Consider the following 57,671-nt stretch of genomic DNA (forward strand, 5'->3'; position numbering starts at 1 on the left):
TAAAGTCTTGAGAATTTTTAAGAATTTTTGGCTGTAAAGAAACATTACCTGGCTTATAAACACCATGAACGTTTCCGAAAGCAGCTGCTACAGTGAAGTTAGGAGAGATAGCTTTAAGTGTTTCGTAAACATAAGCTACTTCAGATGGCTGCGTGTAAAGCTTAGAGCTATCTACGTCAGTATTGTCAACACCATCTTCTTCTCCACCAGTAATACCTAATTCTATTTCTAAGGTCATGTCTATTTTGGCCATTCTCTTTAGATATTCAGAGCAAATCTCCATGTTTTCTTCAAGAGACTCTTCTGATAAATCTATCATATGAGAGCTAAATAAAGGTTTGCCAGTTTTTTTAAAATGCTCTTCGCCAGCATCTAAAAGACCGTCAATCCAAGGTAAAAGTTTTTTAGCACAGTGGTCAGTATGTAATACTACTGGTACACCATAATGCTCAGCCATGTGATGTACATGCAAAGCACCAGAAATAGAACCAGCGATAGCCGCCTTTTGGCCGTCGTTTGATAAACTTTTTCCGGCGTAGAAAGAACCTCCACCATTAGAAAATTGAATAATTACTGGAGAGTTTAATGCTGCAGCTGTTTCCAAAACTGCATTGATAGAGTTAGTACCTACCACATTTACAGCTGGAAGAGCGTAATTGTTTTCGTTAGCGTGACGAAGCAATTGGTTTAATGCTTCACCAGTTACTACACCCGGCTTTACCAAAGATTGACTCATTAATGTTATATTTTAGTATTATAATTAGATTTTCTTTAAACTAAGAAAGAAGCCCATTTCATCTATGGGAACGATGTCAAAAGTAAGCTTTTTGAGGCTATATGTAAAAAAACAAGACACTTTTTGGCTTTAAGGACTTGAAGCTTGTCGCTAAGGGTTTTGAACCTAAGTTTCCTAAATTTGTTTTGAATTTATAAAGTAAAGCATATTGGATGTCTGAAAAAATCGGAATTATAGTTGGAACTAACCGTACGGGTGCTCTCTCTTTAGAGATGGCAAATTATTATAAAAGAAAGATAGAAGCAGAAGGTAACGAAACGGTGATGATTAATCTTCAAAAACTACCGGAAAGTTTCGCATTTTCTGCTCTTTACCATAATAGGGGTAAAGATGTTAGTTATAATGATTTTCAGACAAACTTAGACGCTGTTTCAAAGGTTTTCATTTTTGTGCCTGAGTACAATGGTTCTTTTCCTGGTGTGCTCAAAACCTTTATTGATGGTTTAAGATACCCTGATTCTTTACTTGATAAGAAAGTTGCTTTGGTAGGTTTGTCTAGCGGTGTGCAAGGAAACGCCGTTGGCCTAAGCCATCTTGATGATATTTTAAGCTACATGGGGGCCAATGTGCTAGGGCTCCGTGTAAAGCTTGGTGAAATAGCCAAGCATTTTGACGGACAGCAAATTACTAATTTGACCTATGAAGGTTTTATAAACGAGCAAGTAAGGAAGCTGTTGGCGTTTTAAACTTCCATTAACCTCTTAATATTATCAGCATAACTGCTCCCAGATTCTAATTTAGTGCCTTTTTGGTCTTTTAACTGAATAGTGAATTTTCCGTTAAAACCTTTTTCCATAAATTGAATTCGGGATGAATGAATAATGGCAGCTCTACTAATTCGTACAAACTCAGCAGGAAGTTTATCTACTAAAGAAGTTATGGTATGATTGGTTAAATACTGTTTTCCGTCAAGAGTGTTCAAAAAAACGTATTTATCTTCTGCTTGGAAATGGCTGATTTCTGTAAGTGATACAAAAAGTATTTTATCACCAGACTTTACAGTTATGCTGTGAAGGTCTTTTTTTGGGTTTAGTTGCTCCATTAATTTTTGAAGGGCAATTTGCTCAAATCCAGAAGCTTTTTGACTTGCTTGACTTTTAAGTTTGTCCACGGTTCTCTGTAAACGTTCTTTTTCTACAGGCTTAAGCAAATAGTCTAAGCTGTTTTCTTCAAAGGCCTGAATGGCGTACTGGTCAAAGGCCGTACAGAAAATAACGGTAGGTATATATTCTAAATTAGAAAGCATTTCAAAACCATTCATTATTGGCATTTCAATGTCTAAGAAAATGAGGTCAGGCTTTAAAGATTCAATTTTTTCTACGCCTTCTTGACCATTATTTGCATGATCAATTACCTCAAATACATTATCAAATTTTGCTAGTAACCTTTTTAATCGGCTAATAGCTAGTGGCTCATCGTCAATTAATAGTGTTTTGTAAATCATGTTTTTTGTCTATGCTAATTTGAATATTTTTAATGGGGTCATTGCTTATTTCAAGAGATGCTTGGTCTCCATATATCAATGCAAGTTTGTCTTTGACACTTTTTAGTCCATATCCGCCAGAAACAGATTCGCCAAAATTAGGGCCGTTGTCATGAATGTCAATTTGAATATGGTCTTCTATTTCCTGAATAGTAACTTTAATTTCACCGTGAGAAGCTATTTTAGAAATTCCATGTTTAATAGCGTTTTCTACCAAGGGTTGTAAAAGAAATCTCGGTATCAATCTATCGTTTAAAGAATCTTGTACGTCAATCTTAAATTTTAATCTATCGCCAAAACGCATCTGCTCTATTGCTAAATATGATTTTATGAGGCTTATTTCTTCACCTATGGTATGGTTACTTTTATTATTTCTTCCAGTGGAAGCCCTGAAAAGTTTCGATAGCTCTACCGTCATATCTTCTGCCTTATCTTGGTCTTCATGAATTAGCCCGGCAATACTGTTAAGCGAATTATACAGAAAATGAGGGTTTATTCTAGCTTCTAAGGCAGTAAGTTGAGCTTGTGTTTTTAGCTTCTCCATGGTAAGAAGCTGGTATTCTTGCTCAGATATTTTTCTGTTAAGATTAGTAGAGCGGCTCCAGAAAGTATAAAATATACAACCAACAAAAGAGGGTATTATGCCATAAAAAATATAAGCCAGGTTTGAAGAAAGGTAGTAATCTTTAGGCTGAGTGATATCATTAAAATATTGCCAGAATTCTTGAGGATTTGTTAGGCTGCCAGCATACCCATTTATCATCATATGAATAATTAGGAATGAAAAAGTGGTAAGGCCAATTAGCGTTATGTATTTTCCCCATTTAGACTGAATATACTGCTCCAGAAAAGTCAAGAATAAAATGACACCTAAAAAAGAGGAGAGCCCTGTAGTAAGGTTTAATAGAGCTACGGCCTTATTTTGCTCCGCTTCTAAAGATGTAGGATTAAAAAGCTCTGAAGTAAAGTAGGTGATGCTATTTAAACCGTACACAAAAAGAATAGTAAACAGAAAGGCGTATAAAGCTTGGGTAAAAGAGGGAATATAAGGCTTAAATTTCCAATCTTTTTTTTCTTTCTTCTTGGCCTTGATGGTGCTTCTCCTAGAAGGCCTTGGCACAGAAGTGGACTTAGAAGAAGGCTTAGGTGATGGCGTAGAGGAAGTGGCCTTCGGTTGAGACAAAGGTTTAGCTATTGCATTGCTAGAATAATCGGCTTTTGCTCTTGTAGGAGTTGGCCGTATATCTGAAGTCAGATGCTCATAAATTTTAACATTCCCCCCACGACTTCTAAGTGTTACGTTAACGCCCCCATTATTAGCAATACCATTCAGCTGGTTTCTAGCAGTTAAACCGTTAAAATGGAAGCTTCCATAATTTTTGACTCTACTGCCTCTTGCATCTAAAGTCATATTGGCATTTTGTGGGATATAGCTGCTTACGTTTCCTCCACTGCTTTCTAGAAACAAAAACTCTTTCAGCTCATCCATGTCGGCCTTTACGTTACCTCCTTTAGTGGTGGCGGCTATGTTGGCTCGCATACCTCGCAAATTGATGTTTCCTCCCCAGCTAAGTGCTTTTAGTTCGCCCGAGAGTCTATTTACCTTAATATTTCCACCCTTAGTTTTTACGCTGAGATTGCCAGTAAAATCTGCAATGTCAATATTGCCACCATTTGTGCTATACGCATGGGTACCTTCTGAACTTAGGACGTTAACATTGCCACCGCTAGTATGAAGTTCTATGTCTCCATTACAATGCTGAATAAATAGACCTCCCCCAAAATTCTTTCCAGCAGTTTTGACTTCGCCACTTACTCCTTTAAGTGTAGTTTTTCCTACCGAACTTTTGATAAAGTGTTTTCCTTCAATATTTATAAGTGTAACATCACCTATTCTTGAGCTTACTTTGACTGATAAATTTTTTGGAGCAAAAATTCTGAATGATACCTGAGCACCCGAAAATAATGCGTCAAACCAGCTTTTTGGAGAAGATAGCCTTTTGATAATTAGCGAATCCCCTTCTTTAACAATTCTAAATTGAAGTCTTTCAAAAGCAGATTTGCTCATTCGCTCTTGAAAGAAAAGATTGAATAAGCCTCTTTTAAAAGGGTAGACCTCGATTCTGTATTCTTCGTGGTCGCCACCAATAATCTCAATATCACCCCATGCGGTTTGTAGCTCAAGGGTTTTGAGTTCATCGCTTAAAAAAGGCTTGCTGTATAAGGGAGAGCCTATCATTATTTAGTTTCATTCAGTTTGTCTATGAAAAGCCAGTTGGTCACCACTGCAAGGAAGCACAGTGCTATGGGTACTATGACGCTGTTTTTCCAGAAAGCGTAAAGAGGAGCAGAACCAGCATTGGGATAAAGTACATTCCACTTCTCGAGGAAAGACTGTACAAATCCCATATTAGAAAGTATGCTAAGGCCAATTTGGAAACCTATCATCATGGCCATAAAAATCATTAGATTAACAAAAAACGGTATCCAGCTATTAGCTACGCTCACCGGAATGTATTGTAAAACTTTATTTTTTTGCCAGGCTTCTCCATTGAAAATGGAAACAAACCTGTCAAAGCCTTTTAGGATATTCGCTTTACCTAAAAAATGCAAGAAAAGAGCAGTTTGAAACATTGGAATAAGAAACTCTAAATTTATAAACCAGCTTTGTAAAAGAGGTCCTATACCGCCATGAATGATATAGGCTATAAAGGCTGCTGGGAAAACAAATAGAAACTTAATGAATCCGTTCTTGCGTCGTACTCGTTCTGATTCGGTAATTAGTTCGGCGTATCCTAAAGGCTTAGTTGACATAGTTATTATTGACATTGTGAAAGAAAATACTCTGATTCCATCTTACCCCAACTTGGGTGAATGGTAGATTTTTGTTCGAATTTACTGTATTTATCTAAGGCTTGCTCAAAAAGCGGCTTAGCTATTGCCTTTCCTCCTCCAAAATTTTCTGGTGTATAAAAGGCATTCATAGCTTTTAAGTAATCTACTCTTGGGTTGCTAGGTTCTAGTTTTTCTGCTTTGGCCAGGGCTTTCATAAATTTATCACCGTAGGTTTGAAATCTATTCATAGGGTCTACACTTACTCTTGCCGAGGCTATTTGAGCTTTTAGAACCTCTATTTCGTCATTATCAGGTGAAAGTCTTTCAGCTGCTGCTATCGACTTTTCTGCTAATTCTAGAAGTTGGTCTTTTTCGCCAGAATCTTGTTTTCTGAAAGACTCCATTGCATAACCATAAGCCACCCAATATTTCGGAAGCCATTCAGATTCTTCTGCTGCGGCTATTCTCTCCATTTTATTGGTTTGAGGCTGAAGGCTTTCTGTGATTCCGGGTTGTTGAATTTCTGTAACAATGCTTGTCATTGCTTTCTCATAAGCTGGCTTTTGAGCGGATGCTGAGAATATACCGAAGGCTAGTGTAATTAAAAGGGCTACTTTTTTCATTTTGATTATATTTATTTTAAAAAATTAGTAATTGAATTAAAAATTAAGGTCTGCTTCTTTACTTCTACCGTTTAGCTGGCCAATGGTCCAGTTAATTCCAAAGAAGAAAGAGCGATTTGATGTTGGTTTTACGGCGTACCTTTCTTTGCCATCGGTAGAATAGCGATAGCCGAAAATGTTATTTCTACCGAGTACATTATCAAGCGTAGCATAAAAAACCACAAACTGATTTCCAAACTGTTTTACATGACTGGCACTTAGGCTTAGGTTTTGAAAGGCTTTGGTGTATTCTACATTCTTAAAGTCTTCGTTTATAGTGTAGATTGGTCTGCCAGAAGTATGTGTAAATGTTACCCCAATATTAGTGGCTATAGCGTCAAAGAATTGTTTGTAAATAGCAGAGAAGTTATGCTTTGAAGCAAAGCTAGGAAGTACTTGACTGCTATAATTTTTAAATTGACGCTCAGTGTCAAGGTAAGAGTAAGTTAACCAGAAATCTCCACTTTTTAGTGATTTTTGGTCTCTAAAGAATACGTCAAAACCTTGTGCGTAACCTTTACCAGAGTTGTCTGTCAATCCTGTCGGGAACCTGTATGGGTTAGGGTCAAAGCTTTCCGTCTCTTCGCTTACCAAGTTGTTATATTTTTTGTAGAACACTTCCGTTCTAAAAGTTCTGTCGTTTTTCTTTACTTGGTAGTTTAAAATGACATGGTCCGCATTTTCATAACCTAAGTTTTGATTAATATATAAGTATTCTTTGTCAGGGTTTTGGTAAAACCTACCTGCTGCTAGAGAGAATTGTGCATATTTTCCAGCTTTATAAGCCAGCGAAACTCTTGGAGCTAAGTTCATTTCACCAATGATAGATGAATGCTCTGTTCTTAATCCTAATCTACCAGCTAGTTTAGAGGTAATATAAAACTCTGATTCGGCAAATATGCTTGTGAATTTATCGTCTAAGTTTAATTCATTTTCGCCATAAAGGTTGGAGAGTTTGATGTTATGATACTCGGCTCCAAAATTAAATGAGCTGCTCTGCTCTTCGCCAAATAACCTACTCCAAACCATTCTAGCTTGTGTTCTTTTATCGTTTCTGTCAGAGTTAATGTCATCAATCAGCAGGTTGTCTTTGTTATTACTGTAAGATAAGCCAGCTTGCATAACCCAGTTACCTTCGTCAAAAGAGCGTCTATAAGAGGCATTTGAAAATGTGTTGACATTGTTGTTTTCAAAAAGGTAAGTACCGTTTTGCTCATCGTAGGTTGGCAATACCAGTGCAGATGAATTGTCGGTATAAGTACCGTATACTTTTAAAGAGCTATTGTTGTCAAAGTTCTCATTTATAGTTAACGATGTTCCAAAGCCCTGAGGTACTTTTTCAAAGTCAATGTTAGTTTTGACAAGATTAAGTAGGGGAGAGAGGTTGGTGTAATTGACGGTTCCTGTTATCCAGCCTTTATGAGTATATGAAGCCGTGGCTCCTGCCATGTTAAGTCCTAGATTTATGTTACTGTTATCGCCTTGCTTGTCTTGTGTGTTTAATAAAAGCACGGAAGAAAGGGCTTGACCATACATGGCAGAGTATCCCCCAGTGCTAAAGGCAGTACCTTTAAACATAAATGGATTAAATCTGCCTCGCTGTGGTACATCTGGGGTGCTGCTAAAAAATGGGTTTTGAACTATCATTCCATCAATAACAGTCTTAGTTTCATTGGCAGAGCCACCTCTAACAAAAAGCCCTTCGGTTTCTCCTACGCGGTTTGCACCTGGTAGAAATTGCATCACAGAGACTATGTCTGCCCCTGCACCAGCTGTGGTGACAATATCCATAGGTTTAAGCATTACCATTTTCTTTTCGTCTGATGCTTCAAACATTCCTGCTGTTACCACTACCGCATTTAGTGAGTTAATGCTTTCGGTAAGTTTGAGGTCAAATGTTAGTTCTGTATCTGAGATAGTGATATTCTCTTTTAACGTTTTGTAGCCAATCATAGAGATTTGAAGAATGTGTTCGCCTTTTTCTTCAGTGCTAAAGTTGAAATTCCCGTCAATATCAGAAGAGCCGCCATCATAGGTACCTTCTAAAGAGATGTTGGCAAAAGGAAGAGCTTCTCCTTTTTTGTCGCTCACTTTTCCACTAATGATGGTTTGGCTTAAAACGGGTAGTGTGATTAGAAGAAGTAATAGAGTGTATAGTTTTTTCATGTTTTGTATTTGTTTCGCTTTCGATGATACAAAACTGGGCTAAAAGTGCGTGCAACAACAGGCCTTTCCGACGAATAGCCAATTTCTTGGAGTGAATTATGAAAAAATGGGAGTGAGTTTTTTTTGAAGAATTAGCGAATGCTAGTTTCCGTAAAGACTTTTGAGGTTTTCCCAAAGCATCCTCTTCTCGTTGTTTTTGTTAAGACTAATGTCTCTGAGGTTAGCTGTATGCAGAAAGTTAATATTCTTTATCTCCTTAATGGTATAAGGGGATAGCCTAAGTTTTGGTAAGAAATCACCACCAGCCTCTTCTCCTAAAAACAAGATTGACCGAATACTATTATTGTAAATAATCTCTTTAAAATCTGGATTGTTATATTTTACAGTATCCAGTAGGTCTACTTTGGCTAATGACATATTAAGAGCCATGAGTACTTTAACTAAAAACTCTCTTTCCTCTGCGGTAATTCCTTTCAGTACTACCAAGTATGGCGTACTCATTTTAAAAGGTATTGCTTCCTCCGAATTTACTTCTGGAGTCTTGACTTCTTTATGAGGTTGAGGTTGAGGTTGAGGCGTTGCCACCTCAACCTTTTCCTTTATTGTACTATTAACCTGAGTTTTCTGTCCAACTTTTACTGGCTCTATATCTGTGTTCTCCTTTTCAGAAATACTCGTATTGAAGTAGAGTGTTTCGTTATGGAAAAGATAATTAGCCAGATTTTTGTCCATTGAAAGCTTATCTTTTTATAGTTGCAGTTCTGTCAGGACTGGTAGATACGTAAGTGATACTTACACCTACTTTATCTTCAATGTATTTTACGTAGTCCTTAAGCTCTTGAGGTAATTTGTCAAAATCCGTGATACCTTCTAAAGAACAATCCCAACCTTTTACCGTTTCATAAACCGGAGTTACCGTTTCGTCACAAAGGTCAAACGGCATTTGCTCGGTTACTGTTCCATCTGCTAATTTATAACCCACGCATACTTCCAGTTCCTTGAATATATTTAATACGTCAGCTTTCATCATAACCAGTTGCGTAACACCGTTAAGCATTACGGTATATTTAAGAGCAGGAATATCCAACCAGCCACATCTTCTAGGACGACCTGTGGTAGCACCAAACTCATTACCTTCTTTACGCATTAATTCACCTGTAGCATCTTCTAGTTCGGTAGGGAAAGGCCCACTTCCTACTCTTGTACAGTATGCTTTGAAAATACCATATACTTCGCCAATTTTCCCAGGAGCTACACCCAATCCAGCACAAACGCCCGAAGCAGTGGTAGAAGAACTGGTTACAAATGGATACGAACCAAAGTCAACATCTAGAAGAGAGCCTTGAGCTCCTTCTGCCAGTACTTTTTCACCTTCTTCTAGGTGTTTATTTACTGTGTATTCTGTTTCTGTGATTTTGAAAGTTTGTAAAAACTCGCAAGCTTCAAAGAATGTTTTTTCAGCTTCTTCTAAGCCTTCCACCTCAAACTCCAAGAAGCTTAATTGTTGTTTATGCTTATCAACAAGCTTATTATATTTAGCCTTAAAAGAAGGAGATAAAATATCGCCTACTCTAAGACCATGACGACCTACTTTGTCGGTATATGTAGGGCCAATTCCTTTTAAAGTTGAGCCTATTTTATTTTGACCCTTTGCTTTTTCCTGAGCTGCATCTAATAACCTGTGCGTGGGAATAATGATAGAAGCTTTGGTAGAGATGATCAGATTTTGAGTCAAATCCATCGCAAATTTCTCTGTAAGACTACTGATTTCTTTTTTGAAAATAACAGGGTCTAATACTACACCATTTCCAATGATGTTGTTACAGTCTTTTCTAAAAACTCCAGAAGGGATTTGATGTAAAACGTGCTTTATTCCATCAAACTCTAATGTGTGACCTGCATTAGGCCCACCTTGAAATCTGGCAACTACTTTATAGTTAGGAGCCAATACGTCTACTATTTTTCCTTTTCCTTCGTCACCCCACTGTAACCCCAATAATATATCTACCATACTAAAAATCTAAGACACTAAAATTTATTTTGATTTCTTTTTAAACTGTTTTGTTTTCGCAATTTTCCTTTTTGCAGTTGCCATAGAATATTAAGGAATGATGCATCACGTCAAACTTTAAAGCACTACCTACCATTGTTTGAATATTCTGGATTCTCGGGTCACAGAACTCTTCTACTTTATGGCAGTCTAAGCAAATAAGGTGGTCGTGTTGTCTTGAACCAAAAGCTTTTTCGTACTGAGCCAAGTTTTTACCAAACTGGTGTTTGGTAACTAAGTCACATTCTACTAAAAGGTCAAGGGTGTTGTAAACGGTGGCTCTGCTAACCTGATACTTCTTGTTTTTCATGGAGATGTATAAGTCATCTACATCAAAATGGTCGGTACGGCTATAGATTTCTTCCAATATAGCAAAGCGTTCCGGAGTTCGGCGAAGCTGCTTGTTCTCCAAAAAGGCAAGAAAGATTTGTTTTGCAGAATCAAAATTTGAATTATTTGGATTCATTTTTTTACGTTATGTTCACTCAAGAAAATTACCCACAAATTTACCTATTTAAATGGGCAAACCATGTCCTTTTTGTCAAAAATTAGCGGTAAGTCCTACTCCGCCAGATTTACTAATGCCCAAATTGAGTTTAAAAGAGGTTTCTTTCTTTTTATGATTTTTTATAAGATTTTGATTATACCAATTAGCAGCATTGGCTTTAGTTTCATTTGCAGACTCCACTAAACAGAGACCAGTAACGAAAAGTGCAAGGCCACCAAGAAGTTTTGGGAGACTCCTTACCACATAGGGGTATTCAACTCCGTCTTCTACATAAACCATCGGGACACCCTTTATCGCATCATAGCCCAAGTAAATTCCAGTAGCCGAGACTATTGGACCGGCAGGTAGTATGATATTGGCTATTTTGTTTTTTTTATACCATTTGCTGCTCCCTAAAAGCAGTAAACTGAATTTGTCTTTTTTTAGCTTGATGCCGTTTCTGTAAACATCCGTTTGCATGAAATTTCTTACTGCACTCAGTGTGTCTAGATATATTGCTTTTTCTTCTTGACCGAAACCAGTGATTGAAATCAAGATGAAAGAAGCAAGCAAAAGTACTTTGGGCATGAGCCTATCAGTTTTTTTTGTCAAAAGTACATTAAAATTTAATTTTCAGAATTTCGGACTCGACTTACTTTGTCCATGTCTCTAATTTTAGAGAGTTTTCTAACTAATTTTTCCATGTGCTTTGTGTCAAAAACAAAAACTTTAATTTCTCCTTGAAAAACGCCATCTTCGGTATTTACGTTTAGTCCTCTCATATTAATATGAAGTTCTTCAGATATTACTTTCGAAATATCCTGAATCATACCTACTCGGTCAATTCCTTTTAATTGGATAGTAGCTAAATATGCTTTTTCAACCTGTGAAGACCATTGAGCTTTTATAACCCTATTGCCATATGAAGAAAGTAATTGTTGTGAATTCGGGCAGTTTGTTCTGTGAACTTTTATACCTTCATTCACAGTCAAAAAACCAAATACGTCATCCCCGGGTATTGGATTACAGCACTGCGATAAAGTGTAGTCTAGTTTTTGTAAATCATCACCAATCAATAGGGAATCATTCCCTTTTGACTTTTTGATAGCCCTTTCAAAACTCTTTGCACTAGTAAAAGCATCATCTTCAATGTTGTTTTTGAGTCTGATGTTTGCCTGAGCTTCTCTTTCGGCTTTAAACCTTCTTAGTTTATCCGGTAGGATATATCCTTTACCAAAAGAGTAATACAGATCGTTGTAGTCTTTTTTGTTGAAATAAGCTCTTAACTGATTCATGGTTTCTAGGGTGTTTTCTAGCCCCATGATTTTAAGTTTTTTAACTATTATTTCTTTACCATCAGTAATGTAAGTTTTGTTCTCTTCTTTTAGAGCTTCTTTTATTCGGCCTTTGGCTTTTGATGTAACCACAAATCGTAACCAATCTTCAGAAGGTTTTTGATTTTTAGTGGTCAATATTTCTACTTGATCTCCATTTCTTAATACATGGGAAATAGGAAATAGGTGCCCATTTACTTTACCCGCGGTACATTTACTTCCAATTTCAGTATGGATTTCATAGGCAAAATCAAGTACAGTAGCTCCTTTTCTTAAAACTTTAAGATCACCCTTAGGAGAGAATGCGAAAACTTCTTCATTATATAAGTTTCCTCGAAAATCTTCCACGAACTCCATAGCAGAGTTATCCTTAGATTCTAAGGTTTCTCTTACTTGGTTAATCCATAGGTCTAATGGTTTGTTAAGGTTAGTATTTGCTCCTTTGTACTTCCAGTGAGCGGCGTAGCCTCTTTCTGCCACATCGTCCATTCTCTCTGTACGTATTTGTACTTCTACCCAGGCTCCAGTATGACTCATTACAGTAGTGTGTAAAGATTCGTACCCATTTGAGCGTGGTGTCGAAATCCAATCTTTTAATCGGTCTGGGTTTGGTCTGTATTCGTCAGTTACAATACTGTAAGCTTGCCAGCAGGCTGCCTTTTCTTTATCTAGTTTTTCAACAGGCATGCCTTTAAGTATAATCCTAATGGCAAAAAGGTCATAAATATTTTCGAAAGATGTTCCTTGCTTTTTTATTTTATTGGCAATGGAAAAAATATGTTTTGGTCTTCCTTTAATAAAGAAGTCAATGTTGGAGTCTTTTAGCCTCGTGGATATAGGCTCCATGAAAGTTTCAATGAACTCCTCCCTTTTTTTCTTTGAAGATTTTAGTTTCTGAGCTATCGTCTTATAGATTTCAGGCTCATTATACTTTAGGTATAAGTCTTCTAATTCAGATTTTATTTGATAAAGGCCTAAACGGTGTGCCAATGGGGCATATATGTAAATAGTTTCGTGAGCTATTTTAAGCTGAGAGTTTCTGGCCATACTCTTTAGCGTTCGCATATTGTGTAGCCTGTCGGCTAGCTTTATCAATATAACTCGCACATCTTCAGAGAGTGTTAAAAGCATTTTTCTGAAGTTCTCCGCTTGGGCAGATTGACTTTGCTCAAAATTCTCGGCGATTTTAGTAAGCCCATCTATAATTCGTCTGACCTTCGGTCCAAAGTCTTTTTCGATGTCGTCCAGCGTGAGTTCCGTATCCTCTACTACATCATGCAAGAGAGCACAAATAATGGATGTAGGTCCTAAACCAATTTCTTGAATACATATGAGAGCAACCTCTAAAGGATGATAAATGTAAGGTTCTCCAGATTTACGACGCATTTCCTTATGAGCCTCCATAGAGATGTTAAAGGCCTTTCTGATTTGTACCTTGTCGTCTCCCTGTAAGTAAGGTTGTGCCTCCTTAAGAATAGCCCTGTAGCGTATCTTAATCTCCTTTTTCTCTGCTTCGGAATAGTATTCCTTTTCGTTAACCTTTGCCACGTTGAAAGCTTTTTCTTAAAACATAATAATATGATAATCAAAAATAGACATCTCTTGTTTATATAACCAGTAGATTACTCCAGAAATAAATTTTGTATTTTTTTTATTGAGAGAGTTTGCGAATTTGAAAATCTATTTTACCTTTGCAGCCCGATTGAAACACAAAGATTTCAAAAAGGATGCGGGCGTGGCGGAACTGGTAGACGTGCTAGACTTAGGATCTAGTGCCGCAAGGCGTGGGGGTTCGAAACCCTCCGCCCGTACATTCAACCCTCTAACCTTTCCGGCTAGAGGGTTTTTTTATTTATTATTATTCCAAAAAATTAGCTCCTTAAATGGAAACAACATTTGACAAATCTTCTTCTACGGATGCTCGCTTGAAAATTGTTATTGCTGAAGGCGATTACAAACCAGATGTAGACAAAAAACTAAAAGAGTACGCTAAAACGGCGAATGTAAAAGGTTTTAGACCTGGTCATGTTCCTATTGGTTATGTTAAGAAGCTTTATGGTAAAAGTGTCTTAGTGGATACGGTTATCAATAAAGTGAGCGAAGGTGTTAATACTTACATCAAAGACAACAAACTTAAGGTAGTGGGTGATCCTATTCCTGATAATGAGTCTTACACTATCGATTGGGATAATGATGTAGATTATACTTTTGAATATGAAGTTGGTTTAGCTTCTGACTTTGAAGTTGATCTAGCAAAGTTACCTGCCATTGAAAGTTATGAAATAGAGCCAGCTAAAGAGCAGGTTGACCAAGCAGTGGTAGATATCCAGAAAAGAAATGGGGTTGATTCAGAACCTGAGGAGTCTGAAATAGGTGATTTATTATTTGGAACGCTTCGTCAAGAATCTTCTGAATTTGAAGCTCAGTCAGGAATACCTACAGATAAATTGAAAAAAGATACTCAAAAATTATTCTTAGGTCTTGAGAAAGGTTCTAAGTTGACTTTTGATATTCAAAGTCTTTTTGAAACAGACAAGGATTTAGGTTTTGCCACAGGAAAATCGGATGAAGAAGCAGCTGCTTTAAAAGGTACTTTTGAATATGAGGTTACTAAAATCTCTAGAGTTTCTCCAGCAGAAATTAACCAAGAGCTTTTTGATAAAGCTTTAGGAGAGGGGAAAGCTACTACGGAAGAGGAATTTAGAGCAGGTTTAACCGAAATTATCAAAGAAAACTATAATAGAGAGTCAGCTTATTTATTAGATTTTGATATTGAGAAGACGCTTAACGAAAGTATCAAAATTGATTTACCAGACGCATTTTTAAAGAAATGGTTGTTCCAAGCAAACGACGGTAAGTTTACTGAAGAGCAAATTGAAAACGACTACGATGCATTTGCAAGAGGTTTGAGATTAGATTTAATCAAAGCTGATATAGCGGAGAAAAATGAAATCAAGATTGAATATGCAGATGTTTTGGAAGAAGTAAAGTCTGAAATCAGAAACTATTTCGGAAACCAAGGATATGGTGGAATGGATGAGTTTGTAGAGCAGATGGCGAAGAAGCAGTTAGACGAAAACAAAGATGGAGCTTTCAGAAACTATTATAACAAAGCTTTTGGTAAGGCTGTGGTAGCTTTTGCCAGAGAAAAAGTAACTATCAATAGCAAAACTGTTAAAGTAGAAGAGTTTAATGATATTGCTAAAGCGAAATATGACGCTGTAGCATAAGTCGTTTAAAATAGTATTGAGAGAAAAGTCGAAGCGAGAGCTTCGGCTTTTTTTGATTTACGAACCCACTACATAACTTTTTTGTTTATTTGTGACAGTAGAAGAAAGATTAAAAAAAAGATAATATGCATTTCGGAGAAGAATTTAGAAAATATGCAGTCCATCATAGAGGGCTAAGTGGTAATACTGTTGATGATTACCTAAAACATAGTGTGAACAATATGACCGCCAATATCATTGAGGAGCGTCCTATGCGTTTTGCTGCCATAGATGTTTTTTCAAGATTGATAATGGACAGGATAATTTTTTTAGGAACGGCTATTGATGACCAAATCGCGAATATTGTGGTGGCTCAATTGCTTTTCTTAGAATCAGTTGATTCTCAAAAAGATATTTTGATGTATATCAACAGTCCTGGAGGCTCGGTGTATGCAGGTCTTGGAATGTATGATACTATGCAGTATGTAAGACCAGAAGTAGCTACTATCTGCACTTCATTGGCAGCTTCGATGGGAGCAGTGCTTTTGGCAGGCGGAGCCGCCGGGAAACGCTCTGCATTACCTCATGCTAGGGTAATGATTCACCAACCTAGCGGTGGAGCTCAAGGGCAGTCTAGCGACATGGAAATATCTGTAAAGCAAATAATAGAATTGAGAAAAGAGCTTTATGATATTTTAGCACATCATACTGGTAAAACTTTCAAGCAAATTGAGAAAGATTCTGATAGAGATTATTGGATGAAAGCTGAAGTAGCTAAAGAATACGGCTTGATTGATGAAATCTTAACACGTTAATAATTTAACGTAATTTTAAAGGCTGGGAATAATTCTATTTAGAATGTTTCTAGCCTTATTAATTTGACTGCGGGGAAAACTGTATCTTTGCAAAAAAACGAATATTTTAAATGGCATATAAAGAGGCCTTTTGCTCTTTTTGCGGACGCAAAAAAAATGAAGTAGACTTGCTCTTGTCAGGAACGGAGGGGCATATCTGCAACCACTGCATAGTTCAGGGGAACGATTTAGTTCAGCAAGAACTTTTTGGAGTTAATACTTTTGAGGGAGAGAAGAAAAAGAAGAAGAAAAAGTCTGAGTTGCCAAAGTTTGATTTAAGACCTCCGAAGGAGCTTAAAAAATACTTGGACGATTATGTTATAGGACAAGACGAAGCTAAAAAAGTACTTAGTGTGGCGGTGTATAACCACTACAAAAGATTGATGCAGCCTAAGGCCAAAGATGATGTGACCATAGAAAAGTCAAACATTATTATGGTAGGAGAGACTGGTACAGGAAAAACTTTCTTGGCCAGAACTATTTCAAAAATGCTTCAAGTTCCTTTTGCAATTGCTGATGCCACTGTTCTTACCGAGGCGGGTTATGTAGGAGAGGATGTTGAAAGTATTTTAAGTAGGTTACTTCAGGCAGCGGATTATAACATTGAACTAGCCGAAAGAGGTATAGTTTATATTGACGAATTAGATAAAATTGCTAGAAAGTCTGACAATCCATCAATTACTAGAGATGTGAGCGGAGAAGGCGTTCAGCAAGGTTTATTAAAACTATTGGAAGGTTCTATAGTAAGTGTACCACCTCAGGGAGGAAGAAAGCACCCAGAACAAAAAATGGAGCAAATTAACACGGAGAATATTCTATTTATCTGTGGAGGTGCTTTTGACGGTATAGATAGACATATTTCTAAGAGAATTAATAAGCAACCTATCGGTTTTTCTACCGATAAAAAGTTGGATTCTGTTTGGGAGAAAGAAAATATGCTTCGTTTTGTAACGCAGCAAGATTTAAAGTCTTTTGGACTTATTCCTGAATTGATAGGGCGTTTGCCTCTATTGACTTATTTAAATCCATTAGATAAAGATACACTTAAAAAGATTCTTTTAGAGCCTAAAAATTCCTTAGTAAAGCAGTATAAGAAGCTTTTTGCTATGGAAGATATTAATATTGTTTTTGAAGATGAGGCTTTAGACTTTATAGTTGACCAAGCAGTTATTTTTAAATTAGGAGCTCGTGGTTTACGTTCTATATGTGAAGCAATCTTGACAGACGCCATGTTTGAATTGCCTTCAGAGAAGGATGTCAAAGAATTTGTTTTAACATTAGATTATGCAAAGAAAAAATTTGAAGGCTCTTCTTATTATGAAATGAAATTAGTGGCCTAGTATATCATTAATTTAAAATGAAGCGTTGGGTAGAGTAACATTTATCTGACGCTTTTTTTATGTGCTTTCCTAAAATTCTTTATTTGTTTGCCTTTCTGCTTTTTATGTGTGGCTGTCGCTCAAATTATGCTGTTCTATATGATTCTTTCCCAACGTATGAGAAAAAGGTAAAACCCAAAAGACTTAATATTTCTTTTAAAGACGAGGTTAAAGCAAGCTCGTTTAAAATGGAGGTAGAAAAACCAAGCTTTGAGAACAAAATAAAAGCTTTGCCTAAATATTTTCCTCCTGTTAAGGTCAAAGATTCGCACGTGCTAATTCCTGAAATTAAAGACCTTTCTTCTTCTGAAATGGAGGTAATAAAGCAAGACCCAATACAAAGAGCAAAAGAAAAGAGAAAAAGAAGAAGACGAAAGTTTTGGCGTCAAACAGGTAGTAATCTATTCATTGGAACCTTTTTTTTGGGTGTGGCTATTGTTTTGACATTGGTTCATTTACAGAGTTTAGCAGCTTTATTTGGTTTGGCATCAATTTTATTTCTATTTTTTGGGCTTAAAAAGCTTTTCAAAAAGAGAAGACAAAGAATTAGAAATCCTTTTCAGAAGAAAAAATGAAAGTAGTATTACTGCATGGTTTTGGTGAAAATCCAGACATATGGGAAAGTTTTGTAAAAAAACTTCCTGACACTTATGAGTTTATCTCTTTAGACTATTCAAAAATCGCTTTCTGTCAAACTATTGACCAGTATGCTCAATGGGTGCATACAGAAATAGAGGAGCGTAAGATTACCAGATTTGTGCTGATTGGTCATTCTATGGGTGGTTATATTGCTTTGGCCTATGCTGAAAAACATAAAGAGTATTTGGCTGGACTAGGCCTTTTTCACTCTACAGCTTATGCCGACTCTGAAGATAAAAAGAAGAATAGAGATAAAACCATGGCCTTTATTAACAGACGTGGTACGGCTGCTTTTATAGAAGGTTTTTTGCCTAATATGTATAATGAAGATTTCGTTAGGAAGAACGGTGTTTTTATCCGTCAACAATTAGACGACAATAAAAAACTACCTAAAGAGGCACTTGTTCAGGCTACAGAGGCTATGAAAAATAGACCAGACAGAACGGAGGTGTTGAAAAAACTAAAGGTTCCCGTCATGTTTATTGTAGGTAAAAAAGATTTGTTCATTCCTTTTGAAGATGCCATAACACAAGTAGGGATGTTACAAAATCCATATGTACTTATTTTGGCTCATGTAGCTCATGCAGGTATGAAAGAAAGCCCTGATAGCTGTGCTGGTATTACTTCAGATTTTTTGGAAGTGTGCTTTGATTAGGACCTAGGATGAAACTGCTCTATGGTTTGTCTCAAATAGGCTTTGTCTAGATGTGTGTAAATTTCTGTAGTGGTTATGGATGCATGACCAAGCATATCTTGAACCGCTCTTAAGTCTGCTCCACCCTCTATTAAGTGTGTAGCAAAACTATGACGGAAGGTATGCGGTGAAACTTTTTTCTTAATGCCTGCTTTTTCGGCTAAGTCCTTAAGAATGATAAAAACCATGACTCGTGAGAGTTTTTGTCCTCTCCTGTTAAGGAAAAAGAAATCTTCATGACCATCTTTTATGATTAGTTGATTTCTGGTGGTTTCTAGATATATGTTAGCATATTTAATGGCTTCTAAGCCAATAGGGACTAATCTGGTTTTATTTCCTTTTCCAGTTATTGTTACAAAGCCATCATCAAAATGACAGTTGCTAATTTGAAGTTCTATAAGTTCTGAAACACGCAAGCCGCAGCTATAAAGGACTTCAATCATTGCTCTATTTCGAGTGCCTTCATCTTTAGAGTGGTCAATACATCGGATTAATTTCTCAATTTCATGAAAGTGAAGAACCTCAGGGATTTTTCGAGTAGTCTTTGGGCTTTCAATTAATTCTGTAGGATCTGTTATAAGGTGGTCTTCAAGTAATAAAAATTTGTAAAACGCTTTCCATCCGCTTAGAATTCGGCTTTGGCTATTGGGAGAAAGACCAACTTCGTTAAGCTCTGTTATGATTCCTGAGATTTCAGTATCTGTGATAGCTAATGGCGAATTTGATTTAGCGTAATTTTGAAGTTTTAAAACATCACGTTCATAAGCCAGAACGCTGTTTTCAGACAGCGATCTTTCAAGTTTTAGATAGTCTTTGAACTCTCTAAGATAAAATTTCCAAGAATTTAAATCTTTTTCTATCACTGTGCGTTAATATGTCACGACCTAAACTTAGATATTTTTTTTTGTTTAGGTGTTTTTATCTTTAAAATCTATATTTACTATCCTATTAGAGACCTATGAGGAAAAGCTACTTTAAGATTTTACTTCTTGTTTGCCTAAGCAGCTTTACGGCGTTTGGTCAAAGGAAAACTGAAGCCACTGAGGAATCGGCTTTGGATGACTCCAAGTTTTTGGGATATGGTGTTACCACTAATACTCATTCGGGCTTATTAGGGGGTTTGGTTTTTAGAAGTTCTACACCAGTTTCTCAAAGAGGTAACTTACCTGTGCACAGATACATAGCTTTAGAGTTAGTAAATGTTAAGCACCCAAAGGAGTATCAAAACCCTACCGCCATAGGAAGCAAGTTTATTTATGGAAAGACTAATTACTTCTTTGTTATTAGGCCTGAGTATGGGCGTGAGTGGTATTTATTTAAAAAGAATGGTGACAATAGTATAGGTTTAAGTGGGGTTTTAGCTGCAGGACCTTCTTTAGGCATTGAAAAGCCATATTATATAAAGTATGGGAGAGCAAATAGAGAACAGGATATTGTCACAGTTTATGATCCTGATATTCATACAGATCTTAGTCAAATAACTGGAGCCGCTAGTATATGGCAGGGTTTTTTAAATAATGCTAAGTTAAACCCAGGGCTTCATGTTAAAGCGGCCTTAAATTTTGACATGAGTACTTTTGGTGATAACGTGACAGGTTTTGAATTGGGTACTACGTTAGAGTTTTTTGGAAGAAGACCTGAAATTATTTCTTCAAAACTTTCTACAAATCCCCGAGCCTTTGCATCTGCTTACCTAACTTTGTACTTGGGTAGTAAGAAATCGAAAAAGAAATAAATCTCGGAATGACAGAAGCTCCAGAGCAATCAAAAAGAGCCAAAAGGCCAGATTGGTTACGTGTTAAATTACCAATTGGTGAAAATTATAAAAAAGTAAGAGAGGTAGTAGACAAGAATAAACTACATACTATCTGTCAGTCGGGTAACTGTCCAAATATGGGCGAGTGCTGGGGTGAGGGAACTGCTACTTTTATGATTTTAGGTAATGTGTGTACTAGAAGCTGTACTTTTTGTGCAGTAGCTACAGGAAGACCTCCAGAGTATGATACTGCAGAGCCAGAAAGAGTAGCGGATGCTATTAAAACAATGGGTGTGAAGCATGCCGTTATTACCTCTGTAAATAGAGACGAACTAAAGGATAAAGGAGCACAAGTGTGGTATGATACAGTTATCAAAACCAAAGAACTATCTCCAAAGACTACTATTGAAACACTTATTCCGGATACAAAAAGTAATTGGGAGGCTCTATATAAAATGATTTCAGGTGGTCAAGAGGTGGTTTCTCATAACATGGAAACTGTGGAGCGTCTTTATAGACCTGTTAGGCCTCAGGCAAAGTATGCTAGAAGTTTAGAGCAAATAAGGAGAACCAAGGAGTACGGAAAGCGTACTAAAACTGGTATCATGCTGGGTTTGGGAGAAAAGAAAGAGGAAGTATTGACTGCAATGGAGCATTTGGTAGAACATGGCTGTGATATTTTAACTCTTGGTCAATATCTTCAACCTACAAAAATGCATCATGAGGTAGTTGAATTTATTCATCCCGATATGTTTGCTCTGTATAAGGAAGAAGGCCTGAAGTTAGGTTTGAAATACGTAGAATCTGGGCCATTGGTTCGTTCTAGTTACCATTCTGAAAGGCATGTTAATGTGTAAGAAGTGGAAAAGACTTGATATTTAGAATGCAGCCCTGAGGGCTGCATTTTTTTTATGTTGGCTGCTTTATAAAATTAACTGAATTGAGAATATAGTATATTATAAATTATCTAGTAAAAGGAGTGTGGGTAGATAAAATAACTACCTTGCTTCTTAGATTAAGAAAATATGACTTCTATTTCTCCTTTTCGTAAATAATATGCATTTTTGCGTTGTCAGTCGGTTTGGTGTTGAAAAATGAAGTCTGAAGCCTAGTTTTTTGGCATGAATACTGAATTGATATTGGTAGTTTTCCAAATTAAATTTAAATTAAATGCCTTATTTATTCACCTCTGAATCCGTTTCAGAAGGACACCCAGATAAAGTAGCAGACCAAATTTCGGATGCTTTAATAGATCATTTCTTAGCTTTTGATGCAAACTCAAAGGTTGCTTGTGAAACTCTTGTAACTACAGGTCAAGTTGTTTTGGCAGGGGAAGTTAATACTAACACTTACTTAGACGTTCAGTCTATTGCAAGGCAGGTTATTAATAAAATAGGCTATACTAAAGCAGAATATATGTTTGAAGGTAACTCTTGTGGAGTTATTTCAGCTATTCATGAGCAGTCTTCTGATATTAATCAAGGGGTTGATAGAAAAACGTCTGATAATTTTGAAGATAAAGCAAATGCTCAAGGTGCAGGTGACCAGGGTATGATGTTTGGTTATGCCACGAGCGAAACGGATAATTATATGCCATTGGCATTAGATTTGTCTCACAAAATTCTTCAGGAATTAGCTGATGTTAGAAGAGAGAATGATACTATTAAATACTTAAGACCTGATGCTAAATCGCAGGTTACTATTGAGTATTCTGATGATAATCAGCCCGTTAGAATTGATACGATTGTTGTTTCAACACAGCATGACGATTTTGATGAAGATGAGGCTATGCTTAGCAAAATCAAGAGTGATATTATTAATATGGTAATTCCTCGAGTTAAGGCTAAATTAAAGCCAAGCTTACAGGCGTTATTTAATGATGATATTCTTTATCATATTAACCCTACAGGGAAATTTGTAATTGGTGGCCCTCATGGAGACACTGGTTTAACTGGTAGAAAAATCATAGTAGATACTTACGGAGGAAAAGGTGCTCATGGTGGAGGAGCTTTCTCTGGAAAGGATCCTTCTAAGGTAGATAGATCGGCTGCTTATGCCACTCGTCATATTGCTAAAAATTTAGTAGCAGCGGGTGTTGCGAGCGAGGTTTTAGTTCAGGTTTCTTATGCTATTGGCGTAGCTAAGCCATGTGGTGTTTTCTTAGACACATATGGTACGGCTAATGTTAAAGATGCCAACGGTAAAGTATTAAACGATGGTCAAATAGCTAGAGAAGTTGAAAAAATATTTGACTTAAGACCTTATGCTATAGAACAACGTTTAAAACTTAGGAATCCAATTTACTCTGAAACTGCGGCCTATGGTCACATGGGTCGTGAGCCTAAGACCTTGACAAAGGTTTTTGAAAATGCAGGTCAACGCGTAGAGAAAGAAGTAGAATTATTTACTTGGGAAAAACTTGATTACGTAGATCAGGTTAAAGCAGCCTTTGGTTTATAAGTTTGACGCTATATTGTCATTTGAAAAACTCATGGTCATAGACCATGAGTTTTTTGTTTAGGTTATGTATAAATCCAATCATTGTTTACAATTTTGTTTAATGCAATCTTCTACTAGATTTTATATTCTTGGGATATTATTTGCCGCAGTTTGGTCATCTGCTTCTGTGGCGGCTAAAATAGGTTTAAAAGCGGTACAGCCATTGGTACTTTATCAAGGTCGGTTTACTTTGGCGGCTGTCTGTATGTTGGTTTTGATATACCTAATTCAAGGGAAACGACTACCTAAAGGAAAGGAGTGGGGTCAGTTAGCTCTTTTTGGTTTTTTCAATGTGACTTTAGCCTTAGGTTTTTTTGTTTATGGAATTAGAGAAGTAGCTGCGGGTATTGGAGCTCTTCAAGTAGGTCTAAATCCTTTAGTGATAACTGTTTTAGCGGCAATAGTCGCTCGCAAAAAAATTCCGGTAAAAGGAGTGGTTGCACTCTTTTTGGGTATTTTAGGAGTGGCTATATGTGTTTATCCTTTGCTTTTAGAAAGCTATGCTACGCCAAAGGGATTGATGTTTTTAGGATTGGGTACTTTATCCTATTCCAGTGCCGCTGTTTTTTACAGTAAGATAGATTGGAAAATGGACAAACTGACGATTAACGGATGGCAGTCTTTCTTTGGAGCTTTATTTCTTTTTCCAGCTACCTTTTTAGCTTATGATGGCAGTAGTGTCTATAATGAGTATTTCTTTTATCCTGTAATATGGTTAGGAATTCCTCTTTCGGTAGCTGGTGTTTATTTATGGCTTTGGCTATTGTCAAAAGATACTGTAAGAGCCTCTTTCTTTCTTTTCTTGTGCCCACCTTTTGGTTTGTTTTATGCCTATTTTATCTTAGATGAGCCTTTTACTTTATATACTTTGATTGGTCTTATAGTTGTTATGGTGGCAATATACCTAGGTAAAGTAAAAGCGAAGTGATTTTATTTAATTACTGAAACAAAAAAAGGAGGCTAAGAGCCTCCTTAATCTTTTTCACTTTCAAGAAATTACTTTCTCTTTCTGTGCACTTTAATGATATCAGCATCGGCTAATATTCTTCCACAATGCTCACAGATAATGATTTTAAGTTTTTCCATAATATCCGCCTGTCTCTGAGGAGGTACTACGTTAAAACAGCCACCACAAGCTCCTCTATCTACCGACACTACAGCAAGGCCGTTTTTAGCACTACCTCTTATTTTAATGTAAGCATTAAGAAGTCTAGCTTCTACTTTTTTAGCTTGTTTAGCACTTTGCTTTAATAATTTTTCTTCTTCTTCTTGGCTCTCAATAACTAGTTTATCAAGTTCCTTTTTCTTTTGCTCCAAAACTTCTTTTTTAGAAGTAAGTGTCGCTGTAGTTTCGTCAATCTCTTGTTGTTTAGACTTAAGTTTGAATTCGCCTTCTCTTACTCTTTTTTCAGAAAGTTGAATTTCTAATTCTTGAAGTTCTAGTTCTTTAGAAATAGCGTCAAATTCACGGTTATTTCTAACGTTCATCTGCTGATCCTTGTATTTGACAATCAGTTTTTCAGAATCACCTTTATTTAGTCTATGACGGCTTATTTCTTCGTTAATTCCATCTAGTTCAGACTGAAACCTACCAACTCTTTTCTCTACACCTATAACCTCATCTTCTAAGTCTTTAACCTCTTCTGGAAGGTCTCCACGAAGTTTTCTTAAAACGTCTAGTTTCGAATCAATTTCCTGAAGCTTTAAAAGCGAATCTAATTTATCTGCAATCGTTAATTCCATAAACTTTGATAAAGTTTTTATATCAAGGTGTGTTAAACCTTAAGGTACTTAATAAAAATAATTTATCGGGTTGGTTTTCACCTCCGATAAATAGGTCGCAAAATTAGTGAATTTTTTCAATATTTCATCCCTAATTAATTCTTTTGTAAACTGTTCACTTTCATAGTGTCCAATGTCGGCAATTACAATTTTCTTATCGGCGTCAAAGTATTCATGATATTTATAATCTGAAGTGATAAAGATATCAGCATTTGAGGCTAGGGCATTGTTTAACAAAAAGCCACCAGAACCACCACATAGAGCCACTGTTTGGATGTGTTTGTTGGCCATATCTGTATGCTTGATTACAGATAGAGCCATGTTTGTTTTAAGATAACTCATAAATTCTTTTGCTGGCATCGGAGCTTCTAAATGTCCTATGGCTCCAGAGCCAACAAGCTGATGTTCATTTGCTAATTCGTGAAGAAAGTAGGAAACTTCTTCATAGACGTGACCAGCTTTCATGGCCTGAAGAACATTAGTTTGTAATTGTTTTGGAAAAATAACTTCTATACGGCTTTCATCTAACTCCGTATATTTTCCTCTTTTTCCAATTTCAGGATTAGCTATTTCGTTGGGTTTGAAGGTGCCTTTGCCTACTGCCCTGAAACTACATTTAGAATAATTTCCAATCTCTCCAGCTCCAGCAGCATAAAGTGCATCAAGGAGTTGACCAGTATTTTCTTTGGGTACAAAAACAGTCAGTTTCATTAATAGCTCTTTTTTAGGAGCTAAAATTTTTACGTTTTTAAGTTGTAATTTTTCTGCCATTTTAAAGCTAACTCCACCTGTGATATTGTCTAGGTTAGTGTGGCAGGCGTAAATAGCAATGTCGTTTTTGATCGCCTTGATAATAGTACGCTCAATATAATTTTTGCCAGTAAGCTTTTTTAAGCCCTTAAATATGATGGGGTGGTGGGCAATGATAAGGTTGCAATTTTTCTCAATCGCCTCGTCAATTACATCTTCGGTAGAGTCTAAGCAAACTAAAACATTTGTAATCTCTTCGTTTTTATCGCCCACTATTAAACCAGAGTTATCATAGGACTCTTGATAGTTTAAAGGAGCAATTTCTTCCAAATAATTGACAAGTTCTTTTATCTGCATGCTTACATTTTTTGTGTAAAAATAAGAATAATGTCTCTTCTTGGCTTAATCCTATTAGGCGTCAATTCTATGAAATTGGGGTTTCTGTCTTTCATTTGATTCTTTAAGACCTTTTAGTTTGTATTTTATAGTAAATAAATGGTAATTTTCTGAGCCTATAATTGTAGGGGAGCTTGAATGAGCTTATAAAATGCAACCGATTGAAATAATTAAACATATGAAAGTTATAGGTCTATCTATTCTTTTCTGTCTCTTTTCTATTATGAGTAATGCACAGTTAGCGGAGGTGAAATCTGGAGTTTATACTTGGTCAGAGTTACCGGTCAAAAAGGGAACTCAAAGAGAGGGTCGAAAAATCATGGAGGGTAGCTCTCCACACTTTTCTTTTTTAGAGGTTCATGCCACTACACAAGAAAAAGGAGCCAAGCCAGCCGCACCACATACGCAAAAGGATATAGAGGAAGTAATCATTGTAAAAGAGGGCCTGATGAAAATGACTATGGACGGTGAAAGTCAAATTTTGCCGGCGGGAAGCGTTATTTTAATTCCACCAATGGTAGAGCAGTCGCTCCAAAATGTAGGAGATGGACCTTTGACCTATTATGTGATGATGTTTAAATCAAAGGCTAAAACAGATATTGAAAGAGGCAAAAATGCCGGTGGTGCTATGTTTATCAATTATGATAACTTAGAGTTTCAACCGAGTAAAAAAGGAGGTAAAATAATTTATCTCAAAAGGCCTACTGCCATGTGTGAGGAGTTTGAAATGCATGTGACACAACTTGATCAAAAAGGACCTAGCCATTCTCCTCATTCTCATGTTGATTCCGAAATGATATTGGTCATTGAAGGAGAAACACAAATGAGTATTGCAGGACAGACGTATACTGGAAAGGCTGGCGATTTGTACTTTATGAAATCTAATGAATTTCATGGAATTAGTAATGTGGGAGAAAATCCTTGTCGATATTTTGCTTTCCGATGGTATTAATAAAAATAGTATTAACCTTTAACCCAATTAATTTTAGTTTTTAGAAATGAACAACCCTATGAGAAAAATGAAAAGTGCAGGAGCTTTAGGATTAGGCCTTGCGGCAGTTTTATTCAGTATGTCTTCTTGTGCATCGAGTTCAGAAGATTCGACGGCAACCGAAAAAGAACGAATTGAATTAGTAAGACAGGATGGAGACGAGAAAGTAGATGTAATGATAGACGGTAATTTGTTTACTTCTTACATCTATCCTAATACAATTAAAAAACCAGTTTTGTATCCTATAATTACACCAAAAGGAACTAAAATAACACGTAAGTTTCCTTTAGAACCATCTGTTGGAGAGCGAGTTGACCATCCACATCATGTAGGTTTATGGTTTAACTATGGGGATGTTAATGGTTTAGATTTTTGGAATAATTCTGATTCTATTGATGTCTCAAAAAGAGAGCATTACGGGACTATTGTTCACAAAGAAATCAAATCAACTAGCAACGGAAACGATAAAGCTGAACTAGCAGTAGTGATGGATTGGGAGGCTCCAGATGGTACAGTTTTATTAAAAGAGAATACCACTTTTGTATTTAGTGGAGCGGGAGACCAATACGCAATTGATAGAATTACAACATTAACTGCAGAAAACCAAGATGTTAGTTTTAAAGATAATAAAGAAGGTATGATAGGGGTTCGTTTGACTCGTGCTATGGAGCACCCTTCTGATAAGCCAGGTGTATTTACAGATGCTAATGGCATAAGCACAGGTGTGGCGGTTCTGGATAACGAAGGAGTAAACGGAAATTACCTTAACGCTGAAGGCGTAGAAGGCGAAGATTGCTGGGGTTTGCGTTCTAACTGGATGAACTTAAGCTCTACCATTGGTGATGAGCAAGTTTCTTTAGCAATTTTAGATCACCAGAAAAATGTAGGTTTTCCAACGTACTGGCATGCTAGAGGTTACGGCTTGTTTGCTGCTAACCCTTTAGGTCAGGAAGTTTTTAGTGATGGTAAAGAAAGTTTAAACTTTAAGCTAGCAAAAGGCGAAAGCGTTACTTTCAAATACAGAGTAATAGTAGCGAGCAATGCCTTAAACAAAGAAACTTTGGATAAAGAGTTTACAGCGTTTTCTGCTCAATAATTTAAAAATATATTCAACCGAGAAACAATAAAAGAATGAATAACAGAAGAGATTTTATAAAAAAGGCAACGCTTGCAACTACAGGTGTGGTTTTAGGAACATCGTCGGCTATGTCGGCCAAATCGTATGCTAATATTTTAGGAGCCAATGATAGAGTGATTTTAGGCTCTATTGGTGTAGGCGGAAGAGGTAAAGGTTTGCTAGATAGTTTTTCTAGTATGTATAATGATGGCGTTACAGTAAAAACAATTTGTGATGTAGAGTCTAAGTACTTAGCTGAAAGACAAGCAATAGCTGCTAAAAATCAGAAAGGTTTAAAGCCAGGTACCGAAACGGATATGCGTAAAGTGTTTGACGATAAAGAAATTGATGCAGTGGTGGTGGCTACGCCAAATCACTGGCATGCATTATCTGCAATTTGGGCTTGCCAAGCAGGTAAAAATGTTTACGTAGAAAAACCGAGTTCTCATAATGTTTGGGAAGGTAGAAAAATGGTGGAAGCTGCCAGAAAGTATGATAGAATAGTTCAGGTAGGTTTTCAAAACAGGTCAATATCAAATGTCATGCAAGCCATGGCTTTCTTGCATGATGGCGGTATTGGTGAAGTGTTTATGGCCAGAGGAACCTGTTTTAAACCTCGTAATTCTTTCGGAATAACTAAGGATAGCAATCCTCCAGCATCACTTAACTATGACATGTGGTTAGGGCCAGCATCTTACAGACCCTATAATGAGAAAAAAGGGCATTATAACTGGCATTGGCACTGGGATACAGGAAATGGTGATACTGGTAATCAAGGCCCACACCAATTTGACGTGGCTCGTTGGGGATTAAATAAGAAAGTGCACCCAGTAAAAGTGCAGTCTATGGGAGGAATATTTGGTATTAAACCAGATGAATGCTCGCAAGAAACACCAAATACACAGACTTCAGTTTTTGAATATGAAGATGGTAAAATTTTGGAGTTTGAAACAAGAGGGAGATTTACAAATGCCGAGTCTGATGCTGGTATAAAAATCGGTAATATGTTTTATGGAACGGAAGGTTGGATGGAAGTAAATGGCAGCACATGGAGAGCTTATAGAAACGATGAAAAGGAAGCATTTGCAGGTTCTGGAATGGCTGCTGGTGCGGCCATAGGAGGAGATAGCTCTTTCAGAACTGCTCCAGATAGTAATGGCCATTTTGGTAATTTTATTGATTCCTTAAAAGCTGGAAACAATTCAGGTTTGAACTGTGAGGTGGAAGTAGGTCATATGTCTACTGTGTTGCCTTTAATCGCTAATGCCGCCTACAGAGTAGGAGAGACGCTTAGGTTTAATGGTGAGTTTGAAGAGTTTATTGACAATGAAGAAGCAGATATGATGCTAACGCGTAAATACAGATACCCTTATATTGTACCTCAAAACGTATAATATTCAGGTAATATTTCTAAAGAGGCTGCTTTATCATCAAGATGAGGCAGCCTCTTTTTTGTTTGACAAATCTATAGAGTCTTAAATCAGTATTTGAGTGTGATGTCTTATTTCTGATAATCTAAAAACCTATTTGCCCATGGAATAAAATATTTCATATTTGGCCAGTCTGTATGACCGCCATCATGCTGTCGCCAAGCCAAATGTCCATTTAAGACACTTGTATTATAAGGGGGCATTTTTTCTTTTAAGTAGTCGTTAGAGACTCCTAAATCAGTAGCTCCTAAAAGCTTCCAAACTGTGCCTGCTGCTATGGTAGCCATATAACTACCCTCTTGGTCTAGCCATTTAGAATCACCCTTTTCTGGAATGCCATAACTTATAAAAGTAGGCCGTGGAGCACAAAGGGCTATTAACTCATGTGAGTCTACTGTTAAATCGCAGCCCGTTATTCTTCCAAAGCTTGATTCTTCAGTACCATATTTTAAATAGTTCCCTGCCATCCAATGGCTTTCGCCAGCACCTGTCAAGTTTTCAACGGCTTCGCCAAATACTCTTCTATGCAGTGCTGTTCCTCCTTTACCAGAAGAGCCAATCAAAGCGGTGGCAAATCTTTCTTCAAAAGCCATGGTTACTAAAGCAGCCTTTCCATAGCGAGAAACACCTTCAATGCCAACCTTTTTAGCATTAATAGTGGGTTCGGTTTCTAAATAATCTAAAGCTCTGGCGGCTCCCCATGCCCATGCTCGCAGTGCTCCCCAGTCTTCTGGACTTCTGGGTTGTCCTTTATTAACTAGCCCAATAATGCCTTGTGTAAGGCCAGCACCATTGTCAGCTTGAATACTGGCAGGTTCTATGGTGGCATAACCCCAGCCAGCTGCTAATAGTTGTTCTGTACTAGGCAAGTCGCCCTCTGGCAACGGTGCAAAGAAGTTTGACGGAGGGAGCCTAGTTACTGGTTCATAAGCTGGGTATTTGTCAAAGATTGCCTTGAGCTCAGGATTATGCTTTATCATCATTTCCTTAAAACTGGTATTTAAGGTGCTCATATCTTCTTTATTTGGTTGAGCAGGAGAAGGAAAAGAAGGGCGACCAAACATCATGAGTACAGGTACTGGGCCTTCTACATTGGTAGGCACCACCAGCATCATATTTATATTTACATCCACTAAAGGGTAATGACTATTATCTACATGCCCTATTAGTTTTTTAGCAACTACGGGAGTTCTTCTGACCCATTCGTTGTCTTCTATTTCTACGGTCCATGTCACAGAAGGTATGTTTTTAGGAACTTGTCCGTAAAGTTCGTCCTCTATTCCTTTTACTAACTCGGGTCTTCTTACATTCCACCAAATTTCGGCTGTGCTTACTTTTTTGCCAGTATTGGTAGTAAGAATGTCTGGGAGATTAGGACAAGGGTTCGCTATACTTTCATCATAGTTAGCATGATTAGGGTCAGACTCATTTCCACTTGGTCCTGGTCTTAAAGCTGTAATACCAAGTTGCTTCATCATATTGGCATTAGCTTCTTGATTGGTAAATATCACAACAGGTGCGTAGTTAGCCTGAGCTTTGGCCATGAGGCATGCTAATAGCAGTGCCAATGTTTTTAGATAATTTGTCATTTATATTTTCAATTGGTTGAATACGATGTTAAACCTATCAATAATTATAAAGCTCCAGTCGCTGAATTAAATAAACTTCTTTGAAAATTCTTAAATGCCTGCCTTGATGAGTTTGGTCACCATTAAGATGTCTCAATGCTTTCCATGTTCCATTTTCAAATACCCCTTCATCAACTTTTAAAATTCCAACACGGCTATTCGGGTCTTTCAAGTTTTTAAAAGTAGCATATACACCACTGCCTGCTATGTAAAATTCGTGGTCTGCAGTTTGAACTATTACAGCACCAGACATTTCCCAGTTTGGTTCTTTTGCGGCAGGTTCCCAACCTAGTTTGTAGCTATGCTTAAAAGTAAATTCGTAATCGCCTAGGGTAATAATATTTTCGGAATTGTCTTCATCTAGCAATACACCTTCAATTCTCCCTTTACCGTGATTTGCAGTGATGATTGGGGTCAATTGGTCTAGAATTCCATACATTTTCCCAAGGCCTTCTTTTTCTGGCTGGTCTTTAGATTCAATAGAAAAAGGAGAAAAACCAATGGCCTCATAATGGCCAATAGCCAACGCTGCTTTTCCCGCTACAGTTTCATCAAAACGGTGTTCGGGAACAAAAAGTGGATTGCCTTGTCTTGTATATAGATCATTCCAGTGGCGAAAATCAGGGTTGTAAAAGTCAGGTGAAAAGAAATCTATGGAAGGGCCTGCTGCTCTCCAAATATCAATTATATGTGGCAGAGGTCCAGCACTTGGGTACTCTCCCGGTTTTTTTTCTGGTCGATTTAGTGCAGCGTTTACAAACATCGGCAAAGGATATATAGCTTTTCCTGCGTCAATGATTTCGTTTGTGTATTTTGAGAAATACCAAGCCATAAAAATTTCATCGGTATGAGGGCCTTGACCAAAAACTTCTTCCCAAGTACCTCCGGTCAAATAGCCATTTCTTCCCCAGACTTTATTAAACTCAGGCACTAAACTACTTTTGTTCTTAATTAAATATGTGATTAATTCATCAGGAACAGGAGCCTTAAAATTTTCATTTGCCAGTTTGTGGTAGTCTCTTGCCGAAGGAAGCATCCCAATCTCATTTTCGGGTTGCACCATAATAATGGTTTGTTTCTGATTTATTTCCTTAATGTGGGATATTAGGGCTTGAAAAGCTTTTAAGTCGGCTTTAAGGTTATTGTCACTAAAAGGGCTTAGAATTTCTTGATTGACACCTTGTTCATCTTGGGCTCTTGGAAAACGCTTTACATCAGTTTTTACCCAAGAAGGTACATGGCTCGACATGCTGTTTTTCCAAGACGCAAACCAAAGAAGGACTAATTTTAAGTCTTCTTGTTCTGCTCTTAAAACCAATTCATCAAAAAGCTTAAAGTCAAATTTACCTTCTTCTGGTTCTATCAATTCCCAGTAAACTGGCACCAGAATGGTGTTCACATTCATGGTTTTTAGTTTGGGCCATACGGGCTCCATATTTTCTAAACTTGTAAAAGTAGAGTTGCCTAGCTCTCCACCAAGAATAATAAAAGGCTTGTCTTCTACTATTAGCTGTGTTACGTTGCCGGTTTTTACTAAGTGTGGAATTGTTCCATTTTCGCTATTCTCCTTTGGAGAAGAACATGAAATTGACAGGAGAAAAAAGGAAAGAAGGGCAATGTATTTCATAAGAATTTAGTTTTGATATTCTATAACATACTTAGCCGCATCTATAAAAGTGGTAGTCCAGATATCTTCCTGATTTTTTTCAAGATACTCTAATAGTTGCTCATGAGCTTCTAAAGAAACATTTAAACCATGCCCGCCACCTACACCATGAAAGAGAATGGTTATTAAAGCATTGTTTTTCTCAGCGTTTTTTACCCAAGCTATAAGTTCAGAACCACTGTGGCCATTTACCACAAAACAATTCACGTTTTGAAGATTGGTTTGTTCTATAAGATTTAGTTCTGCTTTTACGCCTCTAGAAGCGATGAAATCATTTTTGATGGCCTCAATAAAAGAACCCTCAGAAGTCTCTGTGTCTCCACAAGTATAAGCAAATGTTCTTTCCTTTTGACCGTCAATGGCCTCTAAGAAAGCATTTGTCATTTTAATCTCGTTCAAGATTCTTTCTGTGCTGTACTTACTTAAATCTTTTTCGTCGCTTACCCAATCTCTTCCAGGTTTGGATGCATCGCAGGGATGGTATAGCGTATGATTGCCGAGTTCGTGTCCTTGCTGAGCTGCTGTTCTCCAGTCAGTAATTCGTTCTTTACTAGCTTCTGAAAAAGCGGTTAAATAAAAAGAACCTTTGAGCCCATGTTTGTTAAGGGCAGGGATAGCATTGTCTAAATGAACATGCAAAGCATCGTCATAAGTGAGTACCACGGCAGCTTTTTTGCCATGCCATAACTGTTTAGAATCCGTAGTTTTAGATCCGGCTTCTTGTAATAAGTTGTTGTCAATTAATTTTGGAAGACTTGTTTGTGCGGTAGCACAAATATTTATTAAAAAGAAAAAATTTAAGGCGTAGGTTAGCTTCATTTCTAAGGAGGGTTGTAATGTTAACAAATATAATAAATGTCATCTTGACACTTAGGTTTGTTTGCAAGAATTCCTAATGAAGTCGCTATTCTTAGATAATGTTTCTTTTTAGTAAAGTATGGCTAATTATTTTGGGGTTTTGCTATTCGCTGTAGTAGGTCTCATTAAGGTTTTTGCCCTGTGTGCCTCTAAACCTTTTTCTGAAAGACTCTCTTTCAGTGATAGAAACAAAATCATCCTTGTAAGCTAAAGTATCTTCTATTATTGGGTCAATCATGAGTGGCTCTAGTTTTGACAAGCTATCAAAAACAAATGGAATTAAAGCTACAGATGGATCCACTTTTTTCTCAATAAACTTCTTTAACATTTTTGTTTGAAATGGGTCGGTAGCTAATGCTACAGATTGGAAGCCTAAAAGTTTCGCTTTTTTGTATCCGTAGTAAATGTTTTCTGTGCTATGTTCTGCCTTAGTTTCTGTCAAAATTGCATCTTCTGGTATTCCTAATTCTTTGGCATATAAAGCCATTATTTCAGCTTCGTAATATGGGGTATAAACAGCACCTCCAGAAAACATAACGTTTTTTGCTATGCCTAAATCATAAAGGTATTTTCCCCAGTAAACCCGCCAACGAAGTACTTTTTCCCACTTTTCACCATTATGCGGTATGCCAGGCACCACCACTACATCGTAAGTCTTGTTTTTGCTTTGATTGAAAAGTTCTTGACTTTTTTTCTGAGAAACTGTGCAGCTAAGCATGAGAACACTTGCTATTGCCAATGCGAATTTTGTCATAGTTTTAATTTACTAAATACTTGATAATGATAAAACTACGATCTGTTTCGCTGTTTGGCTCTAATTATTTTCACATCCACCTATTTGACCCGTGAAATTTGCACCAGCATCTACAGAGAAACCTTGGTTTAGTAGCATGTAGGATTTTGCATTGAAAAATACTTTGGATGGACTTACTATTTGACCTGTGGCCTGAAGATTATCGGAACTTTGATAAGTGCCTGAAGAAATAGGACTTTGACTTAGACTAATGTTTTCTTGACATGGTTTTATTCCCCAAGTTTCATTCCTTGCTATAATTAGACTGACATCTTTTTCAAACGTAATGTTAGAACTATTGACATCCTGCTGTGTACTTGAATTATTTGCACCAGAGGGATGCTGAATAGACATAAACATAAATTTATTGTCAGGAGAAAAAGTTAATCCTGTAGGCTCAGAACCTGCAGGAGTTCTCATGAAAATTTTTACCGAAGGGTTTAGCTGCGTATGCAATGTGTCTACAAGCCAAACGAAGTTTTTACTTCCATCTTGTAAGACCCAAAGGTTGCCTTCATTATCAAAAGCAAGGTTATCATTTCCTGTGCCCCATGGTTCGTTTATAATGCCAGATTGTGTATCTAAATTATAGGTTTGCCCTGAGCCGCCTACATATGTTTCAAAGTTGGTAACTGTTGTTCCACTTAAAGGATCTGAATCTTCAAAACGATAGACTGCACTTTCTCCCTTTACGGCTAAATATACTTTTCCGTCTTTAGGGCTTATCTCCACATCTTCTATTCCAGCAAAACTGGTAGCACCTAAATTAGCTGCTTGACTCATGGTGGTGTTTCTTTCTACTTTGGTGGTATTATTTAGTAAAATCCAGTTCCCAGAGCCACTTTTTGAACCAACATAAACATATAGTTTTCCAGAATGTAGGTTTTGAGCCATGTCTGCTACATATTTAAATAAATACCCTGGGTTACTGTCGGCACCTTGATAAACTGTTCTTTGGTTTGGATGAACTACTAGATTTTCATGAGCGAAATTTCCGAGAGCCCAAATTTTTTCATTATTGACAATAGTTCTGGTGGCTGGGTTAATTTCTATGGCCCAACCAGTGTCGTTGTAGTTGTCATTATTTGAGTCGATTGACGTGGCGTACTCCTCACAAGTTATAATAGTATTCCAAGGAGTAACTGAGCCAGAACAGTTAGCTATAGTACCTACAACAGGGGAGAAATCTATAGCAGAAGAATTTGATTTGGACCAGCGTAGGGTAGTGCTATCAAAGTTAATGTCCATAATAGAAACAGCTCCGGGAGCATACTCTGAGTTAATAGAAAGGTATCCGTTTGTACTACTTTGGTTTATCGGGACAAAGCCGGTAAAGTCAAATTTTGGAGGAAACGCATTCCCATCACTCATAAGGTCTCCTCTCTGAGCTATTACCTGAAAATTATAGCCGGATGGTATGAACAAGGAGTCATTTTGGTTCTCGGGTATTAATGAAGTAAAGTTTGATAAGGGCATGACAATGGTGTCTACCTCAATAAAGTTATTGACAATAGGGGTACCAAGACACATGAGGACGCTAGAAAAAACTAACGTGCAAATACATAGGAGCTTTCTCAAACTATAATATAGCCTGATTTTCTTGAAAAACATTTCATTGGATAATTTAACTCTATACCAAATGGTCAAAACTATATGAACAGTCCTTTCCTCTGTCTTAATAAAAATTAAGCGAGCTAAATCCTAGAAAATGAAAAACCAGCCAGTACTTAAAGTACAGGGCTGGTTTTTCTTGAATATGCCAATATTTTACTAACCGACTGTTCCGAAGGAATCATCTTTATATTTTCCATTTCTGCTTTTATGTTCAGACTATCTAAATAGAAGTCTAGCAGATTGACATCTCTAGCAAGAGACTCTTCAATTATGGCATTTTCTTTTTTAGATGTTTCGTTATAAACATAACGAACTACATCATTTAACTGTGTTGTAAAGGTTGGTATCATACGCGTATACTGATTTACTCATCATTTTTCTTAAATTGATAAGAGCATAACGCATACGACCTAAAGCAGTATTAATACTTACACCAGTAGCATCGGCAATTTCCTGAAAACTCATGTCTTCATAGTGTCTCATAATGAGCACTTCCCTTTGCTGGTCTGGTAGCTGTTTAATTAATCCTCTTAAGTGCTCGTGAGATTCCTTCTTGATTTGTTTAGTCTCAATAGAATTCTCTGAGAAATTAAGTGTATTAAAAACATTGCTTCCGTCTTCAAAAACTACTTTTGGGTAGCGTTTTGCTCTACGGAAATAGTCTATAGCGAGATTATGACCTATTCTCAGTATCCAAGGAAGAAATTTGCCTTCTTCATTATACTTACCATTACGCAGTGTTTTTATCGCTTTAATAAACGTGTCCTGCATGAGGTCTTCAGCCACATACTGGTCTTTCACTACGAGATAAATGGTGGTGTATATTTTATTTTTGTAACGCTCTACTAGCGTGTCAAAAGCTGCATCATCTCCTTTGATGTATGCTGATACAAGTTCACTCTCGTTAATTCGAACTTTTTCCATTCTTACATGTCGTTTAGTTAACGTAGAGGTTTGTATCTATATTGTTTTGCTTTTGGTTATTAATAATTAAGAGTCGAAAGATAAAGCATTGTTTTTGACAAAGTCAAGGAAATGATACCTAAAACTTAGTTAACGGTCAGTTAACGCTATCTTTTTGGCCTTTCATCTTTGTTACTTACGTACAAAAAATGTTCTTAGATGTCTTTCGTTAATAAATGTCGAATGTTTTAAAAAAGTAGTGGCTTAAATTAGCGGTATAGTTTTTGTAATCTCGATATGTATTATAACATAACGTGCATTTTTTAATCATGCTTACAAACAGTAATTTATTTATAACCAGTAAGATAATAAGGATGAGGGCTTTGTCTTTTTTCAAGGTACTAATTACTTTCTTCCTCCTAAATATTTCATTTTCTTTCGATGCATCAGCTCAGAGAGATGTAATTATTACGCAAGCTAATGAAGAAATTAGGTGTAGAATTTTAGATGAAACTCCTACTCGTTTTGTTTATGCCTATGTAGGCCCTAAGGGAGATATTCTTAGAAATGAGATTTTCAAAAACCTTGTGCGTGATTTTAAGTATAATAAATATGATAGTGATTTGCCTCTGGCAACTTCAAAAAAAGGGAAGTCTAAAAAGAGGAAAAAATCTCAGGATATAGCTTTAGCCACAAATGATGTAAATAGTAGTGATGTCCCCAAAGAAGAAAAAGTGAAAAAACAAAAACCTTCTGACGATAAGGTACCCAAGGAAGAGCCTCCTAAAAAGGAGCTTAAGAATGAATCAGTGGAGAAAGCGGCGACTATTGAAAAGGTGAGTAAGAAAGAAACTCAAGAAAAGCCTGAAAAGAAAAGTAAAAAAGAACGGAAAAAGAATAAAGAAGAAAAGTCTAAGACTAAAAAGAAGTCAACAGACATTAAAGAGGAATCAGAGGAAACTCAGGATGTTTTAGCAACAACAAAAGAACCTATAAATCAGGTAGAAATAGTTAAAAAGGAAGATGCTACGGAATTATTGGTTGAGGAGGAACCTGTGGTGAAAGAAGTAGAGGAGAAGCCAACTTTAAACCCTAAAAAAACGATTTTGGATGAAAAGCCCTTAGTAGAATCTTCTCAGAAAGCCGCTCCGATAGTAAAAGAAGCTTCTGTAGAAACTACTGGTGAATTTAAAAACTATTTAAAGTGGAGAGTGGGGGTAAAAGCTGGAATAGGAAATATTCTTGACAATAACTTTGAGGCCTCCAATGCTTATGGCTTATATCAAGAAAAACTCTTGAAAGGCTGGACTTTTGGTGCTGATATAGCATTTTTCCCTTTAGAAGGTTTTGGACTTGGGCTAGTATATACAGACTTTAAATCTTCTAATTCTAATGAAAGCTTGACCTACATAAATCAGGTTTCTGGTGAAGAGGTTACGGGAAGTATTTCTAATAAAATATCTAGAAAGTTTTTTGGTCCGTCTCTTTTTCTAAGAAAAGGCATTGATTTTAAAACCTTTGTGGTTTTAGGCTTAAGTCCTGGGATGTACTTCTACAGTGACAAAGGAGACTATAATCAAGGAAATTTTGAATACACTGGGAATGAGTTTGGCGGAGCTGCTACTTTAGGCTTAGATTTTTTGTTAGGAAATGACATTATAGGCAGGGATATTATATTAAGTCTTGAGGCTGGCTATAATATGGGTAAGATAAATGACCTTGATTATGGGGATGGTAACGGTCCGAGAAGTTTAGACAGCCCAATAATTATGGACCGCCTAGATTTCTCTATTGGATTAAGATTTATGCGATTCCCCAAATACTTAAAGAAGTAAAGTGCTAAGGAATTACCTCGCCATAGAGGTCAAACTCTTCTGCAGAATTGATTTTAACATTGGCGAAATCTCCAAGTCTAACGTATTGATTTGCACTAACTAAAACTTCGTTATCCACCTCTGGGGAGTCAAACTCAGTTCTCCCTATAAAATAATCGCCTTCCTTACGGTCAAAAAGTACTTTATATGTATTACCAACCTTCTTAGCATTTAGTTCTTGTGAAATTCCTTGCTGAAGTTCCATTATGAGGTCAGTTCTTTCTTGCTTTATTTCGGCAGGAATATCATCAGGCATTGAGTAAGAATGAGTGTCTATTTCATGAGAATATTGGAATACACCAAGTCTGTCAAATCTCATTTTTTCTACAAAACGATACATCTCTTCAAAGTGATCTTCTGTTTCACCTGGGTGACCAGCAATAAGTGTAGTTCTTAAAGCAAGTTCTGGCAATTTTTGACGGATAGCATCTACAAGGCTCTCTGTTTTTTCACGAGTAATACCTCTTCTCATGAGTTTTAAAATCTCAGAAGAACCATGCTGAAGTGGCATGTCAAGGTAATTACAAACATTTGGTCTGTTTTTAATTACATCTAAAACATCCATAGGGAAGCCAGCAGGGTAGGCGTATTGTAGTCTTATCCAGTCTATGCCTTCCACATCTGCTAATCTATCTAAAAGCTCGGCTAGGTTTCTTTTTTTGTAAATATCAAGACCGTAGTAAGTGAGGTCTTGAGCGATTAGAATTAATTCCTTGGTGCCTTTGGCCGCTAAGTTATTTGCCTGCGTAATCAAATCTTCCATTGGTGTAGAGATATGACCACCACGCATTAATGGAATAGCACAGAAAGAACATGGCCTGTCACAGCCTTCGGCTATTTTCAAATAAGCATAATGAGCAGGAGTGGTCAATAAACGCTCACCTACTAGTTCTTTCTTGTAATCGGCCTTTAATGTTTTTAGAAGACGTGGGAGTTCGTTAGTTCCAAACCAAGCGTCTACTTGAGGGACTTCAGGAGCTAGTTCGTCTTTGAAACGATGTGATAAACAGCCCGAAACATATACTTTTTCTACAATACCCGCTTCTTTGGCATCTACATATCTTAATATAGTGTCAATAGACTCTTGTTTGGCATTGTCAATAAAGCCACAAGTGTTTATAACAACAACGTTTGATTTGTCGTCTTTGGCTTCGTGCTCTACAGAAACTCCATTCCCTTTTAATTGGGTGAATAAAATTTCTGAATCTACCACGTTTTTAGAACAACCTAACGTGACAATATTAACCTGCGTTTTTCTGTTTCCCTTTGTCTTCATAATCAGCCGCAAAGGTCGTTCTTTTTTCTGAACTTATTCTAATTAAGACACGGACTATCAAAATAGTAGTTCTTAAAATCCGTCAGACTGCTCTTCTACAGGTTTTGATGGTGTTTCTGAAGTGTTGCCAGTTCCTGAGGTGCTTGGCGTTGGAATAGGTGCAATAGTGCCAGGAACGGAAGGGACAGCTCGTTTTGGCTGGGCAAAAGCTTCCTCAGAAACACCCATATAGGTCATAAGGTACCTTTTTCTAAAAGCCATAGCTTCTGCCATGTCAATGTTTATAAGCTCAATACCTTTTGTTGTTTTATCTTTCTCCGCCATCATTTTATTAAATTCAAAGTCTGAAGAAAGAATTCCCAATTGACCTGCTTTATAACCAAGGTAGTACCATGTATCTGGAGATACTTCTAGGAAAATGTAGAGCTCATCACCGGTTCGTGGGTTTTTGATGATTTCAAAATAGCCGGGTATTTTACTGTTAATGTCTGTTTCTCCAATGTTTGACACTCCTAAAGGTTCGGTACTATAAAAGGAATTGAAAACGGGATTCCATTTAAGTTTCAAATCACTAAATAAGATACTAGCAAAAAACTTTGGAGAAGCCTGGAATAAAGGAATATGTCCTTTATAGTATTTAGTTTTATAATCTTCGGTGGCTTTAGCACCTACAAACTGAGTCATTTTAGAAAGAAACTCTGGACTTTCGAATGCAATGGCTCCTTCTGAATTACCAATGTCGAGGTTAGTTTTGACAATGTTGTCTCCCATTTTTAGAAGCATCGGCATAGGAATTGGCATGTTAAACTTCATCATGGTGTTAAAGGTGTACTCCATGGAGTCTAGGTCTACTTCACCAAGGCCAACAGTTTCTACATAAGAGGCTAGGTCTGGGCTTAAGAAGTTAAATTTACCATCCAGTTTTATAAGCCCTTCATCATCGTAAAGTTCATATTTGTTGCCAGTGTTGTCTTTGGTGTTTGGATAAATGGTAAATCGCTTATTAGGTTCATCTCTTTTGAAAATACCCCTAGCTAAGAAAATATTGTAATCATCTTCATAGCCTTTTGCTGATAAGAAAGTAGGGTATAGTCCTTCTGAAGATGCGGATGGTTTTAAATGAAGACCAGCAAAAAGTGGTTTTCCTCCATCTTTCAAGGTTTCATCTACATTGATAATTATTTCTTCAGATTTACTTCCAGAATAGTTTATCCAGTTGCTACCTAAAACTGGGTAATTGTCTAATACTGGAGTTACCTGACCTCTCAGAATCAGGTTTTTAAAAGGAGCCTGCATAGTTATATCTCCTATGTAAAGCATCTTAGGCGATAAGTAAACACTATCAGCTTCAGTAAGAGATGCTTTGGCAATAGTAGAAAGTTTTTGCGATTTTTTAGAACGAAGCACGTCGCCTTCAGGTGTGATTTCAGCAAACTCAAAACTTTCCATTTTAATGTTGAAAGTATCCGAACTCACATTGACAAATTGGTAAGAGGCATTACCTGCGTAACTCAGTTTAGAATTGATGGTTATATTGGCGTTAGCCAAAGTATGATATTTATTGACCGTATCAGCTATTACGGTGGCGTTGGTAAACGGGTCTAGTGTTCCTTCTCCTCTAATAGCTACTTTTCCATTATTTGGAATAATAATGGCGTCTACAGAGTTAATGCCTGGTACACCATCAATGTTTAGGATGTTTTGAGGAATATCATACAAAGCAGAAGCTCCGTTAAAGGCAAGCCCATATTGATTTGCTGCTGTGGAGGTAAATTTAGAACTCTCCACGTTCCCTTTCATGCTAATACTTTTTTTCTGAATATTCCACTCGGCTTTGTCAATAGTAGTTTTGTAAGCGGCATTCGGGAAAGAGATAGAGGAGGCGGTAGTGTCATTGAAGTCGCCATTTCGTGGAGATATACTCACCAGTTTATCAGCAATATTAAAGTCAATTTCTACGTCTCTTCCATCAAGAACAGCCTTCGAACCTTCTGTTTCAGACTTTATTAAGAAACTAGATTCTGATGCTAAGAAACCAGTTTTGTTAAATTTGATGGCATCAGATTTAGCCTGAGAATCATCACGCTCCAAAACACCTTGGCCGTAAAGTCCACTTTTTCTAACTACTAAACCACCACTAAGCATCGTGCTTTTTAGGTAGAAACTATAGGCCTCGGTTGACTTTATATTTAAGCTGTCAGCCTCTGGTTTCCATGCCGCCTTAAAGTCTGCAATGGTTACATCAGGGAAATAAGTATTATTACCGGTAAAAGTTTCTTTGATATTGGCTCTGTCACCTTCCATCTTTAGTTCATCAAAGCCAAACCGAGCTTTGCTAACTTCAAGCGTAGAGGCTAAATGTGTTAATGTACCTGTAGATTTTAGCCCCTTTTTAGTCATTTCTAGTGGGCTATCAAATTTGAAAACGGATTGTGAACCATAGAGTTCATATGCTACTTTTGGTTTGTGTACAAACCCAATGGAAGTATCGGGCATTGCAATTAGTGTTTCTCTAATTGGTTTAATTATACCACCAGCATTAAATACTCCGCCATAAGCTAAATTTACACTGTTTAGGCTATCGTGGTCAATGGCATCTACTTTAAAATAGACCTCTTCTGGATAAGCATCTATGCCTCTTTCAGGATTATTAAATTTGACCAAAGCACCGTCTGGAATAACCAGTCTAGGGTATTGTGGTAGTTTTTTTCTTCCAGACTTATTATCCGGAGCATTTAAGTATAAGGTGCCTGTTTTACCATAAACTACGTGAGCTCCTATTTCTTCTTTACCTCCAGCATTATAAATGTCGATAGGTGTAAAAGTAATAGTATCAATTCTGTTTAGGTTCACCAAGAAACGTTCATAGTCAACTTCAAAGTCACCTATTATTTTATAGTTCTTTACTACTATTTCTCCATGGAATTTAAAGGATTTGCTACCTTCCATCTTAAGCGACTGGTCTCTGGGTAGAAACCTAATTCCTAGTGAATCGGAAAGTTTAAATTCTTGAGTACCGGCTATGTCAAGTGAGTTAGAATCTCTGTCTATAGAGGCATTTCCGTTTCCCGTGGGAGAAACTGAAGCAAAAACCAAATCGTCATAATCACCTCTTCCTGTAGCTGATTTAAAGTAATGAAGACCTTTTCGACTAATACTGTATGTGTTAGTATGAGGGTTGTAATCCATAAAACCCATTTGACGAGCCACATTGACAGCGTTTCTTATTTGGAGCGGAGTTTTCCCTGGTATTTTGTTTTGAACCTCAAATATGCTGAACTCGTTCTTTCGTTTTTTGTAGACATAGGTGCTCAGGAAAATTAAAGGATTAAAGCCAGCCAAGTTACTGAGTGCCCGCATTCGAGCAGGGTTGTAATAATTGAAAGATTCAAAAATGGCTGGTATTTCAGATTTCCCTGCGATAATGTAGAAGTCCATTTTTCCATTATTTAGGTTCCATTGCATGGCATCACAGCGTATGTCCATTTCGTGGAAAGTGTCGGAATACATAGAATTTCTAAAACCACCGTTTAGCTGCTTATATAGGTTTAATTGCTTGCTTTGTGTGTTATATTTTAGTCTAACTGCTGGATGATATATGGAGTCTTCTTTAATATGGGTAGTAAAACTTACAAAGTCGGAGGTAATTAGAGAATCAGTAAATTCGATTTTCTTTCCTTCTATTTTAAAAGAATTTTTAGAGCCTTTATTGACGTATAGCGTGGAAATATTATGATTAAGTGAAGAAGAGAAAATCCTATTTCCAATTAATGAAAAGCCTCCTTTGTATTCTAAACTAGCTTCTAGTTTTTTGAAACGTGCATTGTTTTCATAAGACTTAAATCTAGGAAATTGGCTAGCTGCGTTTACGGCTCTTTTTACTCCTTTAAATTCTAGAACACCTTCTACAGGTTTTGAAAGATAATCTTCATAGGTGAAGGTGACCTTCTCTGCGTTTAGGTGTGGACTGGAAAGTTTAAAACTGTATTCGGTCAAATCGGCCTTTACTTCTGGCAATGCTACATTTTCCCAGTTCATCTCCCCTTTGTTACCTACCCAAACATTTTGGAGCAAATCTGCAGCACCTGAAGTTTTGTATAGGGTTACAGAGTCAGACGGACTGACGAAAACTAAATCGACTTCATTAAATTTAATTACTAAGTCGCTAATAAGTGGGAGAGGCAGGAGCCTATAAAACTCATCAGGGTCAATAGTTAAGCTTGGGTCGTCCCATGGGTCAATTTCCTCTTCTTCATTATCCCAGTCGTCAAATAGTCCGAAATCTTCTTCCTTTTCCGCCTTTGTGGTTTGGATTTGCTTTTTTTCGGGCTCAAAGTAGTCTTGCTTTTGCTCTAAATATTGAAATTCATAGCTACCATTTAGAACATAAAGCTTATTAAAGTTGGAGGTATAAATTAATCGCTCCTGAATAAGGGATTTGATTTGGGCAAAAGTCTCTATGGTCTTCTTCAAGGGTTGTTTTTGTGCCAAAATGGCCAAAGATGCTACTAAGGGTTCCAGATTCTTACTATCAAAAACAGTAGGGTCAAAAGTGGCGTTTATGAGTGTTAGCAGTCGATAGTACTCTGGCATCTTATGGTTTCTTGCTGCCATTTTTTGACAGAGAACCATAAAGTCACTTTTAGTCTTTGCTGAAAAATCGTTTTGGAAATGAGGTTTGAACGTTTCAAATTCTGCTATAGAAACAGCATTCTTACCATCTTTAAATACTTCATCAAATTCCTCTAAAAACTTTTCTGGTTCAGCAGAAAGCCGGATGACTTGAGCTCTTAATGAAATAGAGGATACTAAAAGAATGATGAATACTGTAAAACTTTTTATAGTCACGTTCATTGTTAATAATTAGGCCATTGGCTTATTAAAAACGACCGCCGCCCATTCCTTCTTACTTATTTGCTTTATTTTTTTTAATCCATTTGCTTCGCAGCAGGTTTCAATTTCTGCAATGTCTTTCTCATAAAAGCCACTAAGCATCAAAACTCCTTCTGATTTCATGAAAGTGGTATAGACAGCAATTTCATCAAGAAGGATGTTTCTATTAATGTTGGCAATTACGATATCATAAGTTTTTGGAGATTCATCAGCAATGGTTCCAAGCGATACTTTTATGTTTTGACAGGAATTTAGTCCAATGTTTTCTGTTGTATTTTCTACCGACCATTCGTCAATATCAAAAGCTTTGATATCATTAGCACCCAGTTTTTCTGCTAGAATGGCTAAAATCCCAGTTCCGGTTCCAACATCTAAAAGAGATTTGTCTTTATGGTCTACCCCAAGCTGGAGCTCCATAATTTGAGAAGTGGTTTCGTGGTGACCAGTCCCAAAAGACATTTTAGGGGTAATAATTATCTCATGCTCAAAACCAGGTTGGCTTTCATGAAAAGAAGCTCTAACCAGTATTTTATCTAAAACCTTAATAGGGTCAAAACTTTTTTCCCACTCTTCGTTCCAGTTTTGTTTCTCTATTTTCTTTAGGCTATAAAATAAATTAGTTTTAGGAGCATACGTTTCCATGATTTGTTTAAAGGCAATGTCGTCAAACTGCTCTTCTATGATGTAGGCTAACAGACCGTTTTCGTTTTCAAGGAAGGTGTCAAAGCCTATTTCTGCTAGTTCGGCTACGAGAATTTCACTGAACTCTGCATTGACCTCAATATTGGCTTCTAAGTATAACATATCGTTTTTTGAGTTTAAAGATGGTCAAGTAACTGAGCTAGCTTAGTAATTTTTAGCGTACTTTGGTTTTCTACATTTATGTCATTTGGCTGAAAATGAATAGTATCCCAGCCAGCATTCTTTGCTCCCAAAACATCTGCTAAATAACTGTCACCTATCATGAGTGATTCGTTAGGCTGAGAGTTTGCTTGTTTTAAAGCGTAATTAAAAATACCAATGTTGGGTTTTCTTGATTCTGCTATATCATTTGTAATAATATGTTGAAAATAGCCTTTTATTCCACTATTCTCTAACTTCCTAGCTTGAACTTCAGCATAGCCATTACTTAAAATATGTAACTGGTATTTAGATTGAAGGCTCTCTAATGTCTCTTCGCAGCCTTCTATGAGTTTGGTTTTATATGGCAGTAAGTCCAAAAACTTTAGGTTCATACCAATTGACAACTCCTCTTCAATCTCAACATTTAAAGAACTTAGAGCTTTTTGAAAACGAAACTTTCTAATAGTTTCATGCGTAATAAGATCTTGCTCTAGTTGTGTCCAGAGTGTTCTATTAAGAATGCTGAAGTTTTGATAAAAGCTTTCAAAAGAAGGCCCAAGTTTATTTATGCCAAAGTGATCATAAATCTCATTTAGGCTTTCTTCTGCATTGGCTTCAAAATCCCATAGGGTATGATCTAGGTCAAAGAAGATATGCTTTTTGTGTTTGAACAAATTACAAGTCTAATTTAAGTCTTTCAACAGGTCTGCCACCTATAATATGCTCAGTAACTATCTCTTCTACATCAGCAGGAGTCACATGACCGTAGTGTATGCCTTCTGGGTAAACTACTAGAGATGGTCCGAATGCACAGGTATCTAAACAGCCAGCTTTTTGAGCTCTAATTTGTTTTTGCAGTCCTTTTTCTGTCAAACTTTCTTTAAAAGCATTGACCAATTCCATTCCTTTTTCGCTACCGCAGCATTTTTTTGGAGCTGGTTTATCATTGGTACAGATGAAGATATGTTTTTCAAATTTCATAATATTGTTTTAGTAAATAGTAAAGCTAAATGATGTTCTTATTTCTGCCAAATTTCCCAAGACTTCTCAGCTTGGTAAACTAGCATGTCATAACCATTTTTTATCTGAGCTCCATTGTCTTTTCCTTTTTTTAGGAAAAGTGTTTCAGCAGGATTATATACAAGGTCAAAAAGGAAATGAGAAGAGTTTAATTGATTATAATCGATGTCTGGGCACTGGTCGGTTTTTGGGTATGTGCCCAAAGGAGAGCAATTGACTATTAATTTATGACTTTCTAGATAGTTTTTACTTTCTGCATAGTCAATGGCCTTATCTGAAGATTTTCTGCTTACCAGCTGTACAGCTACTCCCAAGTCTTCAAGAGCGGCTACCACAGCCCTTGCTGCACCCCCATATCCCAGAATTAATGCTTTGAGATTTTCAACTTGATATCCTGTTCCCAAAAATTCAAGCAGAGAACGCTGAAAGCCATAATAGTCTGAGTTATAACCTATGAATTTACCATCATCGGTTTTCTTTACCACGTTTACCGCACCTACCTTCTCAGCTGACTTGTCTAAAGCATCTAAATATTGAAATACACTTTGTTTATGTGGAATGGTTATGTTTATCCCTTTAAGGTTTGGATTAGCCTCAAATAAAGATGGAAATTCGGTCGCTTTTTCTATTTCGAAAAGGTCGTATTCAAACTTATCAGAAATACCCAGTTCTTTGAACTTATCTGTAAAGTATTTCTTTGAGAAAGAATGTGTTAAGGGAAAACCTATTAGGCCGAATAATTGCATAATTATAAGATTATTGACCTAGAATGGGTCATTTACTTTTTCAGAAGTTTCACTTTAATAAGCCCCCAAAGCATTGGTGCTACAGAAATGAAAACTATAGTTAGAACTACCTTTTCAAAATTGTCTTTAACAAAAGCATTATTCCCTAAGAAATAGCCTAAAGAAGTAATAGAGGTTACCCATAAAACAGCTCCAAGGAAGCAGTTAAGGATGTACTTTCCGTAGTTCATACTCCCAGCACCTGCCACAAAAGGGGCAATAGTTCTGACGATAGGCATAAAGCGAGCTAAAATAATAGCTTTTGCTCCATGCTTTTCATAGAACTCTTCTGTTTGCTCTATATACTCACGCTTTAAAAAGAGTATTTTTTCCTTTGATTTAATGAATGCACTGAATTTTCTACCTACAAAATAGTTTAGGTTATCACCTAAAAGAGCAGCTAAAATCAATAGAGGTATGATGATACTTAAGGCCAGTTTTCCTGTGGTAGCTGCTAAAAGCCCTACCGCAAAAAGAAGGGAATCTCCTGGTAAAAGAGGCATAACTATAAAGCCTGTCTCTACAAAAATAACTAAGAATAAGATACCATAAGTTAGGGTATCATAGGTATCTAGGAAACCCTCAAGTGTGGTTAAAGGGTCTTTCAAAAACTCAAGCAAAAAATGTATTATTTCCATGTGTTGATGAGCTCAATCTCTATTTAGCGTGTGGTAATTAGTCGTTTTGTTGTATTCTGTCGTCTTGGTAGTATTTACCTAGCTTATATTTTTGCTTCATATCATTAGGTAAGAAAGTGGCGAAAGTGTCACCTCTTAATCCTAATCTTATAGTTTCAAGTGGTATAAGTTCGTTAGGTGCTATATTCCCAAGATTAACGTTAGAGCCTACTAGTTTTACAAAATATACTTGTTGGCCTTTTTGAGGAGCTTCCCAAATAATATTTTCCGGCGGAATGGCATGAATTATTTCATCTACCAAGCCTTGGCGAACTTCCCCACTGCTTCTGTAAAGACCAATGTTTCCACCCTCTCTTGCTTCACCAATAACCTTCCATGCACCTGCATCTAATTCTGCACGCATCATTTCAATCCATTTATAAGGAGCAAAAATCTTTTCAGCATCTTTAGAACCAACTTCCGAAAGCACTTTTACGTGCTTAGCCATTGTCTCTATATATTTGCATTTTTCGTCATGAGGAAGGGTGATAGAGCCATCAGAAACCTCCGCATAGCCTAAGTTATATTTTTCTAATACTCTTAAGTAGTCTTCAAACTGACCTCTAACTGTAAAGGCTTCAAATAATGTACCTCCAAAGTATACAGGAATTCCTGCATCTTGATAGACTTTTATCTTGTCTTCAATGTTTGGTGTTACAAATGATGTAGCCCACCCGAACTTTACAATGTCTATATACTCCGCCGAAGTAGTTAAGACATCTTCAATTTCTCTAATGCTTAAGCCTTTGTCCATGACCATTGTAAGGCCTGATTCTCTAGGTTTTAGCGTACGTTCTGGTACTAAATCAAGATGATAATTCATGCAGTAATTACGATTTCTTTATTCACTAATCTGGCGGCAAAAATAGGAATTTTTTAAGATTTTGGCAATTTAAGAGACCTTAAGATTCCTTTAAAGATCTAGAAGTTTTTTTAGAGCGTACTTTATTCGGGAAATTGTGTTCAATAAACTGGAAATATTTGACTAAAACCGACTAAGATTTCTGTAGCTGCGTTTGTTTCTAGGTATAGAACTTGAAATAAGCCTTAATTTGCAGGCTTGAAAAAAGACTAAATGAATTTATTCGGCATTTTGCTGTGCTTTCTTAACCTATCATTACCTACTGACTCTTTGGAGAGTTTGGTGGTTAAACGCATAGATATTTTAGGTAACAAGAAGACTAAAGAGAGTATTATTTTAAGAGAAATGACTTTTGAGGTAGGGGATACTTTAAATGCCGATGTTCTTTCAGAAAAATTAGAGCGTTCAAGAAAGAACATATTCAATACCAATCTCTTTTTATGGTGTAAAGCAGACTTTGATCAAGAAAATGGTGGTGCAAACATTGTTATTGAGGTAAGAGAGCGACTTTACCTTTTACCGTTACCTATGTTTTTTTTGGCAGATAGGAGTTTTAATGAGTGGTGGTATAACAGAAATCATGACTTGAAAAGAGTTACATACGGTGTACTCTTAAATCACTCTAATCTCACAGGTAATGCAGATGTATTAAAAGTGAAGGCTTACGGTGGGTTTGTGCCTTATTTTGAGCTTTCATACAATAGACCGTACATAGACAAACGCCAAAGAATGGGTCTCAGGGCGGGTGTTTTTTATTCCACTCAGAAAAGCTTTGCCTACAGAACTTGGGAAGATAAGCTTGATTTTGTAGAAACCGACCTTAGAACTCAAGAGAAGAAAGGTGCTTTTGTGGAATATAATTTGAGGAATGCCCTATACCACAATCATAAGGTATATTTGGGTTACACTGAAAGTAAATTACTCGGAGATGCTGTGGATTTAAACCCTAACTATTTTGGGACTGCGGTTAACTTTCTTCCATATTTCACTCTGAGATATAATTATCGGTTTGAACGAGTTAATAATGTTCAATATCCATTAGACGGACAAGTTTTGGCAGCAAGTGCGGTACATTACGGTTTAGGACTCTCGGACCATTTGCATCAAATAAGTTTTGGGTTTGATTATCAAGTTTACAAGGGTTTGGGGGGGGACTTCTATGGAAATATGAATTTGAAAGGGCAGCTCTCTTATCCGAAAAAGCAATTGTATCCGTTTGTGTCGGCATTAGGCACAAAAAAGAGTTTGGTTCGAGGTTATGAGCTAAATGTTATAGATGGTCAGCATTATGGTCTTGTTCAGACTAATCTTAAATATGAAATTTTTAATACATCACTTGATATTAGTAAAGTTTTGCCCATTAAACAATTGAACAATGTGCCCTTAGCACTGTACTCCATTGTTTATGCAGACATGGGTTACGTGAAAAACTTTTTTCCAGAGTTTAGTAATAGTTCGCTATCTAATAAGCTGATTTACGGCGGTGGTGTTGGTTTTGATTTAGTGACTTTTTATAGTACTGCTGCAAAAATTAATCTTTCCGTGAATCAATTTGGATTTAGTAAAGTATATTTCGGTGTTTATAGAGGTATATAAGTGTATGTGCCTTGTATATAGTAATTTATATTGCAAATGATTAGAAAACTACTAGGGTGTTTTGTGCTTTTGTTCGGCATTGCTTGTTCTACTAATTCTTCAAGCGAAACTAATGAAGTCTTAAATTCTGAGGGTAATGCTTATATACCCTCAACTATAGAAGAACTTATAAATGATATTTTAGGAAGCGGAGATAAGACAATTAGAGGTTTTGATTTAGGTGATTCGATTTCTTTAGTTAAAACCTATGAAAACCTAGAGCAATTTGAAGAGACGGATGAACTCTTGGGTTATACTTTTGAAATTTCTGAATTAGAAATTGTTGATGTTCTTTACTTACACGACTCTACCAATATTGTTAAGGAAGTACAGCTAGATATATATCTAAATTCCGATTCAACTTCTAATAAGATGATCGAGGCATTTAGTATGCACTTTACCCAGAAGTATGGTAAACCAGTTGCTGAAAAAGAAGCCCAAAGTACCTGGGATATTAACTCCACGGATAAAGTGACAATAGAAGATATAACTTCAAAACTAGATAGAGGTTTACAAGTACGTTTTAAACGTACTTTTTAAGACTCTTCTAAAACAAGCTCTTTTAGTAATTCTACCCAGCTTTCTTTATCATTTAAGCTAGGTACTAACTGTAAATGTTCTCCGCCATTTTCAATAAATAGCTCATTGAATTCATCAGCTACTTCAATGGTGGTTTCAAGGCAGTCGGCCACAAAAGCTGGAGAGAAAGCTAGTATATTTTTAACTCCTTTTTCTGCCAATTCCTTTACTACATGGTCTGTATAGGGTTTTACCCATTCGCTTCTACCAAGTCTTGACTGGAATGATAAAGTGTATTCACCTTCTTTGAGGCCCATGGCATCTGCCATTAGTCTAGTAGTTTCAAAACATTGAGCTCTATAGCAAAGCTGATTTTTGGGTGTGATTTTATTGCAGCAAGCTCCTAACTGGCAGCAGTCGCCATCATCATCACCCTTTAAAACTTGCCTTTCCGGAACACCATGATAGCTGAAAAGTACATGGTCGTACTTTCTTTCTTTCTGAAGTACGGCAGCGTTTTCTACAAAACTCTTGATGAACTTTTCTTTGTGGTAAAAGTTGCTAACAATTTTTAGGTCAGGAATACTTTGCCAAGTGCTTAATACTCTTGAAACTTCCTCATATACAGAACCCGTGCTAGCCGATGCATACTGCGGAAACAATGGAATTACAATTATTTTTTTTACACCAGCCTTTCTTAGTTCAAGCAATCCTTTTTCGATAGAAGGATTTTGGTATCTCATTCCTAGCTTAACTATATATTTGCTCCCAAGTAGTTCTTGAAGTTGTTTCTCGTTGGCTTCGCCGTAAATTTTAAGTGGAGAGCCTTCTTCTGTCCAGAGCTCTTTATAAATTTTAGCTGATTTTGGCGAACGGAATGGTGCAATAATAAGATTGACAAGCATCCATCTTTGTAAGAAAGGAATGTCAATGACCCTTCCATCCATTAAAAACTCTCTAAGATATTTTCTTACGTCTGGTGTATTTGGGCTGTCTGGTGTGCCAAGGTTTACTATGAATACACCAGTTTTTGCGTTTTTGCTCATTTACTTTATAAAGCTAGGTCTTTTGAAATCTGAATATATAGATGGTTCTAAGTATTTAAATACGTGAATGTCGGTGATTTTTCTTTCGCCCCTATCGCCAGAAAGTTTCACATCACCATAAGTTTTATAGTTTAACCACGGCGTAGAAAAACGAGGCTCAGTATCCGAGGCATTTTTAAAGTAGTCCCATTGACAAACTAAACCCGTTTTCTCATCAATGTAAACGTGGTATTTATTTTGAGGCGTTACACCTACTTGACTAAACGTCATTTCTAATACATCACAATCTTCCGAGGCGTTTGACTTTTTTTTGCCCGCATATTTAAGCGTTACACCGGGGTCATCTAGTTTAAAGGGCATTGCAAGCCAGTAGGAGTCATTTACCCATTGCTCGTATGCTTGATTCAGATATTTGCTCAATGAGTCTTCTTGGGTGTATTCTACGCCATTTTTTAAAACGCGGCCAGCCTTGGTTTCTGTGTTATAAAGAAAAACCGTATTTTCTTTTCTATGGTCAATTCTTACATCACCAGTTTTCTTATTCCAGGTCAATGTTCTTGCATTGAAAAAATTCCAAGAAATATTATTTAGGTCGTCAAAGGCCTTTTGACCACCCATAGCATTTTCGGTTTTCTCCACTAAACCTTTAATTTTAGCTTCGTCAGATTGGGCATAAGCCATTAAACTAAATAAAAAAGTGGCCAGCAGGAGTATATTTTTCTTCATATTGATATTTGGGCTTACCGAATAATAAATTTTGTAAGAATATTTATTCGTTTTTGACATTCAAGATTACTTTTGGAATACAAAATACTACCTATAAATTTTTAAAACATGGAAGCTAAAAATAATCAGAAATCCAGAAACAATGTAACAGAGCCATTTTTAAATATTCATGATTGTTTAAAGCTCATAGGGATGAAAGAGGTAACTGCTAATATTTACACCCTTCCATCCCGTAAGAAGAAATCTTAATAGGCTCTTACTTCTTTGCCTTCCATAAAGTTGATATAGGCTTTATTTACAACCTTGTTTCCTCCTTTGGTAGGGTAGTTTCCTGTGAAATACCAATCGCCTAAGTTTTTAGGACATGCTATGTTTAGGTTTTCAACAGTTTGGTAAACAATAGCCAATTCCGCTTTAAGTCCTGCTGGTTTAAGAATTTCAGCAATTTTATCAGAAACTTCTGCATACTCGAACGTGTCAAATAATCTTTTGACAAAATTCTGCTTATGGCCTTTCTTGTTCATGAAGCTTCTTTGTGCTTCTTCTAAAACCTCTTCTTTCATATAGTCAAGGCCTTTTTCTTTGAGCAAGGCAAGCATAGCTCTAAAAGCCACAAACTCACGTACTTTACTCATGTCTATTCCATAGCAGTCAGGATACCTGATTTGCGGAGCGGAAGAAACTATAACTATTTTCTTCGGGCCTAGTTTATCTAAAAGCTTCAGAATAGATTTTTCAAGGGTAGTTCCTCTAACGATAGAGTCGTCAATCACTACAATGGTGTCAACGCTCCTCTTTACCACACCCTGAGTCATTTCATACACTTGAGATACCATGTCGCCACGGTCATTGTCATTGGTAATGAACGTTCTCAATTTTACATCTTTAGATACGAGTTTTTCAAAACGTGGTTTGAAATTCAGGATTTTGTCAAGCCTCTCTTCTGTAACGTCACCTTTCAGTAGCTGCTCTTTTCGCCAAGCTGTTAAATGATTATCCAAGCCTTCCATAAGTCCATAAAAAGAGGCTTCAGCAGAATTTGGGATGTAAGAGAAGACTGTGTTTTCTAAATCATGCTCAATTTCTTTTAGTACCTGAGGTACCAAAAGTTTCCCAAGCATCTTTCTTTCTTGGTATATCTCATCATCAGCTCCACGAGAGAAGTAAATTCTTTCGAAACTACATGCTTTTCTTTCTACCGCAGGTACAATATTATATTCGCCAAACTCTCCGTACTTGTCAATAATGACAGCATTTCCTGGTTGAATTTCCTTAATATCTTCAAATTTAGCTCCAAAGGCTGCTTTTAAAGGAGGCCTTTCTGAAGTTACTACCACCACTTCATCATCCGCCCAGTAATAGGCAGGTCTGATTCCAGCAGGGTCACGAACTACAAAAGAAGAACCGTAGCCTGTAACACCCGCGAGTGCATAACCACCATCAAAATCACGACAGGCTCTGTGAAGAACTCTTTGAAGATCCATATTGTCTTCAATGATGTCGGATAGGGCAGGATTATCATAAATTCCTTTGAAACGTTCAAAAACCCTTTGGTTTTCTTCGTCAAGAAAATGACCTATTTTTTCCATTACCGTTACGGTGTCACCCATATCTTTTGGATGTTGGCCTAGTTTTACCAGCTTTCTGAAAAGCTCTTCGGCATTGGTCATGTTAAAGTTACCAGCACAAACCAAGTTTCTGCTTCGCCAGTTGCTTTGTCTAAGCATCGGGTGGCAACTTTCAATTTCGTTTTTCCCGTGAGTACCGTATCTTAGGTGTCCAAGCCAAACTTCACCAGTAAAGGCGAGGTTTTCTTGAAGCCAGTCGGCGTTCTTAAATTTGTCGGGATTGTTTTTAAGTACATCTCTGTACTTAGCATTGATTTTGCCAAAAATGTCAACAATTGGCCTATTCATGACAGACCTATATCTTGAGATATAGCGGTGTCCTGCAGGTACGTTGACTTTGACATTGGCCACTCCAGCTCCATCTTGTCCTCTGTTGGATTGCTTCTCCATCAGGACATATAGTTTATTTATGGGGTAAAGTGGTGAGCCATACTTCTCGATGTAATAATCAAGTGGCTTGCGAAGGCGAATGAGGGCAATGCCGCATTCATGTTTTATAGCTTCACTCATACTAAAAAATCTGTGACGTTTTGTAAGAAATAACTATCTACGATTTATAAAATGCAAAGGTGGAGAATAATGCTACAGACTGCAAACCATTCTAAAATTAATAGGTGCTTTTAGCCAAATAGTACCAAAATTACAAGCTAGGGCTTTAATCGATAAATGACCCCAATTCTTTTAAACTAACCATTTAAGTTTTGACTTTGTTCCACTATATATCTGGGTCTTGCTTTTATTTCTTGGTAAACCTTACCTAAGTATTCGCCTATTAAGCCTAATGCTATCATATTGGAACCACTAAAATAGGCCATAGGAAGCAGGGTGGAGGTCCAGCCCTGTACGGTTATACCTACTAATTTGCTATAAAGTACATAGGCCGTAATGCCTAAAGCCAATAGGAAATTAAAAATGCCAAACCATAGAACTAAACGCATGGGCGTGGTAGAAAAAGATGTAATGCCATTCCAAGCAAAGGCTAACATTTTGGAAAGCGGATACTTGCTTTCGCCAGCTTCTCTTATTTTTCTCGCATAAAAAACCTTATCTGACTTAAAACCAATGGTAGGAATGATACCTCTAATAAAAAGATTGACCTCTTTATATGACGCTAATTCTCTAATAACTTCTTTTGACATGAGTCTGAAGTCGGCATGATTAAAAACTACGGGCACGCCCATTTTTTGCATGACCTTATAGAAAGACTCTGCTGTCATTCTTTTGAAAAAACTATCTGAAGAGCGGTCGTCTCTGACGCCATAAACCACATGAGAGCCGTCTAAGAAACTTTTGACCATTTTCTCAATGACATTAATGTCGTCTTGGAGGTCGGCGTCAATGGTGATAAAAGCATCAAAATCTTCTGTGTTTTCTAAAAGGCCTGCTAAACAAGCACTTTGATGCCCAAAGTTTTTTGACAATTTTATGCCGGCAGTAGATGGATTTTTTGAAGTTAAATCTGCTATGATTTCCCAGGTTTTGTCTTTGCTGCCATCATCCACTAAGCATAGCTTACTGCTTTCGGCCACCAAGCCTTTAGTTTTCAAGTTTTGAAGGTATACACTTAACTTTTCATGAGAGGCATGTAAAATTTCCTCTTCATTATAACAAGGGACTACTATCAGCAGAGATTTCTCCATTCACGGAACTATAATTATTGGGTAAACAAAAGTAACAAAGTCTAACACAAATTCAGGCATGACTTCCAACTCCTCATAAAGGTTTATTACTTTTGGGTTCGTCAGCACTATTCTTATGAATTTACGGCTCTCTATACTTAGAGTTTCTACACTTATTTATATAGCGTTTCCTCTAATTCCATTCTTTTTAGGTTGGGTTAGGTTGGAGTATGGTATTCCTATGCTTGGTTTGCTTTTTTACGGCGGGTTTAATTATGTAAAGTCACTTGATTTTAAAGAGCGTTTTGTTCTTAGAAAAAGAGACTTGTTAATTGGCCTTGCTATCCTCAGTGTATGGCTGCTGTTTTCAGGGGCTGGAGGTATGGGTTATCAGGTTTCTGACCATGTCAAAAATAATACCTTGGCAAAAGAATTGAGCAATCTGAGCTGGCCGCTTCAATATGACGTGGATGGCGAAAAAATGTACCTCAGTCATTATCTGTCCTTTTATATAGTAGGTCCTTTTGTCGCAGGATTTATTGGTTATCCTTATGCACAGCTTGTTGTTTTTTTATGGACAACTTTAGGCGTTTTCTTAGGTGTATTTTGGCTGGCTCGTGCAGCAGGAGGTTTCAACTGGCGTTTCTTTTTATTTTTTATCTTTTTTGGAGGGATTTCAGTCTTCTCCTTCATTTTTAAATATGAAGGTGGTTTTATAACTGAAATAGTCAAACGTGTAAATGAACACGGTTTTGTTTTCTGGATGAATAGTTGGGATGTGATTCCTTTAAATTACCTGCATATTACAGATATGCTTTACTGGACACCGCAGCATTTTATTCCTGCTATCTTGGGAATCGGGATTTTGCTAAATGATAGTTTAATTGATAAAAACATATCTTTTACACCTTTTTTGCTCTGCCTCTTAGTAATGTGGTCACCTCTAATTTTGGTGGGTATTTTTCCATATTTCGTTTTTGTTTTATTTCAAAACAGATTTAAAGACGTTTTCAATATTACTAACCTAGTGGTAGGGCCCATAATCTTTCTTTTTCTAGCTAGTTATTTATTGGCGATAGAGTCAGGAGATTTGGTCAAACATTTCATTTTTACAGCCGAAGGAGCGGAGCTAAGAGAGCAGATATTGGTTTTCTTCTATTTTTTATTTTTCGAAGTAGTAGTTTGGGTGTTACCCATATATTTCATCAAAAGAGGGAAATGGAAAAACGGAGAGAAACCACTTTTTATAGTTCTGAGTTTGGTCTTATTTACAATTCCGCTTTACAGGTTTGGTCTTTGGAACGACTGGTGTAATAGAGTTTCCATGCCTTCATTGGTACTGCTTTCTGTTTTTGCTTATAAAGCTTTTATGGCATCCAAAAAACTTAAGCGAGTTTGGATGATTACTTTATTGGTTTTGGCTTCTAATGGTCCAATGATGGATATGGTGGGTTCGCTTAAATATTCAGGCTATAAACCTAAGTTTAGACCACCATA

At 36.8% G+C, this 57,671-nt stretch carries 50 protein-coding genes and 1 tRNA gene (2 of these 51 only partly in view); 18 read left to right on the plus strand and 33 right to left on the minus strand.

Going from position 1 to position 57,671, the window contains the following annotated elements; all coding sequences use genetic code 11:
- A protein-coding gene (gene fbaA, locus AADJ06_RS19755) for a class II fructose-bisphosphate aldolase (RefSeq protein ID WP_341228222.1) crosses the window boundary here: on the minus strand, positions 1-736 show its 5' portion. The gene continues 347 nt to the left of window position 1, outside the view; 736 of the gene's 1,083 nt are visible here — the first part of the coding sequence; its start codon is at positions 734-736; its stop codon lies off the left edge, out of view.
- A 212-nt stretch (positions 737-948) separates the two neighbouring features.
- Between fbaA and AADJ06_RS19760 the strand changes: the two genes are divergently transcribed.
- Positions 949-1,482, plus strand: coding sequence for an NADPH-dependent FMN reductase (locus tag AADJ06_RS19760; RefSeq protein WP_341228223.1), 534 nt, complete (start codon positions 949-951; stop codon positions 1,480-1,482).
- On the opposite strand, the gene AADJ06_RS19765 is transcribed toward AADJ06_RS19760, so the two are convergent.
- From AADJ06_RS19765 to AADJ06_RS19810, 10 genes are all read right to left on the minus strand, one after another.
- Positions 1,479-2,240 carry a response regulator gene (locus tag AADJ06_RS19765; protein ID WP_341228224.1) on the minus strand — a complete coding sequence of 254 codons (762 nt, stop codon included), beginning with the start codon at positions 2,238-2,240 and terminating at the stop codon, positions 1,479-1,481. The two genes, AADJ06_RS19760 and AADJ06_RS19765, sit on opposite strands and share 4 nt — an antisense overlap.
- Positions 2,215-4,518 (minus strand): histidine kinase, encoded by a 2,304-nt coding sequence (locus AADJ06_RS19770; protein ID WP_341228225.1) that lies wholly within the window; start codon positions 4,516-4,518, stop codon positions 2,215-2,217. Before AADJ06_RS19770 ends, AADJ06_RS19765 begins: the two co-directional genes overlap by 26 nt.
- Entirely contained in the window at positions 4,518-5,108 is a 591-nt protein-coding gene (locus tag AADJ06_RS19775) for a hypothetical protein (protein WP_341228226.1), read from the minus strand. The genes AADJ06_RS19770 and AADJ06_RS19775 overlap by 1 nt, the downstream gene beginning before the upstream one ends.
- The gene (locus AADJ06_RS19780; protein ID WP_341228227.1) at positions 5,099-5,737 is read right to left on the minus strand and encodes a hypothetical protein; all 639 of its coding nucleotides are present in this window, start codon (positions 5,735-5,737) and stop codon (positions 5,099-5,101) included. The genes AADJ06_RS19775 and AADJ06_RS19780 overlap by 10 nt, the downstream gene beginning before the upstream one ends.
- A 36-nt stretch (positions 5,738-5,773) precedes the next feature.
- Positions 5,774-7,942 carry a TonB-dependent receptor gene (locus AADJ06_RS19785; protein WP_341228228.1) on the minus strand — a complete coding sequence of 723 codons (2,169 nt, stop codon included), beginning with the start codon at positions 7,940-7,942 and terminating at the stop codon, positions 5,774-5,776.
- Between the two features lie 141 nt (positions 7,943-8,083).
- Entirely contained in the window at positions 8,084-8,674 is a 591-nt protein-coding gene (locus AADJ06_RS19790; protein WP_341228229.1) for a hypothetical protein, read from the minus strand.
- Positions 8,675-8,681: 7 nt separating this feature from the next.
- Complete coding sequence (locus tag AADJ06_RS19795; protein ID WP_341228230.1) at positions 8,682-9,953, minus strand: adenylosuccinate synthase; 1,272 nt, start codon at positions 9,951-9,953, stop codon at positions 8,682-8,684.
- A 40-nt stretch (positions 9,954-9,993) separates the two neighbouring features.
- Positions 9,994-10,458 (minus strand): transcriptional repressor, encoded by a 465-nt coding sequence (locus AADJ06_RS19800; protein ID WP_341228231.1) that lies wholly within the window; start codon positions 10,456-10,458, stop codon positions 9,994-9,996.
- A gap of 75 nt (positions 10,459-10,533) precedes the next feature.
- Positions 10,534-11,067 (minus strand): hypothetical protein, encoded by a 534-nt coding sequence (locus AADJ06_RS19805; RefSeq protein ID WP_341228232.1) that lies wholly within the window; start codon positions 11,065-11,067, stop codon positions 10,534-10,536.
- A gap of 38 nt (positions 11,068-11,105) precedes the next feature.
- A complete protein-coding gene (locus tag AADJ06_RS19810) occupies positions 11,106-13,361 on the minus strand; it encodes a RelA/SpoT family protein (RefSeq protein WP_341228233.1) in 2,256 nt (751 codons plus the stop codon).
- 181 nt (positions 13,362-13,542) lie between these two features.
- Here AADJ06_RS19810 and AADJ06_RS19815 point away from each other — a divergent pair.
- From AADJ06_RS19815 to AADJ06_RS19840, 6 genes are all read left to right on the plus strand, one after another.
- Positions 13,543-13,624: transfer RNA gene (locus tag AADJ06_RS19815), tRNA-Leu, on the plus strand.
- Between the two features lie 72 nt (positions 13,625-13,696).
- Positions 13,697-15,043: a trigger factor gene (locus AADJ06_RS19820; protein WP_341228234.1), complete on the plus strand. Its 1,347-nt coding sequence runs from the start codon at positions 13,697-13,699 to the stop codon at positions 15,041-15,043.
- A gap of 125 nt (positions 15,044-15,168) precedes the next feature.
- Positions 15,169-15,837, plus strand: a complete 669-nt coding sequence (locus AADJ06_RS19825) for an ATP-dependent Clp protease proteolytic subunit (protein WP_341228235.1) — start codon at positions 15,169-15,171, stop codon at positions 15,835-15,837.
- Positions 15,838-15,947: 110 nt separating this feature from the next.
- Complete coding sequence (clpX, locus tag AADJ06_RS19830; RefSeq protein WP_341228236.1) at positions 15,948-17,216, plus strand: ATP-dependent Clp protease ATP-binding subunit ClpX; 1,269 nt, start codon at positions 15,948-15,950, stop codon at positions 17,214-17,216.
- A gap of 83 nt (positions 17,217-17,299) precedes the next feature.
- Complete coding sequence (locus AADJ06_RS19835; RefSeq protein WP_341228237.1) at positions 17,300-17,830, plus strand: hypothetical protein; 531 nt, start codon at positions 17,300-17,302, stop codon at positions 17,828-17,830.
- Positions 17,827-18,549 (plus strand): alpha/beta hydrolase, encoded by a 723-nt coding sequence (locus AADJ06_RS19840; RefSeq protein ID WP_341228238.1) that lies wholly within the window; start codon positions 17,827-17,829, stop codon positions 18,547-18,549. The genes AADJ06_RS19835 and AADJ06_RS19840 overlap by 4 nt, the downstream gene beginning before the upstream one ends.
- Here AADJ06_RS19840 and xerD read toward each other — a convergent pair.
- Positions 18,546-19,451, minus strand: coding sequence for a site-specific tyrosine recombinase XerD (gene xerD, locus AADJ06_RS19845; RefSeq protein WP_341228239.1), 906 nt, complete (start codon positions 19,449-19,451; stop codon positions 18,546-18,548). The genes AADJ06_RS19840 and xerD overlap by 4 nt on opposite strands.
- A 95-nt stretch (positions 19,452-19,546) precedes the next feature.
- On the opposite strand from xerD, the gene AADJ06_RS19850 reads away from it, so the two are divergent.
- The 4 genes from AADJ06_RS19850 (at position 19,547) to AADJ06_RS19865 (ending at position 23,771) form a co-directional block, all read left to right on the plus strand.
- Positions 19,547-20,323, plus strand: coding sequence for a hypothetical protein (locus tag AADJ06_RS19850; RefSeq protein ID WP_341228240.1), 777 nt, complete (start codon positions 19,547-19,549; stop codon positions 20,321-20,323).
- An 8-nt stretch (positions 20,324-20,331) separates the two neighbouring features.
- Positions 20,332-21,201, plus strand: coding sequence for a lipoyl synthase (gene lipA, locus AADJ06_RS19855; RefSeq protein WP_341228241.1), 870 nt, complete (start codon positions 20,332-20,334; stop codon positions 21,199-21,201).
- Positions 21,202-21,514: 313 nt separating this feature from the next.
- Positions 21,515-22,804 carry a methionine adenosyltransferase gene (gene metK / locus AADJ06_RS19860; protein ID WP_341228242.1) on the plus strand — a complete coding sequence of 430 codons (1,290 nt, stop codon included), beginning with the start codon at positions 21,515-21,517 and terminating at the stop codon, positions 22,802-22,804.
- A gap of 100 nt (positions 22,805-22,904) precedes the next feature.
- Complete coding sequence (locus tag AADJ06_RS19865; protein WP_341228243.1) at positions 22,905-23,771, plus strand: DMT family transporter; 867 nt, start codon at positions 22,905-22,907, stop codon at positions 23,769-23,771.
- A gap of 68 nt (positions 23,772-23,839) precedes the next feature.
- Here the strand turns inward: AADJ06_RS19865 and AADJ06_RS19870 are convergent, their stop codons facing one another.
- On the minus strand, positions 23,840-24,586 hold the full coding sequence (locus tag AADJ06_RS19870; RefSeq protein WP_341228244.1) for a C4-type zinc ribbon domain-containing protein: 747 nt from the start codon (positions 24,584-24,586) through the stop codon (positions 23,840-23,842).
- A gap of 48 nt (positions 24,587-24,634) precedes the next feature.
- Positions 24,635-25,732 carry a Nif3-like dinuclear metal center hexameric protein gene (locus AADJ06_RS19875; RefSeq protein ID WP_341228245.1) on the minus strand — a complete coding sequence of 366 codons (1,098 nt, stop codon included), beginning with the start codon at positions 25,730-25,732 and terminating at the stop codon, positions 24,635-24,637.
- A gap of 217 nt (positions 25,733-25,949) precedes the next feature.
- Between AADJ06_RS19875 and AADJ06_RS19880 the strand changes: the two genes are divergently transcribed.
- From AADJ06_RS19880 to AADJ06_RS19890, 3 genes are read left to right on the plus strand one after another with little or no spacing between them, the layout of a single operon-like run.
- Positions 25,950-26,723, plus strand: a complete 774-nt coding sequence (locus AADJ06_RS19880) for a cupin domain-containing protein (RefSeq protein WP_341228246.1) — start codon at positions 25,950-25,952, stop codon at positions 26,721-26,723.
- Positions 26,724-26,781: 58 nt separating this feature from the next.
- Entirely contained in the window at positions 26,782-27,858 is a 1,077-nt protein-coding gene (locus AADJ06_RS19885; protein ID WP_341228247.1) for a PmoA family protein, read from the plus strand.
- A 35-nt stretch (positions 27,859-27,893) separates the two neighbouring features.
- The gene (locus AADJ06_RS19890) at positions 27,894-29,273 is read left to right on the plus strand and encodes a Gfo/Idh/MocA family oxidoreductase (protein ID WP_341228248.1); all 1,380 of its coding nucleotides are present in this window, start codon (positions 27,894-27,896) and stop codon (positions 29,271-29,273) included.
- Positions 29,274-29,380: 107 nt separating this feature from the next.
- Here AADJ06_RS19890 and AADJ06_RS19895 read toward each other — a convergent pair whose 3' ends face one another.
- From AADJ06_RS19895 to AADJ06_RS19925, 7 genes are all read right to left on the minus strand, one after another.
- Positions 29,381-30,898, minus strand: coding sequence for an acetylxylan esterase (locus AADJ06_RS19895; RefSeq protein ID WP_341228249.1), 1,518 nt, complete (start codon positions 30,896-30,898; stop codon positions 29,381-29,383).
- A 37-nt stretch (positions 30,899-30,935) separates the two neighbouring features.
- Positions 30,936-32,564, minus strand: coding sequence for a DUF5597 domain-containing protein (locus AADJ06_RS19900; protein ID WP_341228250.1), 1,629 nt, complete (start codon positions 32,562-32,564; stop codon positions 30,936-30,938).
- A gap of 6 nt (positions 32,565-32,570) precedes the next feature.
- On the minus strand, positions 32,571-33,422 hold the full coding sequence (locus tag AADJ06_RS19905) for a polysaccharide deacetylase family protein (protein WP_341228251.1): 852 nt from the start codon (positions 33,420-33,422) through the stop codon (positions 32,571-32,573).
- 142 nt (positions 33,423-33,564) lie between these two features.
- Positions 33,565-34,215, minus strand: a complete 651-nt coding sequence (locus AADJ06_RS19910; RefSeq protein ID WP_341228252.1) for a YdcF family protein — start codon at positions 34,213-34,215, stop codon at positions 33,565-33,567.
- 60 nt (positions 34,216-34,275) lie between these two features.
- Positions 34,276-35,784, minus strand: a complete 1,509-nt coding sequence (locus AADJ06_RS19915; protein ID WP_341228253.1) for an alkaline phosphatase PhoX — start codon at positions 35,782-35,784, stop codon at positions 34,276-34,278.
- 197 nt (positions 35,785-35,981) lie between these two features.
- Positions 35,982-36,218 carry a hypothetical protein gene (locus AADJ06_RS19920; protein ID WP_341228254.1) on the minus strand — a complete coding sequence of 79 codons (237 nt, stop codon included), beginning with the start codon at positions 36,216-36,218 and terminating at the stop codon, positions 35,982-35,984.
- Positions 36,187-36,792, minus strand: coding sequence for an RNA polymerase sigma factor (locus tag AADJ06_RS19925; protein ID WP_341228255.1), 606 nt, complete (start codon positions 36,790-36,792; stop codon positions 36,187-36,189). The genes AADJ06_RS19920 and AADJ06_RS19925 overlap by 32 nt, the downstream gene beginning before the upstream one ends.
- 353 nt (positions 36,793-37,145) lie before the next feature.
- Between AADJ06_RS19925 and AADJ06_RS19930 the strand changes: the two genes are divergently transcribed.
- Positions 37,146-38,606, plus strand: a complete 1,461-nt coding sequence (locus AADJ06_RS19930) for a hypothetical protein (RefSeq protein WP_341228256.1) — start codon at positions 37,146-37,148, stop codon at positions 38,604-38,606.
- Between the two features lie 4 nt (positions 38,607-38,610).
- Here AADJ06_RS19930 and rimO read toward each other — a convergent pair whose 3' ends face one another.
- The 8 genes from rimO to AADJ06_RS19970 all read right to left on the minus strand — a co-directional run bounded on the left by rimO (position 38,611) and on the right by AADJ06_RS19970 (position 48,962).
- The gene (gene rimO / locus AADJ06_RS19935) at positions 38,611-39,921 is read right to left on the minus strand and encodes a 30S ribosomal protein S12 methylthiotransferase RimO (protein WP_341228257.1); all 1,311 of its coding nucleotides are present in this window, start codon (positions 39,919-39,921) and stop codon (positions 38,611-38,613) included.
- Between the two features lie 72 nt (positions 39,922-39,993).
- Positions 39,994-44,775, minus strand: coding sequence for a hypothetical protein (locus AADJ06_RS19940; protein ID WP_341228258.1), 4,782 nt, complete (start codon positions 44,773-44,775; stop codon positions 39,994-39,996).
- 9 nt (positions 44,776-44,784) lie between these two features.
- Positions 44,785-45,618, minus strand: a complete 834-nt coding sequence (prmA, locus tag AADJ06_RS19945; protein WP_341228259.1) for a 50S ribosomal protein L11 methyltransferase — start codon at positions 45,616-45,618, stop codon at positions 44,785-44,787.
- Positions 45,619-45,632: 14 nt separating this feature from the next.
- A complete protein-coding gene (locus AADJ06_RS19950; protein ID WP_341228260.1) occupies positions 45,633-46,331 on the minus strand; it encodes a YjjG family noncanonical pyrimidine nucleotidase in 699 nt (232 codons plus the stop codon).
- 1 nt (position 46,332) lies between these two features.
- A complete protein-coding gene (locus AADJ06_RS19955; RefSeq protein ID WP_341228261.1) occupies positions 46,333-46,638 on the minus strand; it encodes a (2Fe-2S) ferredoxin domain-containing protein in 306 nt (101 codons plus the stop codon).
- 38 nt (positions 46,639-46,676) lie between these two features.
- Entirely contained in the window at positions 46,677-47,423 is a 747-nt protein-coding gene (locus AADJ06_RS19960; protein WP_341228262.1) for a shikimate dehydrogenase, read from the minus strand.
- A gap of 32 nt (positions 47,424-47,455) precedes the next feature.
- The gene (locus AADJ06_RS19965; RefSeq protein WP_341228263.1) at positions 47,456-48,100 is read right to left on the minus strand and encodes a VTT domain-containing protein; all 645 of its coding nucleotides are present in this window, start codon (positions 48,098-48,100) and stop codon (positions 47,456-47,458) included.
- A gap of 37 nt (positions 48,101-48,137) precedes the next feature.
- Positions 48,138-48,962, minus strand: a complete 825-nt coding sequence (locus tag AADJ06_RS19970) for a phosphosulfolactate synthase (protein ID WP_341228264.1) — start codon at positions 48,960-48,962, stop codon at positions 48,138-48,140.
- Between the two features lie 252 nt (positions 48,963-49,214).
- On the opposite strand from AADJ06_RS19970, the gene AADJ06_RS19975 reads away from it, so the two are divergent.
- Together AADJ06_RS19975 and AADJ06_RS19980 are read left to right on the plus strand one after the other, a co-directional pair.
- A complete protein-coding gene (locus AADJ06_RS19975; protein ID WP_341228265.1) occupies positions 49,215-50,597 on the plus strand; it encodes a POTRA domain-containing protein in 1,383 nt (460 codons plus the stop codon).
- Between the two features lie 36 nt (positions 50,598-50,633).
- Positions 50,634-51,176, plus strand: a complete 543-nt coding sequence (locus AADJ06_RS19980; RefSeq protein ID WP_341228266.1) for a hypothetical protein — start codon at positions 50,634-50,636, stop codon at positions 51,174-51,176.
- On the opposite strand, the gene hemH is transcribed toward AADJ06_RS19980, so the two are convergent.
- From hemH to AADJ06_RS20000, 4 genes are all read right to left on the minus strand, one after another.
- A complete protein-coding gene (gene hemH, locus AADJ06_RS19985; protein ID WP_341228267.1) occupies positions 51,173-52,201 on the minus strand; it encodes a ferrochelatase in 1,029 nt (342 codons plus the stop codon). The two genes, AADJ06_RS19980 and hemH, sit on opposite strands and share 4 nt — an antisense overlap.
- On the minus strand, positions 52,202-52,927 hold the full coding sequence (locus AADJ06_RS19990) for a DUF6503 family protein (RefSeq protein ID WP_341228268.1): 726 nt from the start codon (positions 52,925-52,927) through the stop codon (positions 52,202-52,204).
- A 245-nt stretch (positions 52,928-53,172) separates the two neighbouring features.
- The gene (locus tag AADJ06_RS19995; RefSeq protein WP_341228269.1) at positions 53,173-55,065 is read right to left on the minus strand and encodes an amidophosphoribosyltransferase; all 1,893 of its coding nucleotides are present in this window, start codon (positions 55,063-55,065) and stop codon (positions 53,173-53,175) included.
- A gap of 176 nt (positions 55,066-55,241) precedes the next feature.
- Complete coding sequence (locus AADJ06_RS20000) at positions 55,242-56,195, minus strand: glycosyltransferase family 2 protein (RefSeq protein ID WP_341228270.1); 954 nt, start codon at positions 56,193-56,195, stop codon at positions 55,242-55,244.
- A gap of 115 nt (positions 56,196-56,310) precedes the next feature.
- Between AADJ06_RS20000 and AADJ06_RS20005 the strand changes: the two genes are divergently transcribed.
- Positions 56,311-57,671: the 5' portion of a hypothetical protein gene (locus AADJ06_RS20005; protein ID WP_341228271.1), read on the plus strand. 115 nt of this gene lie beyond the right edge of the window; the window shows 1,361 of its 1,476 coding nt (coding positions 1-1,361); the start codon lies at positions 56,311-56,313; the stop codon falls past the right edge of the window.

This window comes from uncultured Arcticibacterium sp. (assembly GCF_964021845.1).
Lineage (GTDB): Bacteria > Bacteroidota > Bacteroidia > Cytophagales > Spirosomataceae > Arcticibacterium.

Coding starts and splice junctions, on each gene's coding strand:
- AADJ06_RS19760 (WP_341228223.1), top strand. CDS start 949: ATGTCTGAAAAAATCGGAATTATAGTTGGAACTAACCGTACGGGTGCT.
- AADJ06_RS19885 (WP_341228247.1), top strand. CDS start 26,782: ATGAGAAAAATGAAAAGTGCAGGAGCTTTAGGATTAGGCCTTGCGGCA.
- prmA (WP_341228259.1), bottom strand. CDS start 45,618: ATGTTATACTTAGAAGCCAATATTGAGGTCAATGCAGAGTTCAGTGAA.
- AADJ06_RS19975 (WP_341228265.1), top strand. CDS start 49,215: ATGAATTTATTCGGCATTTTGCTGTGCTTTCTTAACCTATCATTACCT.
- AADJ06_RS19970 (WP_341228264.1), bottom strand. CDS start 48,962: ATGAATTATCATCTTGATTTAGTACCAGAACGTACGCTAAAACCTAGA.
- AADJ06_RS20000 (WP_341228270.1), bottom strand. CDS start 56,195: ATGGAGAAATCTCTGCTGATAGTAGTCCCTTGTTATAATGAAGAGGAA.
- AADJ06_RS19915 (WP_341228253.1), bottom strand. CDS start 35,784: ATGTGTCTTGGTACCCCTATTGTCAATAACTTTATTGAGGTAGACACC.
- AADJ06_RS19840 (WP_341228238.1), top strand. CDS start 17,827: ATGAAAGTAGTATTACTGCATGGTTTTGGTGAAAATCCAGACATATGG.
- AADJ06_RS19875 (WP_341228245.1), bottom strand. CDS start 25,732: ATGCAGATAAAAGAACTTGTCAATTATTTGGAAGAAATTGCTCCTTTA.
- AADJ06_RS19850 (WP_341228240.1), top strand. CDS start 19,547: ATGAGGAAAAGCTACTTTAAGATTTTACTTCTTGTTTGCCTAAGCAGC.
- clpX (WP_341228236.1), top strand. CDS start 15,948: ATGGCATATAAAGAGGCCTTTTGCTCTTTTTGCGGACGCAAAAAAAAT.
- AADJ06_RS19920 (WP_341228254.1), bottom strand. CDS start 36,218: ATGATACCAACCTTTACAACACAGTTAAATGATGTAGTTCGTTATGTT.
- AADJ06_RS19765 (WP_341228224.1), bottom strand. CDS start 2,240: ATGATTTACAAAACACTATTAATTGACGATGAGCCACTAGCTATTAGC.
- AADJ06_RS19880 (WP_341228246.1), top strand. CDS start 25,950: ATGAAAGTTATAGGTCTATCTATTCTTTTCTGTCTCTTTTCTATTATG.
- metK (WP_341228242.1), top strand. CDS start 21,515: ATGCCTTATTTATTCACCTCTGAATCCGTTTCAGAAGGACACCCAGAT.
- AADJ06_RS19980 (WP_341228266.1), top strand. CDS start 50,634: ATGATTAGAAAACTACTAGGGTGTTTTGTGCTTTTGTTCGGCATTGCT.
- AADJ06_RS19905 (WP_341228251.1), bottom strand. CDS start 33,422: ATGAAGCTAACCTACGCCTTAAATTTTTTCTTTTTAATAAATATTTGT.
- AADJ06_RS19955 (WP_341228261.1), bottom strand. CDS start 46,638: ATGAAATTTGAAAAACATATCTTCATCTGTACCAATGATAAACCAGCT.
- AADJ06_RS19910 (WP_341228252.1), bottom strand. CDS start 34,215: ATGACAAAATTCGCATTGGCAATAGCAAGTGTTCTCATGCTTAGCTGC.
- AADJ06_RS19940 (WP_341228258.1), bottom strand. CDS start 44,775: ATGAACGTGACTATAAAAAGTTTTACAGTATTCATCATTCTTTTAGTA.
- lipA (WP_341228241.1), top strand. CDS start 20,332: ATGACAGAAGCTCCAGAGCAATCAAAAAGAGCCAAAAGGCCAGATTGG.
- AADJ06_RS19780 (WP_341228227.1), bottom strand. CDS start 5,737: ATGAAAAAAGTAGCCCTTTTAATTACACTAGCCTTCGGTATATTCTCA.
- AADJ06_RS19995 (WP_341228269.1), bottom strand. CDS start 55,065: ATGAGTGAAGCTATAAAACATGAATGCGGCATTGCCCTCATTCGCCTT.
- rimO (WP_341228257.1), bottom strand. CDS start 39,921: ATGAAGACAAAGGGAAACAGAAAAACGCAGGTTAATATTGTCACGTTA.
- AADJ06_RS19870 (WP_341228244.1), bottom strand. CDS start 24,586: ATGGAATTAACGATTGCAGATAAATTAGATTCGCTTTTAAAGCTTCAG.
- AADJ06_RS19770 (WP_341228225.1), bottom strand. CDS start 4,518: ATGATAGGCTCTCCCTTATACAGCAAGCCTTTTTTAAGCGATGAACTC.
- AADJ06_RS19890 (WP_341228248.1), top strand. CDS start 27,894: ATGAATAACAGAAGAGATTTTATAAAAAAGGCAACGCTTGCAACTACA.
- AADJ06_RS19930 (WP_341228256.1), top strand. CDS start 37,146: ATGAGGGCTTTGTCTTTTTTCAAGGTACTAATTACTTTCTTCCTCCTA.
- AADJ06_RS19965 (WP_341228263.1), bottom strand. CDS start 48,100: ATGGAAATAATACATTTTTTGCTTGAGTTTTTGAAAGACCCTTTAACC.
- AADJ06_RS19865 (WP_341228243.1), top strand. CDS start 22,905: ATGCAATCTTCTACTAGATTTTATATTCTTGGGATATTATTTGCCGCA.
- AADJ06_RS19895 (WP_341228249.1), bottom strand. CDS start 30,898: ATGACAAATTATCTAAAAACATTGGCACTGCTATTAGCATGCCTCATG.
- AADJ06_RS19805 (WP_341228232.1), bottom strand. CDS start 11,067: ATGCCCAAAGTACTTTTGCTTGCTTCTTTCATCTTGATTTCAATCACT.
- AADJ06_RS19960 (WP_341228262.1), bottom strand. CDS start 47,423: ATGCAATTATTCGGCCTAATAGGTTTTCCCTTAACACATTCTTTCTCA.
- AADJ06_RS19795 (WP_341228230.1), bottom strand. CDS start 9,953: ATGGTAGATATATTATTGGGGTTACAGTGGGGTGACGAAGGAAAAGGA.
- AADJ06_RS19785 (WP_341228228.1), bottom strand. CDS start 7,942: ATGAAAAAACTATACACTCTATTACTTCTTCTAATCACACTACCCGTT.
- AADJ06_RS19820 (WP_341228234.1), top strand. CDS start 13,697: ATGGAAACAACATTTGACAAATCTTCTTCTACGGATGCTCGCTTGAAA.
- AADJ06_RS19775 (WP_341228226.1), bottom strand. CDS start 5,108: ATGTCAATAATAACTATGTCAACTAAGCCTTTAGGATACGCCGAACTA.
- AADJ06_RS19925 (WP_341228255.1), bottom strand. CDS start 36,792: ATGGAAAAAGTTCGAATTAACGAGAGTGAACTTGTATCAGCATACATC.
- AADJ06_RS19790 (WP_341228229.1), bottom strand. CDS start 8,674: ATGGACAAAAATCTGGCTAATTATCTTTTCCATAACGAAACACTCTAC.
- AADJ06_RS19990 (WP_341228268.1), bottom strand. CDS start 52,927: ATGAAGAAAAATATACTCCTGCTGGCCACTTTTTTATTTAGTTTAATG.
- hemH (WP_341228267.1), bottom strand. CDS start 52,201: ATGAGCAAAAACGCAAAAACTGGTGTATTCATAGTAAACCTTGGCACA.
- AADJ06_RS19825 (WP_341228235.1), top strand. CDS start 15,169: ATGCATTTCGGAGAAGAATTTAGAAAATATGCAGTCCATCATAGAGGG.
- AADJ06_RS19800 (WP_341228231.1), bottom strand. CDS start 10,458: ATGAATCCAAATAATTCAAATTTTGATTCTGCAAAACAAATCTTTCTT.
- AADJ06_RS19900 (WP_341228250.1), bottom strand. CDS start 32,564: ATGAAATACATTGCCCTTCTTTCCTTTTTTCTCCTGTCAATTTCATGT.